Here is a 51,490-nt window from a genome sequence, read left to right as displayed (position 1 = left end):
CATCAACTGCCTGGTCATGCCGTCCGCCGAGCTCTCCCGCGGCCGCGGCGGCCCGCGCTGCATGTCCATGCCGGCCTGGCGCGAGGCCCTGTAGGCCCCACGCGCACCGGCGTCCCGTGCCGATGCCCCGGCACCGGCGCACTCTGCGCGGCATGATCGCCGCGCCCTGTTGAATCGTTAGTCGGGCGGCTGCCCCAAGCGGCCGCCCTCCCTTGAAAGGAATTACCATGCCTGTGAATCTTTCCGGCCAGTCCTACCTGCGCCTGCTCGACTTCTCCACCGATCAGATCGAGTACCTGCTGAAGCTCTCGAAGAACTTCAAGGACCTCAAGCGCACGGGCACCCCGCACCGCTACCTGGAGGGCAAGAACATCGTGCTTCTGTTCCAGAAGACCTCCACGCGCACCCGCTGCGCCTTCGAGGTGGGCGCCATGGACCTCGGCATGGGCGTGACCTACCTGGATCCCGGCTCCTCCCAGATGGGCAAGAAGGAGTCCATCGAGGACACCGCCCGCGTGCTCGGCCGCTTCTACGACGGCATCGAGTTCCGCGGCTTCGCCCAGTCCGATGTGGAAGAGCTCGCCGCCAAGGCCGGCGTGCCGGTGTGGAACGGCCTGACCGATATGTGGCACCCCACCCAGATGCTCGCCGACGCGCTGACCGTGCAGGAGAACTTCAACTACGACATCAAGGGCCTGAAGTTCGTGTTCTTCGGCGACCTGAAGAACAACATGGGCCGCTCGCTCATGGTGATGTGCGCCAAGCTGGGCATGAACTTCGTCGGCTGCGGCCCGAAGGACTGCTGGATGGACGAGGACCTCATCAAGACCTGTGAGGGCATCGCCGCCGAGAACGGCTGCACCGTGAAGTGCACCGAGGACGTGAAGGAAGCGGCCACCGACGCCGATGTCATCTACACCGACGTGTGGGTGTCCATGGGCGAGCCCGACGAGGTGTGGGCCCAGCGCATCGAGCAGCTGCAGCCTTACCGCGTGACCACCGAGATCATGGCTATGGCCAAGCCGACCGCTATCTTCCTGCACTGCCTGCCGGCCTTCCACGACACCAACACCACCACCGGCGAGGACATCGCCAAGCGCTTCGGCGTGACCGAGATGGAAGTTGAGGACGCCGTGTTCGAGTCGAAGCAGTCCAAGGTCTTCGACGAGGCCGAGAACCGCATGCACACCATCAAGGCCGTCATGTACGCCACCCTGCAGTAAACGCAGCGGACGCGCACATCTATGATACCCGGGGGCCGTGCGGAATCGGGAGGGATAACCGCGCGGCCCCTTGGGCGTTCTACCCATTTAGATTAAGGAGGGATAACTATGGCTGCTGAGAAAGGCAAGAAGAAGAGGGCGACCCTGTCGTCGTTCACCATCTTGCTCATTATCCTGGTGGTTCTGGCTGTTATCACGGTAATTATGTCCATGAGCGGCGTGGAGGGCATTCAGGGCGCCACCCTGTCCGGCGTGCTGACCGCGCCCGTGGCCGGCTTCAGCGACGCTTTGCCCGTCTGCCTGTTCGTCATGATCCTCGGCGGCTTTCTGGGCATCATCACCGAGACCGGCGCCCTGGACGCGGGCATCGCCGCTCTGGTGCACAAGCTGAAGGGCAACGAGCTGGTGCTCATCCCCATTCTGATGTTCATCTTCTCCATCGGCGGCACCACCTACGGCATGTGCGAGGAGACGGTGCCCTTCTACCTGCTTCTGGCCGCCACCATGGTGGCCGCGGGCTTCGACAGCCTGACCGGCGCGGCCGTGGTGCTGCTCGGCGCGGGCTGCGGCGTGCTGGGCTCCACGGTGAACCCGTTCGCCGTGGGCGTGGCCGTGGACGCCATGCGCGGCATCGGCTATGACCCCAACCAGGCCATCATCATCGTGCTCGGCTGCATTCTGTGGCTGACCACGCTCGCCATCTCCATCGTGTTCGTGATGCGCTACGCCAAGAAGGTGAAGGAGGACAAGGGCTCTACCTTCCTGTCGCTGCAGGAGCAGCAGGACATGATGAACGAGTGGGGCATGAAGGAGTCCGAGGTCGAGGGCGCCGAGGGAGACGCTGTGGCCAACGCGAAGATGACGGGCCGCCAGAAGGCGTCGCTCGTGGTGTTCGCACTGACCTTCGTCATTATGATCGTGTCCTTCATTCCCTGGACCGACCTGGGCGTTGACTTCTTCAACCTGGGCGCCACCTCCGAAGAGGTGACCACCACCGTGACCGGCGAGGAGCTGACCACTACCTTCGACGATGCCAACGACGGCGCTACCGTGACCACCCTGGCCACCCCCGTTGAGGCCACCTCCGTGGAGGAAGTGCAGACGTCCCCGGCCTGGTCGTCCTTCCTGACCGGCGTGCCTTTGGGCGGCTGGTACTTCGACGAGGCCTCCACCTGGTTCCTGCTGATGGCCCTCATCATCGGCGTCATCGGCGGCGTGTCCGAGAGCCGCTTCGTGAAGGCCTTCATCAACGGCGCCGCCGACATGATGTCGGTCGTGCTGATCATCGCCCTGGCCCGCTCGATCACCGTGCTCATGGGCCAGACCGGCCTGGACATGTGGATCCTCAACAACGCGGCTGCGGCGCTGACGGGCATGTCGGCGATCATCTTCGCGCCGCTGTCCTTCCTGCTCTACGTGCTGCTGTCCTTCCTCATCCCGTCCTCCTCCGGCATGGCCACCGTGTCCATCCCGATCATGGGCGGTCTGGCGCAGCATCTGAACTTCTCGGTTGAGACGATGATCATGATCTACTCCGCCGGCAACGGCCTCGTGAACCTGTTCACGCCCACCTCCGGCGCCATCATGGGCGGTTTGGCCCTCGCCAAGATCGAGTACACCACCTGGCTCAAGTTCGGCGCGAAGCTGTTCGTGGTCCTGGGCGTGGTGTGCCTCGTGATCCTGACCGCGGCCATGATGATCCTGTCGTAGCGTTTGCGGCCCTGCTTGCACGGGCAGCGCAGCCTCTGAGCGACCGCGCTTCGAGCGCTGGGCGCCGCTAGCAGAAGTACCCGGGCATTGCGCTCGGGTACTTCTGTGTTTCCCTGCGGTTCCGTGCTATTATGGCAGCTTATAGGCGCGAGCGGGTACGGCACAGCCCGGGCGCGCGAAGGAAGCTGGCTATACCGAAAAGGAAGTTGGATCAATGGAAATTCGCGAATCTCTCGAAGCGATCATCGACGCCGCCATCGAGGCGGCCCGTGCCGACGGCTCCCTGGAGCTGACGGAAGCCCCCGAAGCCGCCCTGGAGCGACCCCGCGACGAGGCCAACGGCGACTGGGCGAGCACCGTCGCTTTGCGCTGCGCCAAGCTCGCCCACAAGAACCCCCGCGAGGTGGCGCAGATCATCGCGGACCATATTCCCGCCAACGACATGATCGCCGCCGTGGAGATCGCGGGTCCCGGCTTCATCAACATCCGCCTGTCGGATGCGGTGCTTCAGGACGTGGTGCGCGAGGTGCGCGATAAGGCCGAGGACTTCGGTCGCGGCACTGTGCCCGAGGGCGAGCGTTACGTGAACCTGGAATACGTGTCGGCCAACCCCACGGGCCCCTTCCACGTGGGCCACGGCCGTTGGGCCTCGCTCGGCGACGCCATGGCGCGCGTCATGCGCCACGGCGGCTACGACGTGTACGAGGAGTACTACATTAACGACCACGGCAACCAGATGGACGTGTTCGGCAACTCCGTGAGCGTGCGCTACCAGCAGTTGCTCGGCCGCGATGTGGAGATGCCCGAGGCTTGCTACGGCGGCGCCTATGTGAAGGATATCGCCCAGGAGATCATCGACCGCGACGGCGACAAGTGGCTCGCCGTGTCCGACGAGGAGCGCCTGGAGGCCTTCCGCGAGATGGCCTACGAGCAGACCCTGGCCAACCAGAAGGCCGTGCTCGCCGGCTTCGGCACCACCTTCGACAAATGGTTCTCCGAGCGCTCCCTGTACGTGGAGGACGAGAACGGCCAAAGCCCCGTGTCCCGCTCGCTGGACGCCATGCGCGAGAAGGGCTACCTCTACGAGAAGGACGGCGCCCTGTGGTTCCGCTCCACCGATCTGGGCGACGACAAGGACCGCGTGCTCATCAAGGGCGACGGCGAGGCCACCTACTTCATGAGCGACGTGGCCTACCACTACGACAAGATGATGCGCGGCTTCGACCATCTCATCGATTTGTGGGGCGCCGATCACCACGGCTATATCAAGCGCTGCGAGTGCATGCTGGAGGCCTGGGGCTGGCCCGGGGCGCTGGAGGTGCAGCTCGGCCAGCTGGTGAACTTGTTCCGCGACGGCAAGGCCGTGCGCATGTCCAAGCGTACCGGCGAGATGGTCACCTTCGAGGAGCTCATCGACGAGGTGGGCGTGGACGCCACCCGCTACCTCATGCTGTCCCGCTCGGCCGACCAGCCCATCGACTTCGATATCGAGGTGGCCAAGAAGAAGGACGCCTCCAACCCGGTGTACTACGTGCAGTACGCCCACGCCCGCATCTGCTCCATCCTGCGCAAGGCGGCCGATGAGGCCGACGTGGCAGCCGTGGAGGCCGGACAGCTGACCATGGCCGAGCTGGCCGCGAAGGTGGCCCCCGAGGGCTGCGACCTCTCGTCGCTCACCCATCCCTCCGAGCTGGCCCTCATGCGCAAGATGGCCGACTTCGGCAACCTCATTGCCCTGGCTGCACGCGATCGCGCGCCGTTCCGCCTGACCCATTACGCCCAGGATCTGGCGGCCCTGTTCCATCAGTTCTACACCAACTGCCACGTGCTCACTGAGGACACGGCCGTGCAGACCGCGCGCTTGGCCCTGTGCGACGCCACCCGCATCGTGTTGGCCCTCACGCTCACGCTGCTGGGCGTTTCCGCTCCCCAGAAGATGTAGGTTTGGCGAGCGCGGGAGAGTTGCGTTAGAATAGCCAACGCATTCGGGGCTGTAGCTCAATGGTGGAGCAGGGGACTCATAATCCCTTGGTTCTCGGTTCGAGTCCGGGCGGCCCTACCAGCCTATGAGAAGGCCCCCGTCAGCGATGGCGGGGGCCTTTTTGATGCCCGAGGGAGCCGCTCGCGGGCGAGCTTCAGCCCGCCCGCAGGTGAGGGCCCCGCCCAGCGGGAGCGCGTGGCGCTTGCGCTTCTAGGGGTTGCAGCGCTTGCAGGGGTCGTAGCCCTGGTTGAGGATGTTCTCGCGGGTGTCCTTCACATCGGAGCGGTTCGCGTCCTTCATCTGCTTGACCGACGCGCAGCCGGGCACGTGGAACTTCTTCGAGTTGGTATTCAGCACGTAATCGGCCAGGCCCTTGTCCTCGGCGGGGTCGCTCTCGCCTGTCTCGGCCAGTGATCCGTCCGCGGGGGCGCCTGACACGTCGGGCAGGGGCGTGGCGTTGTCGGCGTGCATGTTGTCGCCGGTGGCGTAGTCGATCACCACGCCGGGCTGCACGTTGTAGACGAACACATTGAAGCTAACTCCGTCGCCGCCGTCTTCCACCGATTCAGCCATCATATGCACCCCTCGGGCCAGCATCTCGTCTCCGTCGAACACGGGCGTCACGCGCATGAGCACATGGTTGCCCGTGGCGCGCACGTAGTCGGCCACGGCATTCTCGAAGGGCAGCATGCCTTCCACGTTCATGTACCGGGTGCCGGTGATGAGGTTGCTCGTGTTGGCGTTCTCGCCGGTCAGCTGGAAGCCGAGCAGGTGACAGCGGTTGTAGAGGTACTTGCCGTCCACGAAATCGTACTTGGCTATCTGCCAGCCGGTGGGTTTCACCTCGCCGATGGAGCCGCGCTCCTCGGTGGGCATGGTCTCGGTGCCTACCACGGCGAAGGTGGTGGTGCAGCGCCCCTTCTCGTCCAGCTCGCCGTAGTGCTCGGTACCCGGGTTCGCGGCCCGCTCCTCGGCGGTGAAGGCCGGCTCGCCGTCGTTGACGTATACGTAGGGGTTGCCCTCGTAGGCCGGCAGGTCGCGGAAGGCGGGGGTGCTAGATGCGCCGGGACCCTCAGTGGAGGGTGGCTCGACGGCTGTCTCGGGGAGGGCGGCGGCATCGGTTGCGCTCGACTCCGGCTCCTCGGAGGCCGTGTGCTCGACCGCTGGCGATTCGGGGTCTGCCGTTGTCGAGGTTGTGGTCTCGGCGCTCGTGCCGCAACCGGCAACAGTGCAGGTCAGGACGATGGCTGCAAGTAGAGCCGCGAAGCGGGGGAGGAAAAGCGGCAAGGATTTCACGACTGGACTCCTTAGGTACAAAAAACGAGTTGAGACCCACCTTATCGCGAGCATTGCAGTTTGGGTACGAGAAAATGGACAAAATCGCCTCGAGTGAGCTCTTTATTGGGAAATAAGTGGTCTTTGAACGTGAAAAATCATCCTTTTCAGCTTGGAAAGAGGCATATTGGGCATAATGGGGCCCAAAAAAACAGGGATCGGGTTCACTCGAGGCGATTTTGTCCAAAAAGAGAGCAACTGCTCCATTAGGGGCCGCTTAAGCGGCTCCGAGCCCGGCCCGCTTGATCAAGGTTCCAGTGGCTTTCGGGTGCGTCGATTCGCCTGCCTGCTTGGCTGCCCGGAACGACTGTCGATGGGAGAGTCTATGGACGATATCTTTGCCCGCACCCGCCTGCTGCTCGGCGACGAGGGCCTGGCGCGTCTGGCCGCGTCCCGCGTGGCCGTGTTCGGTGTGGGCGGTGTGGGCGGCTATGCCGTGGAGGCCCTGGCCCGCAGCGGGGTGGGGGCTCTCGATCTGGTGGACAGTGACACGGTGGACCCGACGAACCTCAACCGCCAGATCATCGCCACCTTGCCCGCAGTGGGCCGCTCCAAGGTGGCTGTGGCCGCCGAGCGCGTGGCGTCTATCAACCCGGCTTGCACGGTGCGGCCCCACCGCTGCTTCTTCCTGCCCGAGACGGCCAGTCAGTTCGACTTCGCCGCCTACGATTACGTGATAGACGCCGTGGACACGGTGAGCGCCAAGATCGCCCTCGTGGAGACGGCCCGGGCGGCCGGTGTGCCCATCGTGTCGTCCATGGGGGCCGGCAACAAGTTGGATCCCACGGCCTTCCGCTTGGCCGATATCTACGAGACCTCGGTGGACCCGCTGGCCCGGGTCATGCGCCGCGAGTTGCGCCGCCGCGGCGTGGAGGCCCTCACGGTGGTGTACTCCACCGAGCCGCCCCGTGCCCCGCTGTCCGCTCCGGAATCCATCGAAGAAGGCAGCCGCCCCGCGCCCGGATCGGTGGCTTTTGTGCCCGCTGTGGCTGGCCTCATCCTCGGCGGGGAGGTGGTGCGAAATCTGGCGGGAACGGTTGGGAAAAATTAGGTCTTGCACAAACAGGAGGAGATGCCTATAATTCAACCTTGCGCGAAATGGTGGGTGTGGCCTAGTTGGCTAAGGCGCCAGATTGTGGCTCTGGAGATCGTGGGTTCGAGTCCCATCATCCACCCCAGCGCGCTTGAAAAATTGGGACTTGCGCAATACTTTGCGATGGTCTAAAATATTCAAGCGCTTTGCGCAAGCAGCACGTGCTCCGTTAGCTTAGTTGGTAGAGCAGGGGACTCTTAATCCCAAGGTCGAAGGTTCGAGTCCTTCACGGAGCACCATTTGAAACATCGAACTCCCGCACGGGAGTTCTTTTATTATCGGCCCCTTTCCCCCAGGTGAAGGGGTCGAGCAGACGGGCCGGTTGTCGCGTAGCGGCTGCGGCTCGCCGGAAATGTCCCTCTCTCAAGGAAGCCTATGGAATCGAAAACACTCTGCGAAACCTCTGACAAGCGCTTCGCGCTGCTCATCGACGCCGACAATGTGTCGGCCCGCTACATCAAGCCCATCCTAAACGAGTTGTCGAAGTACGGCACCGTCACCATCAAGCGCATCTACGGCGACTGGACGCTCACCCTCCATTCTAAGTGGAAGGACGCCCTGCTGGAGAACTCCATCACCCCCATCCAGCAGTTCGGCTACACCCAGGGCAAGAACGCCACCGACTCGGCCATGATCATCGACGCCATGGACCTCTTGTACACCGACAACGTGGACGGCTTCTGCCTCGTGTCGAGCGACTCCGACTTCACGCGCCTGGCAAGCCGCCTGCGCGAGAGCGGGCGCACTGTCATCGGCATGGGGGAGAAGAAGACCCCGGTGCCCTTCCGCCGCGCTTGCGACGTATTCACCACCCTGGAGCTTCTGGTGCAGAACAAGCGCGATCGCAATGGCGGCGGCAACGAGGTGCCCAAGGATGCCGTGGAGCAGGCCGTGGTGGACATCATTACCGACAATCAGAACAACGGGAAGGCCACCGGGCTGGGCGAGATCGGTAGCCGCTTGCAGAAACGCTACCCCGACTTCGACGTGCGCAGCTACGGTACGAACCTGCTGTCGAAGCTGCTGGAGGAATTCACGCGGGTGCGCATCACCAAGGACCACAGCTCGGTGACCGTGGAGCTGGCCGATGCACCCGAGGAGAAGGCCGACCGCGGCGAGCGGGCGGCGGAACGCGCGGGCGAGCGCGGGGCCGAGGGGGCCGGCGCGGCGGCTGAGGAGGACGTGCCGCCGAAGGGGTCGCGCCGGTCGCGTAGCCATCGCGGCACGCGGCGCGTGGCCGCGAAGCAGCCTTCGCTGATTGAGGGTGCCGCGCCCGTGGCGGCGTTGCCCCAAGGTGGGGAAGAGATGGCCGAGGCGGCGGCGAAGCCGGTGCCGGCGGGGGAGTCTCGGGTCGCGATCGAGGCCTCCGTTGCGCCGCAAGAGCAGGCGCCCGAGGTTGCCGCGAAGGCTGCGGAAGAGTCCGTGCCCGATGTGAAACCCGATGTGAAACCCGGTCGCCGTGCCCGCGCCGAGCGCAAGGCCAAGCAAGAGCGGCGTGAGGAGACCACAGCGGCCGCCGAGGCCGCCGAGGCTGTCGCGGTCGAGGAGGTCTCGCGCTCTGAGACCGATGCCGCCGCGCCGGCCCCCAAGTCGCGCCGCGGCCGCAGGACGACGAAGAAGGCCGCGGCCGCCGAGGCTGTTTCCGTTGTTGAGCCGGTCCCCGGGGTCGAGGCCGCTGCGGAGAATTCCACGCCCGAATCCGAGGTTGCTGTGGCCTCCAAGCCGCGCCGCGGCCGCAAGTCGGCCAAGAAGGCCGCCACCGAGCCCGCCGCCGAGGCTGTCTCTGCGAGCGAGAGCGCTCCGGAAACCGCTCCCGCGAGCGGAGCCGCCGCTGCGGCCTCCAAGCCGCGCCGCGGCCGCAAGTCGGCCAAGAAGGCCGCGCCTGATGCCTCGACGCCGGCAGGCTATATCTTGCAGCTGGTGAGCGACGCGGGCGCCGACGGCATCATGCTGTCTACCATCACCGATCGTGTGCGGGGTGAGTTCAAGGACTTCAAGGTGCGCGATCTGGGCTATCCGCAGATGCGCCAATACATGGCCTCCACGGGCGACTATGCTCTCGAGCAGAGCGGTCGCAACTTCCGCGTGCGGCTGGCCAAGTAGGGAGGCGCACCGCCGCTGAGAGCGGGCTGAAAGCCCGCCCCGAATCCCATTCCCGCGGGCATTCCTCTCATGGGCTCGCTGTGCCCCCCAACGTCCCTGAGCGATTCTCGGGGGCGTTGTTTTTCTGGATGAGGGGCGCCCGATCACAAACGTTGCCGCCTGTGGGATAAAATATCACATTTGAACAAAACGAAACGAACGAGAGGAATCCCATCCATGGAAGCCCTGACCCTCAGCTTGCTGCTGCTGGCGGCCGTGCTCGTGTCTTCCCTGCTTGACCAGATCATTCCCCGCGTCTCGCTGCCCCTCATCCAGATCGCGCTGGGCCTGGTCATCGCCATCGTCGCCGGCGGTGATGTGGAGGTGACCCTCGACCCCGAGCTGTTCTTGGTGCTGTTCATCGCCCCGTTGCTCTACGACGAGGCCAAGCACGCCGACAAGGTGGCCCTGTGGCGCGAGCGCAAGCCCGTGCTGTCGCTGGCCATCGGGCTGGTGGTCGCCACGGCGCTGGTCATCGGCTTCGCGGTGAACGCTATCGTGCCCTCCATTCCCCTGGCTGCCGCCTTCGCCTTAGGGGCGGCCCTGGGGCCCACCGACGCCGTGGCCGTCTCGTCGCTCTCCAAGTCGGTGGACATCCCCCCGCGCCAGGCCAGCATGCTGAAGGGCGAGCTGCTGCTGAACGACGCCTCGGGCATCGTGTCCTTCCAGTTCGCCATCAGCGCCGTCATCACCGGTACCTTCTCGCTGATGGGGGCTAGCTCCGACTTCCTCGTGGAGTTCGTCGGCGGCCTTCTGTTCGGCGTGGTTCTGGGCCTTTTGGGCAACTGGGTCGTGAAGACGGCCCGTTCCATCGGCGTGGAGAACACCAACTTCCACGTGCTGTTCGAGGTGCTCATCCCCTTTCTCATCTATCTGGTGTCCCAGGCCTTCCACGTGAGCGGCGTTATCGCCGTGGTGGTGGCCGGCCTCATCAACGTCACGTCGCCCAAGGGGGTCATCGGGCCCACGGTATCGCGCATGAATATCGTGTCGGGCAGCGTGTGGCACGTGCTGACCTATGCCCTGAACGGCATCGTGTTCGTGATGTTGGGCACCCAGCTGCCCAACGCCATGCACGACACCTGGGATAGCACGCGCATCGACAACGGCATCCTCATCCTGCTGGTGCTGGGTATCACGGCGCTGCTTCTGGGCACCCGCTTTCTGTGGGTGGTCGTCATGGACTACGTGCACGTGCGCCGGGTCGAGAAGCGCCGCTTCGTGAAGAAGGACGTGCGCAGCGCCCTTATCACCACGTTTGCGGGCGCCAAGGGCACCATCACCCTGTCCATCATGTTCTCCATCCCGCTGCAGATCGTCTATCCCGACCTGGCCTACCGCGTACCCTTTCCCCAGCGCGACCTGCTGATCTTCTTAGCCTGCGGCGTTATCGTGTGCACATTGCTGCTGGCTACCTACGTGGTGCCGCTTCTGGCGCCCAAGCGCGACGAGGGCGAGGACGAGCTGCGCCGTATCAATCAGGATGCGGCCACCACGATGGACATCATGCGTCAGGTCATCGAGATGCTCACGGCCCAGCAGACCAAGGAGAACCGCGCTGAAACCCAAGCGGTCATTCGCTCCTACAACGACCGCCTTGCGCGGATCAAGGCCAACAACGGCATTGAGGACGAGCTCAACGTGGCTTTGCGCTTGAAGGCGCTCGAATGGGAGTACGATCGGGCCATGGAGCTGATGGAGCGCGGCGTGGTATCCGGTGTGGTGGCCTATCGCTATATGGGGCGTCTTGAGCAGATGATGGACCTTCTCGAGCACGGGCGCGGGCGGGGGCGGCTGCGGCGCTGGAACGACCGCTTCCGGGCTTTGTGGCATCGGGGCCTGCGAGCGGTGTTGCGGGAGCTGCCGGGCAATACGGCTCTGGGCGAGCGCGCCGAGGATATGCGGTGGCTGCAGACGGCCACGCGCACTTATGCCATCGAGCATCTGGAGGAGGCTGTGGCCTCAAGCCAGGTGCCCACCGAGGATGCCGCCACGCTGCTCGTGGAGTACCAGCGCTCGGTGGCGGCCCTCCACAGCGCCCGTCCGTCGGTGACCTCGGTGATCGAGGTGGACGATTTGGCTGTCGCTATCAAGCGGAAGGCCTACGCTTACGAATTGGAGCAGATTCAGGACGCCTACGAGGACGAGCGCCTCTCCCGCGCCCATGCCCAGCGCATGCGCGAGAGCGTCCAGCTCATGCAGATGGATCTGGACGACACGGTGTAGGGGAGGATCTGGAAGGGCGGCTTCTAGTCCGCCCACGGCTTCTCTCTCACGCAAAAAGCCCGCGAGACACCTCGCGGGCTTTCGTCGTGCAAGGGGCGGTGCGGCGGACTTTCGCGTCTTTGCGGCTAGTACACCATGCCCATGGCCTCGCGCACCTCATCGAGGGTGGCATTCGCCATCTCGTTGGCGCGGCGGTTGCCCTCGTGCAGGATCTCGCGCACCAGCTCCGGCTTGCCCTCCAGCTCGCGGCGGCGCTCGCGGATGGGGGCCAGATAGCTGTTCACCGCCTCGGTCACATAGCGCTTCAGCGCCCCTGCGCCGTCATTGCCGATCTCGGCGGCGATATCCTCCTCGGTGCGGCCCGTGGTGAGCGCAGCGGTGGTGAGCAGGGCCGACACGCCGGGGCGGTTCTCCTTGTCGAAGGTGATCATGCGCTCGGAGTCGGTCTGGCTCTTCTTGATGAGCTTGGCCGTCTCCTCCTCGGTGGCCGACAGGGCGATGGCATTGCCGTAGCTCTTCGACATCTTGCGGCCGTCGAGGCCGGGAATCTCCACGGCCGCGGTCAGAAGGCCGTGGGGCTCGGGGAATATGCGGCCGTAGCGCTCGTTGAAGCGGCGGGCGATGAGGCGCGTCTGCTCGATGTGGGGCAGCTGGTCTTTGCCCACGGGCACGATGTTGCCCTTGCAGAACAGGATGTCGCAGGCCTGGTGCACCGGGTAGCTGAGCAGAAGCCCCGTGAGCGCGTGGCCCGAGGCCTCCTGCTCGGCCTTCACCGTGGGGTTGCGCATCAGCTCGGCCTCGGTTACCAGCGACAGGAAGGGGAGCATGAGCTGGTTGAGGGCCGGAACGGCCGAATGGGTGAAGATGACGGTCTTCTCCGGATCGACCCCGCAGGCCAAATAGTCGATGACCATGTTGTGCACGTTGTCGGCGATGTTGGCCGTGGTATCGCGGTCGGTGATGACCTGGTAGTCGGCGATGATGATGTTCGTGCGAATGCCCATGTTCTGGTGGGCCACGCGCTCCTTGATAGTGCCGAAGTAGTGGCCCATATGCAGGCGCCCGGTGGGCCGGTCGCCCGACAGCATGGTGTACTTCTCGGGATGCAGGGGCAGATCGGCGTTGATTTCGTCGCTGATCTTCTTGGAAGCGAGGAAGGTCTCGCTGGTCATATCGCTCGCCATCGGTGCTTTCTTCTCCTTTGCGATGGAATTGTGAATATCTAGGGGTAGTATACAAGATTACCCCTTGCGCGACGCTCGGAACCTGTGTATTATGTTTACCCGTCGCAAGTCACTCAGTGAGTTGCACACGATCCGGTCGCTTGGCTCAGCGGGAGAGCATCGCCTTCACACGGCGGGGGTCACAGGTTCAAATCCTGTAGCGACCACCATAACTCACAGGCCCCTCTACGGAGGGGCCTTTTTGTGTCCGCGCGCCGAGGGAGGGGCTGCCGCCATGACCGATCCGAAGCCCTGGGCCTTCGAACTGGAGGCCTACATCCGCGAAGGCGAGCCTGGCCAAGCCAAGAAGAGCAGGGATTGGTCGTGCGCGATCGGCCTTCAAGCGGTGGATGGGCTGACACCCTCGAAGTATCTGCTCGCCACGGCGCGAGAGCACATCGAGGGTGGTTTGACCATCGAGCAAGTGCAGAAGCGTATCGCGGCCTATTATGATCGGCGCAACGAGCGCACCCATGGGGAGCTGGAGAACGAGGAGGCGGACGTCGTCTCGTCCCGCATTGCCATGATATTAGGAGAAGGGTCGTTCACCTTCTCGCCTGCAGAATGGAAGTCGATCCACGGGCGTCTGTTCAAGGGTCTGGTAAAAGGTGCAGGAGCCTACCGCAAGGGTAATATGACGAAGAAGGAGTGGGTGCTGAAGGGCGATACGGTGCGCTATGCTTCCTGGCATACCATTCCCGAAACCGTCGAATACGACTTCGACCAGGAGAGGCGCTTCTCCTATCGGGGGCTTACGAAACGGGAGGTGACCCATCATGTGGCTTCCTTTGTGTCGGGTATTTGGCAGATTCATCCTTTCTGCGAGGGAAACACCCGTGCGACCGCCGTCTTCATCATCAAGTATTTGAACTCTATGGGAATCGAGGTGGGCAACGAGCCTTTCGCCGCCAACTCGTGGTATTTCCGCAACGCTCTTGTGAGAGCCAATTACACGAACATCGACAAGGGCGTATACGAGACGAGCCGGTACCTCGAGCAGTTTTTCGAGAACGCGCTTTTGGGTGAGTGCCACGAGCTGCGGAATCGGTATCTGCATATCGACTGGGCGGATTCCGAGCGGTTGGTTGACGAGCCTGAAGATGCTACCCCCCAAGTCGCCCCCCAAGTCGCCCCCCAAGTCGCCCCCCAAGTCGGACAGCTTCTTGCGATTCTGGGGGAAGAGGAAGTATCCTTGCGAGAAATAACCGACCGATTGGGCCTTTCCGACCGGAAGAACATTATGCAGAACTACGTGAACCCGGCGCTTGAGGCTGGCCTGGTTGAGCGCACTGTTCCCGACAAGCCGAACAGCCGGCTTCAGAAATACCGAAAGAAGCACCTATGATCCTGCAAACTGAACATCTTTCCAAATCCTCCGGCGGGCGCACGTTGTTCCACGACGTGACGTTCCGGTTGGAGGAATACGATCGGCTGGCGCTTGTGGGCCCCAACGGGGCGGGGAAGACCACGCTTCTGAACATCATCTCCGGTGAGGACGACCCGGATGAGGGCCGCGTGCTGTTCGCCAAGGGGGCTCGGGTGGGCTACCTGGAGCAGGAGGCCATCGAGATGGGGGACTTGCCCGTCTCCGAGGAGGTCATCTCGTCCCAGACCGAGGTGCTTGCAGCCGAGCAGCGTTTGCACAAGCTGGAGGCCGAGCTGGGGCCTGCTCCCACCGAGGCGCAGCTGGCGGCCGTGGGGCGGGCGCGGGACGCCTACGAGATGCTCGGCGGCTACTCCCTGGAATCGAAGGTGCGCAGCGTGCTGTTCGGCCTCGGGTTCACCGAGGGGGACATGGCCCGCTCCACCACCGAGTTCTCCGGCGGCTGGCAGATGCGTATCGCGCTCGCGAAGCTGCTCATCCGCAACCCAGAGGTGCTGCTGCTCGACGAGCCCACCAACCATCTGGACTTGGAGTCGGTGAAGTGGCTCGAGGGCTTTCTGCGCGGCTATGCGGGCACCGTCATCGTGGTGTCCCACGACCGCGCCTTCATGGACAATATGGTGGACCGCGTGGCCGAGATCGATAACGGCCAGGTGAACCTGTACAAGGGCAACTACTCGAAGTACCTCGTCATGCGCGAGGAGCGCCTGGAGCGCTTGCGGGCCGAGCGCGCCAAGCAGCTAGAGGAGATCGCACACCTCCAGGCCTTCGTCGACCGCTTCCGCTACAAGGCCACCAAGGCCAAGCAGGCCCAGGAGCGGGAACGCCGCATCGAGAAGATCAAGGAGACGCTGCCGATCATTCCCGAGGAGAAGAAGACCGTGCACTTCAACTTCGTGCAGCCGCCGCGCACCGGCGACGAGGTGGTGCGGGCCCGGAACCTCGTGAAGCGCTACGGCAAGCATACGGTCTACGACGGGGTGGACTTCACGATGTACCGCGGCGACAAGGTTGCGCTCGTGGGGCCCAACGGCGCGGGCAAGTCCACGCTTTTGAAGATGATCGCGGGGGTGGAGAAGCCCGACGGGGGCACCATCGACTACGGCGTGAATGTGGATCTGACCTACTACGCCCAGCACCAGCTGGAGGAGTTGCACGCGGGCAACACCGTCTTCGAGGAACTGGACCACGCCGCGCCCGGCTGGTCCATCTCCCAGGTGCGCAGCCTGCTCGGCGCCTTCCTGTTCACGGGGGATGCCGTGGAGAAGAAGGTGGGCGTGCTCTCGGGCGGCGAGAAGGGCCGGCTCGCCCTGGCGAAGATGCTCGTGGCGCCCAAGCCCCTGCTGTGCCTGGACGAGCCCACGAACCACCTGGATATCTCGTCGGCTGACATCCTGGAGCAGGCCCTGCGCCACTTCGAGGGCACCATCCTGTTCATCACTCACGACCGGCACCTCATCCGCGGGGTGGCCAACCGCATCGTGGAGGTGAAGGATGGTCGCATCACTAACTACGACGGCGACTACGACTACTACCTGTACAAGTCGGGGCAGCTGGAAGGCGACGCGAGCGCCGACCGCACGCTGGTGGACGAGGCCCTCTCTGACGGGGGTATCCACGGAAAGGGGAGCGCCGCCGCCCCCGAGAAGCGCGCGCCCGGCGGCGCTGCGCCCACGAAGATCACTGTGAACCGGCGCCGCGACCGCGACGGGGGCAACGCGGCTGCTCCTAGCGCCGCGTCGGCCCGCGGCGGGGCTGCGTCGGCCGCGGCGGCGGCCGGTACGGCGGGCGGGGGCGAGGTGCAGCTCACAGCGCCGAAGGGCAGCGCGCCCAAGACCAAGGAGCAGAAGCGCCGCGAGGCCGAGGCTCGCAACCGCGCCTATGCCGCCCTGAAGAACCACCGCAAGCGCATCGCGGCGCTCGACGAGCAGATGGAGCGCGACAATGCCCGCATGGAGGAGCTCTTGGCCCTCATGGCCGACCCGGCCTTCTACGTGAACGAGGACGCCTCATCCGACGCCATCGCCGAGCACGCGAAGCTGAAGCAGCGTCTGGCCGCCGCCGAGGAGGAGTGGTTCACGCTCACCGAGGAGCTGGAAGCGGAAATGGCGCGTCAGCAGGAGCAAGCGTGATTTGCAGCTCCTCGAGGTCGGGCTACGGGGTAATGCTCAGTCGCTCAGACAGTCCTCGCTCGGCGAAACGGTCCACTGGACTGTTTCGTTCGCTGCGGAACTCGCTTGGTGAGCACCACCCCGTATCCCTCTACACGTTGACTAGGTTGAGGTAGAGAGATGCTGAACATCGTATTGGTTGAACCGGAGATTCCCCAGAATGCGGGGAACATTGCGCGAACGTGCGCGTGCACGGGGAGCCGGCTGCACCTCATCGAGCCCATGGGGTTTCGGCCGACGGAGAAGAACCTGAAGCGGGCCGGGTGCAACTACTGGAACGACGTGGACATCGTGCGATGGCCCTATCTCGGGGCGTTTCTGGAGGCCCACGGGGAAGACGAGCTGCACCTGTTCACCGGCGCCGCGTCGCGCACCTATGCGGAGGTGCCCTATGGGCCTGATGCGTTTCTGCTGTTCGGCCGCGAGAGCCGTGGGCTTGATACGGCCCTCATCGAGCGGTTCGCCGATGAGTGCGTGCGCATTCCCATGCGTGAGGGCCTCGATTCGCTGAACGTCTCCAACGCCGTAGCCGTCGCAACGTACGAAGCCTTGCGCCAGCAGGGCTTCCCCGACCTTTCTTAAGGTTTCCTCTCATCGGCGGTTTCTGTGGGTTCGCGTCTGTCGCGCGGGCAGTAGGCGGCGCTTGGGATACACTGTGACGCTATGATTAGCATACCTTACATCATCTGCTCGGTGCTGAGCTTCATTCCCGCCCTCGTGCTGCACGAGGTGGCCCACGGCTTTGCTGCCTGGAAGCTGGGCGATCCCACGGCGAAGAGCCGCGGACGGTTGTCGCTGAACCCGCTCAAGCACATCGATCCCTTCGGCACGGTTCTGCTGCCCGCCATGCTCATGTTCATGAACATGCCCGTGTTCGGCTACGCCAAGCCCGTGCCCTACAACCCGCGCTACTTCAAAGACCCCCGCCGCGACGACGTGATCGTGGGCCTCGCTGGTCCGGCGGCCAATCTGGCCATGGCGGTGCTGGCGGCCGGTGTGGCCTGGGCGCTGTACCAGCCGGCTCTGAACGGCCTGGTGGACAACGAGCTGTTCGCCTACTTCTATCTGATGTTCCTGCCCACCTTCGCGCTGGTGAATCTGTTCCTCATGTTCTTCAACCTGCTGCCCATCCCGCCGCTGGACGGCTCGTCCATCTTCGCCATCCTGCTGCCGGCGAAGTACCTGCCGAAGTACTATCAGATCCAGCAGTACGCCTTCCCGGTGTTCATGATCGTGATCGTGCTGTTCCCGTACTTGTTCCACTTCAACCCGTTCTCGTGGTATCTGGGGGCGACGGCGGGCAATCTCGCCAACCTGTTGTTCCCCTTCGCCATCTACTAGGCGCTGCCCATGTCCTACAAGGTTCGCATCGATAGCTTCGAGGGTCCCTTCGACCTGCTGTTGTACCTGGTCAGTCGTCAGAAGGTGGATATTGGCGCCATCTCCATCACCGAGATTGCCGACCAGTACCTCGCCGAGGTGTCGCGCATGGACACCCTCGATCTGGACGTGGCGAGCGACTTTCTGCTCGTGGCCTCCACGCTGCTCGAGATCAAAGCCGAGAGCCTTATCCCGCGCGAGCGCACCGAGCTCGACGACGAGTTCGCCGAGCTGGCACCCTCCGAGGCCCGCGACATCCTGGTCGAGCGGCTTATGGAGTACAAGAAGTACAAGAACGCCGCGGCGGTGCTGCACAACCGCTTCATCGCCGAGGGGCGCATGCACACGCGCCCCTTCGGTCCCGACGCGACGTTTCTCGGGCTCATGCCCGATTTTCTGGCCGGCGTCTCGGTGGACGCCCTGGCCTACCAGGCCGCCGCCGCGCTCGCTCGGCGCGAGGTGTTCCTGCTGGAAAGCGAGCACATTGCCGCCAAGCCCATCCCCGTGGAGGTGCACGTGCGCGCCATCCACCAGCGCATTCGCAACCGCAAGCACCTGCGGTTCTCGGAGTTGGTGGGGCCCGAGACGCCCAAGGACGTGATCGTGGTCACGTTTCTAGCCATCTTGGAGCTGTACAAGCGCGTGATGGTGCGCCTGGCCCAGGACGAGGCCTTCGGGGATATCGCCATCGACTACATCGAAGGCTCTGGCGAGCTGAATCTGGAAGGCGACGACGCGCTGACCTCGGTGGGCGAGGCTTAAGGGCGCCTTGCGGGACCCCGCGCGAAAACGAAGGGAAGAAGGATGTTCGAGGGATTGCAGGAAAGCCAGCTGGTAGGGGCCATCGAGGCCATGCTGTTCGTGACCGACGAGCCGGTGGGCACCATCACCCTGGCCGAGATGCTGGAATGCGAGCCCGGCCGCGTGGAGGAGGCCTGCGTGGCCCTGCGCGAGAAGCTGGAGCGCGACGGCGCCGGCATCCAGCTGCGCGAGGTGGCCGGTGGCTGGCGCCTGTTCACCCATCCAGCCTACCACGAGCTCATCGAGAAGTACGTGCTGTCCTGGGACACCCGCAAGCTGTCGGCGGCGGCCATGGAGACGCTGGCCATCGTGGCCTACACCCAGCCCGTGACCCGCGCCGGGGTGGCGGCGGTGCGCGGGGTGAATTCCGACAGCCCTATCAACTCGCTCGTGGAGAAGGGGCTTGTGCGCGAGATAGGCACCGCCGATACGCCGGGCAACCCCACCCTGTACGGCACTACCCGCGGCTTTTTGGAGAAGTTCGGCCTGCGAAGCCCCGCCGACCTGCCCGATCTGGCCGACTTCGCTCCCGATGAGGAAACGCGCCGCTTGATCACCGAGCGCCTGAGCGCCACGCGCGAGGACGCGACGGTATCCGATGAGCAGGCCCGCGGCATGGCCCGCGCCCTGTTGGGCGAGGATGCGGCCGAGGGCGACGGCGAGGCGCTGCTCTTCGACGAGGAGGCTTATCTCGGCTTGGATGCGGCCGCCGCGAGCCTGACCGAGGCCCTGGCCGCCGAGCGCGCCGCCGGCGAGGTGACGGCGGGGGAGGGCGCGAGCGAGGATGCGGCCGAGCAGGTGGTCGAGGCCGGTGCTGCCGCGGATGCCGCACCGCATGTCGATGTCGCCCCGCGCCCCCGGGGGGACGCCGATCCCGCCGCCAAGGCGATGTTCGCCGCAGCCATCGCCTCCACCCTGGGCGTGGTGGACAAGATCGACTTCGACTCCCTCACCTTCGAAACCGATGACGAATAGGGCCGGTACTGCTCGGCGGCGCTTTTGCGCAACAAACTCCGATAGGAAGACAGGGGGCCTCGTGAAGAGTCATCTTAGGCTAACCGCCACCAGGGAATATGTGCCCTCGTTGCTTCGGGATCGGTTGCTTCGCGGTCGAACGGCGCGCGCAGATGTCTTCCTATCGGAGTTTGTTGCGCAAAAGGGAGCGCTACCGTGCCCGAAGGCGGTGTGCCTCCATGGCTGAAATGCGCCTCCAGAAGTTCCTCGCGCGGGCCGGGGTCGCCTCGCGGCGCCATGCGGAGGAGATCATCGCTGCCGGCCGGGTGACCGTGAACGGCGCCGTGGTGGCGGAGATGGGCGCGAAAGTGGACGCCGACGCCGCTGTCGTGGCCGTGGACGGCAATGTGGTGCGCCTGCCCGAGGAAACCGTCACCTTCATGCTGCACAAGCCGGCCGGCTACGTGACCACCATGAGCGATCCGGCGGGCCGGCCCACCGCCGCTGCGCTCATGGCCGACGAGATCGCGGCCCATCCGGCCCTGTTCCCGGTGGGGCGCCTGGACGCCGACACCACGGGGCTGCTGCTGTTCACCACCGATGGCGCCCTGGGCCACGGGCTTTTGCACCCACGTCGCCATGTGACCAAGACCTATCTGGCCCTTGTGGAAGGGGTGCCTGCCGAGGATGCGGTCGAGCGCCTGCGTCGCGGCGTGCGGCTCGACGACGGCATGACCCAGCCGGCCGGCGTGCGCGTGTTGGCCGGCGACGAGGCCGCCCGCGCCGCCCAGCTCATCGGCCAGGGCGAGGGGGCCAGCGGCCATGGCGCGCGCCATGGCGGCAAGCGTGCCCGCAGCGTTTTGGAGGGCGGCGGTGCCTATGTGGAGGTGCAGCTGCGCGAGGGCCGCAAGCGCCAGGTGCGCCGCATGCTGCAGGCCGTGGGCCATCCCGTGATCGCCCTGCACCGCGAGGCTTTCGGCCCCTTGAGCCTGGGAGGCCTGCCCCGGGGCACGGCCCGTGCCCTCACGGAGGAGGAAGTGGCGGCTCTCACGGCCCTCGCGTCCTAGGGGGCTCGGGCGCGCCGTCCCTCCATCGACATTTCGGCCGCCGTTATCGACAATTCTGATGGGAATCGTCAATTTTGTGCGCCGCCCGCGGTCGTCGCGCGCCTATAATACGCGCCAGTGAAGGATACCGCTGCACCGGGAACAGAGTCTCGGGCGGCAGGATCGCAAAGGAGGCGCTCGTGAGCGTTACGGTTTCTACATTCCTATCCATGAAGCAAAAGGGCGAGAAGATCTCGATGATCACCGCCTACGACTACACCACGGCGCGGCTCGTGGACGAGGCTGGCATCGACTCCATCCTCGTCGGCGACTCCCTCGGCAACGTGATGCTGGGCTTGGGCGACACCGTGTCGGTCACCATGGAGGACATGATCCATCACGGCGCGGCCGTGGCCCGGGGCACGAAGCGGGCCCTCGTGGTCATCGACATGCCCTTCATGTCCTATCAGGCGAGCGTCTACGACGCGGTGGTGAACGCCGGCCGCCTCATGAAGGAGGGGCGCGCCAACGCTGTGAAGCTGGAGGGCGGCGTGGAGGTGGCCGACCGCATCCGCGCCATCGTGGCCGCCCAGATTCCCGTATGCGCCCACATCGGGCTCACACCCCAGGGTATCAATGCGCTCGGCGGCTTCAAGGTGCAGGGCAAGACCGCCGATTCCGCCCGCAAGCTGCTCGAAGACGCCCATGCCGTGGAAGAGGCCGGCGCCTTCGCCGTGGTGCTGGAGGCCATTCCCGCCGAGCTGGCCGCGCGCGTGTCGGCCGAGCTGACCATCCCCACCATCGGCATCGGGGCCGGGGCCGGCTGCGACGGCCAGGTGCTCGTGAACCAGGACATGCTGGGCACCTTCACCGACTTCACGCCGAAGTTCGTGCGCCGCTTCGCCGAGGTAGGCGAGGTCATGAGGGGCGCCTACGCCGAGTACGACCGCTGCGTGAAGGACGGCACGTTCCCTGCCCCCGAGCACTGCTACGCCGCGCCCGACGGCGTGCTCGAGAACCTGTAGGAGGCCACCATGGAGATCATCGAAACCGTTGGGTCCATGAAGGCCCGAATCGCCGCTTGGAAGGCCGCGGGGCTCACCGTGGGGCTCGTTCCCACCATGGGGTCGCTCCACGCCGGCCACGAGAGCCTGATGGATGCGGCCCGCGCTGCCTGCGACCGCGTGGTGGTGTCGGTGTTCGTGAACCCGCTGCAGTTCGGGCCCGACGAGGACTTCGACGCCTATCCCCGCGACATCGATCGCGACGGCGCCATCTGCGATGCCCATGGGGTGGACGCGGTGTTCCATCCCACGGCCGAGGAGATGTATCTGCCGGCCCACAACACCTACGTGGTCATGGAGACGCTGACCCACGCCCTGTGCGGCGCCTCGCGTCCGGGGCACTTCCGCGGCGTGTGCACCGTGGTGACGAAGCTGTTCAACATCGTCCAGCCCGACCGGGCCTTCTTCGGTCAGAAGGACGCCCAGCAGCTGGCCATCATCAAGCGCATGGTGGCCGACCTGAACATGAACGTGGCCGTGGTGGGTTGTCCCATCGTGCGCGAAGAGGACGGTCTGGCCAAAAGCTCGCGCAACGCCTACCTGTCGCCCGAGGAGCGCCAGGCGGCCCTCGTGCTGTCCCGGGCCATCCGCGCCGGCGAGGCGGCCGTGGCCGCCGGCGAGCGCGACAGGGCGGCCCTGCGCGCCCTTATGGCGGCCATTGTGGAAGCCGAACCGCTTGCCCGCATCGACTACATCGAGGTGGTGGACGGCGCCACCATGCAGCCGACCGACCGCATCAGTGCCTCGGCCCTGATCGCCATGGCCGTCTACATCGGCTCCACGCGCCTCATCGACAATTTCCTGTACGAGGAAGGGGAGTAACCCGTGCTGCTGAATGTGCTGAAGGGCAAGATCCACCGCGCCACCGTCGTGCAGGCCGAGTTGGACTACGTGGGTTCCATCACCATCGATACGGCGCTCGCCGAGGCGGCCGGTATCCTGGAGTACGAGCGCGTGCAGGTGGTGGACATCGACAACGGCAACCGCTTCGAGACCTATGTGATCGCCGGCGAGCCCGGCAGCGGCATGATCTGTGTGAACGGCGCCGCGGCCCACTGCGTTGAACTGGGCCATAAGGTGATCATCATGGCCTACGCGAGCATGACCCCCGAGGAGTTCGCCGAGCCCGCCAACGCCCCGCGCGTGGTATTCGTGGACGACGACAACCATATTGCCCGGGTGACCCGCTATGAGAAGCACGGTCGCTTGGAAGATATGGAGTAGGCCATGGACGAGATCAAGCGCGTCGCCATCGTAGGGTTCGGGTCGCTCGGGGCGATGTATGCCGGGTGCTTCGGGCGCGCCATGGGGGCCGACGGCGTGTTCGTCGTGGCCGATGCGCCCCGCACGGCGGCGTATCGCGCCGAACCCACTATCTTCAACGGCGAGCCCATCGCCGCCACCTATCTGACCTATGTCGAGGCCGCCGCCCAGGCCGCCGAGACCCCCTTCGACGTGGTGCTCTACGCGGTGAAGTACGGCGCCCTGGCCGAGGCCATGGAGCAGTCGGCGCCGCTCGTGGGGCCTGACACCGCCATCATCTCGGTGCTCAACGGGGTGACGAGCGAGGAGGTGCTCGCCGAGCGCTTCGGGTGGGATCGGGTGCTTCTGTGCGTGGCCCAGCAGATGGACTCCCGCAAGGTGGGCCCGGTGGTCACCGCCGGCTGCGTGGGGGTGCTCGCCCTGGGCGTGCGCGACGGTGCCAGCGCTGCCCAGCAGGCGAACCTCGCGCGGGTGACCGCCTGGCTTTCCGCCATTGACCAGCCATTCATCTGCCCTAAGGATATCCGCCACCAGCTGTGGGGCAAGCTCATCTGCAACGTGGGGGTGAACCAGGCCTGCGCGGTGTACGACTGCTGCTTTGACGGCATCCACGCCCCCGGCGAGGCCCGCGAGGCCATGATCGGGGCCATGGGGGAGGTGGCCGCGGTGGGCCGGGCCGAGGGCGTGGACCTCACCGATGCGGACGTGGCCTATTGGCTCGACATCATCGACCACTTAAACCCAGCGGGCATGCCCTCCCTGCGCCAGGATGTGCTGGCCCGCCGACCCACTGAGGTGGAGCTGTTCAGCGGCACCATCAACCGCCTCGGCGCCGCCCACGGCATTCCCACGCCGGTGAACGAGCGCTTCTACGCTGCCATCAAGGCGCTGGAAGCGAGCTGGTAGAGAAGCGCCCGCATCTTCTCAACGGGGCCGCTCCGCCGAGGGACGGCCCCGTTGCCTTCCTCTCTCACCTGGCCGTCCTTTGAGCCCGCGGCCGTTCAGTGTTACACTGTCGTTGGGAAAACGTCATCAGCCGGACAAGAGGATGCCCGTGAACCGAGGAAAGTACATCGCCATCGTGGCCGTAACGGTGCTGCTGATCACGGGGGCCGCCTGTGTGTATCTGGCGCAGCTGTCGGCCACGGTGAGCAACAACCTCATGACCTCGGTGGACGAGATTTCCCGCCATGACGTGGAGACCATCGAGGGTGCCTTGGATGACGCCTACGGGCGGTTGGACGCGGTGGTCAAGCGCATGGGGGTCTACGAGGTGCGCGACGTGCACGAGGCCCAGGAGCAGCTGAATTTGGAAGCCGCCTCGTCTAATTTGTTCAACGCCTTGTACCTCATCGACGACCAGGGCGTTCTCTACAGCAGCTCCTATCTCGTGCTGGATGCCGACGAGCACAGCTACGATGAGCTGCTCAGGGGAGAGCGCGGCCATTTCGCCACGCTGTACGACGACGAGATGGGGCGCTTGGAAACCACCAAGGAGTCGCTCATCTTCGGCGTCGATCTGGACAACCTGCGCATCGGCGAGCACACCTTCGTGGGGCTGCTCGGCCGTAGCGACCTGTCGGCCATTTCCAACCAGCTCGTCATCGAGAGCTTCGGCGACCAGGGTGTCTCCAGCGTGGTGGACGCCGAGGGGTACTACATCGTCAGCGCCAGCCCCGCCACCGACCTGGCCGGCCGCGACAACTTCTACGCCATGCTGGAATCCGGCTCCATCGAGGGCGGCGTCACCATCGAGGACGTGCGCCGCAACATCGCCGAGGGGGCCAGCTTCGTCATCAACTGCACGACCGGGGAAGGGGAGCGGCTCGTCATGTCCTTCGCGCCGGTGGAGGGCACTGCCTGGTCGTTCATCATGGCCGTGCCCACCGAGGTGTTCGCCGAGCGCTTCGCCCCGTTCATGGCCCTTACGGTGGGCATGATCACGGCCACCCTCGTGGTGGTGGGCATCATGATGGCCCTCATCCTGCGCTTCGTGCGCCAATCGGCGCGCGCCCGGGCCGAAGTGGCCGCCCGCACCGAGTTCCTCTCCAACATGAGCCACGAGATCCGCACGCCCTTAAACGGCATCATCGGCCTGAACCACCTGATGGAACGCCATATCGACGACAGGGAGGCCATGGCCGGCTACGTGAGCCGGCTCGGCAAGGCGGCCCAGTACCTGCTCTCGCTCGTGAACGACATCTTGGACGTGTCGAAGCTGCAGGCGGGGAAGGTGACGCTCGTCCACGAGCCCTTCGACGCGATCGGGATGATCGAGAACGTGTGCGCCATGCAGCGCGAGCCCGTTGAGGTGCGCGGCATTCGCTTCGAGCGGAATTGCGACGGGGTGAGCCGCCCGTATCTGGTGGGCGACGAGGTGCGCATCAGCCAGGTGCTCATGAACATCCTGTCCAACGCCGTGAAGTTCACCCCCGAGGGCGGCACCATCACGCTGATGGCGAGCGAGTTCGTGGCCGCGTCGGGGCGCGAGGCCCAGCTGACCATTGCCGTTGCCGATACCGGCTGCGGCATGACGCCGGAATTCCAGCGGCAGATCTTCGACGTGTTCACCCAGGAGCGCAACAGCAACAGCGAGTCCCAGAAGGGCACCGGGCTCGGCATGTCCATCAGCTATCTGCTGGTGCAGCAGATGGGCGGCACCCTGACGGTGGAAAGCACGCTGGGCGAGGGATCCTGCTTCACGGTGAAGCTGCCCCTACCCCTGGATCTGGCCCGCTGCGACGACACAGCGGCTGAGGGGGCTGCGGGGCAGGCGGCTGGGGAGCCTTCTGCGGAAGAGGCGGCCCGCGCGGAGGCGGCGGGCGCGGCGCTCGCGGTTGGGGAAGCTGCCGCTGGGGGAGCGGATGCCGATTCTGCGAACGTGAGAGCTGTCGCGGCCGAGGGTGCGGATGCAACGACAGGCGAGCTGGCGGCCGCCGAGGCGTCTGAGCCGGTCTCGAGCGCACCGGTGGAGATCCTCGTGGCCGAGGACAACGAGCTGAACGCCGACATCATCGCGAGCATCCTCACCGAGGAGGGCTTCGCAGTCACGGTGGCCTGCAACGGCGCCGAGGCCGTGGCCGCCTTCGAGGCGTCGGCGGCGGGACACTTCGCCGCCATCTTCATGGATGCCCAGATGCCGGTTATGGACGGCTACGCGGCGGCCCGGGCCATCCGCGATCTGCCCCGCGACGATGCGGGCACGGTGCTCATCTTCGCCTGTACCGCCTCCACGTTCGAGGAGGACCGCCGCCGGGCCTTAGATGCGGGTATGGACGATTTCCTGCCCAAGCCCCTGAACGTGGGGCTCATGCTGCAGAAGTTGGAGGCCGTGCGAAAGGGGCTGTCATGAGCGAGACGGGCCGCCGAGTCCATTGGACGGATCGTTTCCTGACCCGGCGCGGTTTCGTGGCCGCAACGGCGCTGGGGGCCTGCGCCGCGGCGGGGCTGCATGCTTGCGCGCCATCGAGGGAAGAGCCCGTGCACCTCGTGGTGAAGGTGCCGCGCACCGGTCACAGTGTGGTGTTCGACGAGAGCATCACCCAGGTTGAGACCGTCATCGAGGCCATGGCCGCCGACTTCGAGGCACACTACGAGGGTCGTCCCGTGAAGGTGGAGGTCATCGTATTCGAGCAGAACCAGTACGACGAGGCCGTGACCGACTCCTTCGATACCGACAAGGCACCCGACGTGCTCTACGGCGATTACTTCAACACGTCCACCTATGTTCATACCGGGCGCGTGGTGCCGCTGGACGACATCATCGCGCCCGACCTGCGCGCCGATGTGTCCGATTACCTGTGGGACGCCAGCACCGTGGAAGGCCGCGTGTACCTGATGCCCTACCTGGCGCGGCAGAATGTGCTCGGCTACAGCAAGGAGCTGTTTCGCCGGGCGGGTCTTGACCGCTTCATCGCCGAGGGGCGCATCACCGCTTGGTCGCTGGATGAGTGGACCCATATCCTGGATACCCTGGCCGCCGAGCTGCCCCCGGGCACCTTCCCGCTGATGATGTACGCCGCCTCGTCCCAGGGCGACACCCATATCATGACGCTGCTGCGCTCGGCGGGCTCGTCCTTCTACGACGAGACGGGGCATTTCGCCCTCTCGCGGCCCGAGGGCGTGGCGGCTCTGCGCTGGATTCAGGAGGGGGTGGGCCGCGGGTGGTTCCCGCCCCACGCCGAGAACCTGGAGATCGAGGACTGCTCCAGCCTGTTTCGCGCCGGCCAGCTGGCCATCTACATGGTGAACAACGCCTCCATTACCCGCTATGGCGACACGGTGGGGCTCGTGAACTTCCCCGGGCCCGACGAGGACGGCTGCGCCACCACCTTCGTCTCGGGTTTCCAGGTGTTCGACAACGGCGATGAGGCGTCCGTGCAGGTGGCGAAGGACTTCATCTCCTTCGTCTACGGCAGCGATCGCTGGCTCGACTTCGCCGCCGGGGCCCTGCCGGCATCGAACCGCGTGGCCGAGCGCTACGGCGACGCCATTCCCGCCTACGACCTGTTCGTCGGCAACATCGGCAATGTGGTGGACTTCACCGGCGACACCCCCGACACCCTGGCCGTGCGCGAGGCCTTCCACCTCTGCATCCGCGATTTGCTCATGGGCAAGGTAACGCCCGAAGAGTGCGCCGCCGCCCTCGATGAGCGCTGCAACGCCGCCATCGACGAGGGCTGGGCCCAAAGCCGGTTGCACGAGTAGGGGAGCGGGGCGCGGCCCGGGCCTCAAATCCGATTGTGCGCACGAGGATCGCGGAGGAGGTGGGGCAGGTCCCAGCCATCGCCGATTGGTTGTCCGCAGCGAGCGTCTCGGCCGGGTTCTTGTGGTACTATCTCTGAGAGAGAAATTCGCGCGTCACCCTGCGTGAACGTGCTGTCACTAAGGAGCATCGTGCCTACCCCCGAATTAATGCTGCGGGGGGGGGGTGCTCGTTTCTGAGCATCCCTCGCTGCATGAGTTAGCACAAAGTGTCGGTCGGCACTTTTTCTTATGCCTGTTCTCTTTCTTCGCGGTCCACTTCAAGGGTCTCGCTTCCTGTCTCGTTCCTGTGCAGGTAAAGACCTCTACCTGCCCCTTCATGAAGCTTTGCCATCTCAGCGCGATCATTTTCCCCATGCACCTTGTTGCGCAACGATTTTTCGGAATGCGCCGTCAAAATTACCTTGGGAAAGGAATGCACCTGGCTAGGGGGATCGCATGACGGCACGGGATGGTAAGCGCAAGGACGGGTCGCTTTCGCGGGAACACTTCATGCTGCGCGAGCTGCGCATGGTCGCCAGTCTTCGCTTCGACGGCGTTCCCGGCGACGAGATCGTCCGTCGCGCCGTGGCCGACAACATCTTCCAGTACCCTACGACGCGCGAAGCTGGTCGCGTTGCCCGCACGATGATGCTGCGCCTGGAGTCACTTAACGACGAAGGTCTGGTGGGCTTGGCTGCTCGAGGCCCGAAGGAGCGCTCAGCGCAGATCAACCTGTATGCCATGATGCGCGTCTATCCGCTTATGGCCGCTTTTATGAATGAGGAGATAGCCCCGCGTTTTCGTACGCTGGACTACGCGATCACCCGCGCCGATATCAACGGGTTCCTCACCCGCTACCAGGTCGATCATGCCGAGGCCGCTTCGTGGAGCGAGAGCACGGTGCGACGTATCGGCGGCGTGCTGGCAGAGGCGCTCTACGAAGCGGGGTACGTGCCCGCGCCGCGCAGCGAAGAGCTGCTGCCCTTCGCTATGGATCCCTGCCTGAGAGATGCCATATACCGCAATGGCGATCAGCGCTGGCTGCCCGCCTTCAACGTGATGGAGGTGCTGTAGCCATGACCTCTTCGTCCCTCTTGCAGCAGGCTCGCGAAGACCTCGCCCGGCGCGAGGCCGTTCTGCGCGAGCGGCTTGCCGACCCCGATTTCCTCGCGAATCGCGGCCTTGGCAACGAGGTGGGCATCTACCTGTTCTGCTACGACCCGGCCCTGGAGCTCGAGGTGCGCGACCTTGCCGCGCGTCTCGTTCACGAGAGCGAGGCCGGCACGCTGCCCTGCCGCCTGGTGGAGCGCAACCTCTACGATCTTTTGCTCGGCATCTGCGACGAGCGCCGCATCGCCGATGCCATCCCGCGCATGGAGGCCAAGCGCGGCACTACGGCCCTGCTCGACCAGCTGCGCAAGACCGCCTCTACCGACGCCTTCGCCCAGGCCCTCGACTACGGCCCCCATGAACCGGGCGACGTGCTGCTTATCACGGGAGTGGGCGAGGTGTACCCGCTTTTGCGCACCCATGCCCTGCTCGACAACATCCAGCATCTGTTCTCCGACATTCCGCTGGTAGTGGCCTATCCCGGCTGCTACGACGGCTCGGCCATGCGCCTGTTCGCGGGCGCGGAAGGCCGGGGTTTGGAGGACGGCAACTATTACCGCGCCTTCAGCTTGGTCTGATCGCGGCGAATCTATGGGGAACTCTGAGGAAGGAAGCAAGCCCGTGCAGATCAAGAACTTGTTCGCCAAGGATATCAATCGGTCCATCAACGGCGTCATCAAAGTGGCCCAGGACGATACGGCCTCCATCGAGCAGGAGCTCTCGGAGTACGTCGTCACCAACGAGCTGCAGCGCCATTTCGCCGATTTCTTCGAGGCCTACGACCGGGCCATCGACGTGCCCACGGACAAGGTGGGCGTGTGGGTCTCCGGTTTCTTCGGCAGCGGCAAGTCGCACTTCCTGAAGATGCTCAGCTACCTTTTGGCCAACCGCGAGGTGGGCGGTGTTGCCGCCGTCGACTACTTCGACGGCAAGGTGGCCGACCCCATGGTCTACTCCCGCATGCGCCGCGCCGCCGCCGTGCCCACGGAGTCCATCCTGTTCAACATCGACTCCAAGGGCGGCCACTGGAAGGGCGGCTCCGAGGCGAAGACGGCCCTTTTGCTCGCCTTCGCCCGTGTGTTCTACGAGCACCTCGGCTTCTACGGCGAGGACCTGAAGCTCGCCCGCATGGAGCAGTTCGTGGAAAGCCAGGGGAAGACCGATGAGTTCCGCGCCGCCTTCGCTCGCGTGAACGGCGGCGACTGGCTGGCCGACCGCGCCAACTACGAGTTCTTCGAGGACGACATCGTCGAGGTGATGCAGGAGGTGCTCGGTATGAGCCGCGAGGCGGCCCAGCACTGGTTCGACGGATCGGAGCGGGCGGTCATTTCCCCCGATGAGCTCACCGAGCAGATCGTCGCCTATGCCGACCGGCGCGCCGGGGAGTGCGGTGGGGCGTTCCGCCTGCTGTTCATGGTGGACGAGGTGGGCCAGTTCATCGGCAGCGACGTGAACCTCATGCTGAACCTGCAGACCCTCGTGGAGGATCTGGGCGCCAAGGGGTCGGGCCGGGTGTGGGTCATGGTCACGAGCCAGGAGGCCATCGACGAGATCACTAAAGTGGCCGGCAACGACTTCTCGAAGATCCAGGGTCGCTTCAGCACACGGCTGTCGCTGTCGTCCTCCAGCGTGGATGAGGTCATCAAGCGCCGCGTGCTGGAGAAGACCGACGCCGCCCGGGCGCTGCTGGCCGCCGAGTACGACGAGCAGGCCGCCGTGCTGAAGAACCTGTTCACCTTCGAGGAGAGCCAGTCCGACCTGCGCGGCTACGTGGGGCCGGTCGACTTCGTGGAAACCTACCCCTTCGCCGACTACCAGTTCAAGATCATGCCGAGCGTGCTCGCGGAAATTCGCAGGCACGGCAATTCCGGCAAGCATCTTTCCGGCGGCGAGCGATCCATGCTCTCGGGCTTCCAGGAGGCGGCCCAGAAGGTGCAGGACGCGCCGAACACGGCGCTTGTGCCCCTGTGGCGCTTCTACGACACCATCGCCACCTTCCTCGAGCACGGCATCCGCCAGGTGATCGAGCGGGCCGCCCGCGCCGCCGAGGGCGCTGCGGGGCTCGTGCCCGCCGATGTGGAGGTGCTGAAGACCCTCTACCTCATTCGCTACATCAGGGACATCAAGCCCACCGTGGGCAACATCGCCATCCTCATGGTGGACGACATGGCCGCGGACAAAATCGTGCTGCGCGATACGGTGAAGGGCTCGCTCGACCGCCTGGTGCGCGAGAACTACGTGGCTCGCAACGGCGACGCCTACCACTTCCTCACCGACGAGGAGCAGGATGTGGCGCGCGAGATCAGGGATACGCGGGTGGACGTGGCGGCCATTACCGAGGAGATCAAGAAGATCGTCTTCGACGGGCTGTACACCTCGCATAAGTACCGCAAGGGCGCCAACGACTTCCCCTTCGACCGCTTCGTGGACGATACCATCTACGGTGCGCCCCAAGGCGGCATGAAGCTGAATATCGTTACGGTGGGGCAGCCCGAGCTGTCCCAGGCCGATGACGGCACCCTGGCGCTGAAATCCGCCGACCAGGCGCTCGTGGTGCTGCCCGAGGCCGACGACCGCTATTTCGAGGCGCTGCTGAACGCGGCCCGCATCAAGAAGTACGTGAACACCCAGAACGTGCCCGCGCTGCCGGCCAGCAAGCAGGACATCATCAAGGGGAAGCAGGCCGAGGCCAACCGCAACCGCAAAGAGGCCAACCAGTATCTGGAAGAGGCCATCGGCGAGGCGCGCGTGGCCGTGAACGGGCGCATGGTGGAGCGCCGGGCGCTCGGCGGCCGCACGGTGAAGGCGACGCTTGATGGCGCTCTGGACGAGCTGGTGAACTCGGTGTTCACGAAGGCCGGCTACATTACGGCGCCGGCCGACGGCGCCGCCGATGTCGTCGCCGTGCTGGCCGGCACGGCCCAGGGGACCCTGGCCGGCACCGACGGCGCCAACGAGCGTGCCGTGGAAGAGGTCGAGACGTACCTTGAGAACCAGAACCGCCTCCATGTGGACACCACCATGGGCGAGCTGCAGCGCAAGTTCGGCGGCCGTCCCTTCGGCTGGCGCGAGGTAGACGTGGCCGCCGTGGTGGCGCGGCTGCTTTTTGAAGGGCGGGTCCAGGCGCGCCTTGCCGGCAAGGTGCTGAACCCCCAGGATCCGGCCGAGCGCAAGCGCATTGTCGATAATCTTGGGAACAAGGGCGCCGATAGCCTGGAGATCAAGAAGCGCCAGCTGCCCTCCGCCGCGCTGACGGGCAGCGCCCGGGCGCTTTTGCGCGAGCTGCCCGGTGCCTCTGCCGCTCCCGAGGACATCGACGGTCTCACTCGTGCGGTGCGCGAGTATCTGGAGGGCCGGCAGAACCGTACCCGCGAGCTGCTCACCAACGAGTACGAGCGGCGGGACTATCCCGGTCGCGCCGTCGTGGAGCAGGGGCTGCACCTGGTCAGCGAGATTCTCAAGAGCCAGGCCGACGAGGTGGCTTTCCTAAAGGCGTTCGCCGACGCCGAGGACGAGCTGCTCGACTGGTCGGAGGATGCCGAGCGGGTGCTGGGCTTCTTCCCGAACCAGCAGCGCCTGTTCGACGACGCCGCCAAGATGTGCGAGGCCATGGCGGGCGAGAGCGCCTATCTCTTGGGCTCCGCTGAGGCCCGCCAGGCTCTGGAGGACATGGCGGCCATTCTGCGCGATCCCGCGCCCTACGGCCGTATGAGCGAGCTGTCGGCCTTGGGCGATGCCGTGCGCCGGGCCCATGAGGATGTGCTGCGCGTGGGTCGGTCCGATCTTCTGGACACCATGGAAGTGGTCTTGGGCGAGATTCGCGACTATGCCGGGGACGCGGGCGTCGATATGCCCTCCGGACTCATGGATGACATCGATCGCGAGCTGGCCGCGCGGAAGAGCCAGGCTGTTGCCGCCACCACCCGCGCCCAGCTGGATGCCCTTGCCGCCCAGCTGGATCGTTGGCGCAGCGAGAAGCTCAATTCCATTGACGGCGTCATAGCGAAAGCCCACGAGGCCGCCGCCCGCGAGCAGGCCATGCGCACTCGCCGGGAGGAGGGCGTGACGATCAGGAAGCCCGCTCCGGGAGCGGTGCCGGCGCCGTGCCATCCCGAGCAGGGGGCTGGAGCCGAGGAGTCCGCCGCGCCGCGCCGCCCCCACGCCAAGACCATCGAGCGCCGCGATCTGTGCCGCGCCGTGCGCCTTTCATCCGAGGCGGACATCGACGCCTATGTGGCCGACATCCGCAAGAAGCTCATCGCCGCCCTGGCCGACCACGATTCGGTCAGCGTGCGCTAGGGAAAGGGGCTGTCGTGAACGATACCGCCATCAAGAACTTCTGCATGTGGGCCCGGCGCGAGCTGATGGCCCAGGTTGCCCTGCAGGCCGCTCGCTTCGGCATTCGCGAGAACGGCTACGATCTGGCATCGGCCGATGTCGTTTCCGGACGCCCCCTTTCGGTGGTGGAGCGCCGCCAGCGGGCCGATCTCATTCGCCGTCTAGGGCCCGCTGACGGAGCGGGCTACGGCGAGGCCTACCAGGCCCTTGTCGATGCGGCCGCCTACACCTGGTTCAATCGCCTGATCGCCATTCGCTTCATGGAGCTGAACGACCGTTTGCCCAGCCATGTGCGCATGCTGTCGGCCGAGGACGGCTCCTTCGCCCCGCAGGTGCTGCGCGAGGCGCTGGACGTGCCCATCGAGGGCCTCGATGCCGCCCAAGTTTCCGCCCTGGTGGCGGCTTCCGATGACGAGAAGCTGTTCCGCTACCTGTTCCTGGCCCAGTGCCGCGAGCTTGCTACCTGTCTGCCCGACGTGTTCGAGCCCGTGGGCGCCGCCATGGAGCTGTTGCTGCCCGAGGGGCTCTTGCGCCGCGGCAGCGTGGTTCAGCGCCTAGTGGACGATATTCCCGAAGAGGATTGGCGCGAGGGCGTGGAAATCGTCGGCTGGATGTACCAGTACTACGTCAGCGAGCGCAAGGACGAGGTGTTCGCCAGCTTCAAGAAGGGGAAGAAGGCCGATGCGGGCGCCATAGCGCCGGCCACCCAGCTGTTCACGCCCCATTGGATCGTGCGCTATCTGACCGAGAACTCCCTCGGACGTTTGTGGATGCAGGCTCACCCCGATTCCCGCCTGACCGAGCAGATGCCCTACTACATTCCCGACGATCTGGGCGCAGAAGGGGCTTTGGATGCTGTACGGGAAGAAGGGGCCGCCCCGAGCGCCGCCCCGACTGGGCCCGTAGGGGACGGCTTCGGCCGTCCCTCCCATCCCGCTTCAACTCCCGAGGCTATCAAGGTCATCGATCCCGCTTGCGGCTCCGGCCACATTCTCGTGTATGCTTTCAAGTTGCTGGCTGCCATATATGAGGAGGCGGGCCACGTGCGCCGCGACATCCCGCGCCTCATCCTGCAGAACAACCTCACCGGGTGCGAGATTGACCCCCGTGCGGCCCAGATGGCCTCGTTCGCCCTGGCCATGACCGCCTGCGAATGGGATTCCCGCTTCCTGCGCCGCGCCGACAAGGTGAGTGCCCGTATCGTGTGCTTGAAGCCGGCCGAGCTCGCCGAGGAGGAGCTGGAGGAGATGCCCTACCTGGCCGAGCGCACGGCGCTGCTGGATGCCATGGCCCACATGGGGGAGTGCGGCAGCCTGTTTGTGCCCGAGCCCGAGGATCTTGCCGCTCTGGAGCAAGCCGACGACGAGTTGGACGCCCGCGAGGCCGGCGGCGTTCTTCTGGCCTACCATCCCCATGCCGCCGTTACCCAGATGCTCGCCAACTGCGAGCCTTTGGCGGAAACCTACGACGCCGTGATCGCCAACCCGCCCTACATGGGCTCGTCCAACATGGACAAATGGCTCGCCAACTGGGTAAAGAAGCGCTACCCCGACAGCAAGCGCGACCTCTGCACCTGCTTCATCGAACGCGGCTTCACCCTTGCGAAGCCCGAGGGCTATTCGGCCATGGTCACCATGGAGTCCTGGATGTTCTTGGGTAGTTACGAGAAATTACGCGAACGTATGTTGTCAGAGAAGTCAATAGCATCTCTCGTATACATGAATCACATGGTGATGCGCATTGCCTTCAACACGAGCGCCACGGTGTTTAAGAATGCGAAATCCGTGATACCTGGCAGCTATACTCGTGTAGAGTATGCAGACTTAAACAAACAAGGTGTTCCGATCGAGTTTCCAATGTCCCATCATGGACTGTACCGCCGCTCCTCCGACTCCTTCAAATCCATCCCCGGCACCCCCATAGCCTACTGGGCCAGCGATGCAATGTTGGAGGCATTTTGCGGGCCTTCCCTAGCAGGTGTGTGCGAGTCAGGAGGGAGAACTAAAACGCATGGCAACGATGCTTTTATTAGAAAATGGTGGGAGGTATCTTTTGGCTCTATTGGATTAAGGTGGCTGCCGTACGCCAACGGAGGGGGTTTTTCTCGATGGTCGGGTTTAGATTACGAACTTGTCGATTGGTCAGACGGTGCTAAAGAGTTTTATTCTGCTCACGGCGGAATGCCTAAAGATGGTTTTAATGAGACGGAAGCAATTTGCTGGGGTCTTATTACTTCCGACAGGACGAGCTTCCGATTGAAAAGGAGCGGCTATGGGTTTAGCTCGGGTTCTCCGACGGTCAGGGTGGCAAGGGGCATTGAGCAGGATGGCATCTTGGCGCTACTAAATTCATCTGTAGCCGAGGTTATGCTTAGACAAATAAACCCTACATTGAACACAACGGTTTCCGACGTGCTGGCAATTCCTTTTTTTGAGGACCTCTCTCTTTTGCGAACAAAGACAGTTCCAAGAAAATGCATCGAGTTGGTTGAATCGAACTGGGATAGTTTTGAGCTGTCACGGGCTTTCGGAAAACATCCGATGGTTTAGGAAGGCGATAATGGTGAAAGTATTGTCCAAAAGGATCAGTATTTGGTTGGCCAAATTATGGCGGCAACATCCAGGCGTTGTTTTCTCTCTTGTTGTGGCGCTAATTCCGTTTTGCGTGACAGTGCTCTACAACATACACATAGTTGACCATCGAACAATTAGTCCGGAGGCGGTTTTGGCTTATTTGGGGGGAGCGCTTGGCATAGGTTTCTCTTTCTTTCAGTATCTCGCGCAAAAGGAGAAAAACTCTCGGGAGTCCCGCAACAGAAGACGTCCATTTTTGAGTTTAGAAATTTCTAAAGCGGACGACTGCTTCGATTTAAATCTAAAAAACCTGGGTGCTAGTGCTTATACGGATGTCTTTCTGTTTGACGAAAGCGTGGCTGGGATTCTAATGCCAGGGGAAAATCTTTCGGTTGCAGTCGGAGCGAACGGCGATGGCGCTCTTCGCCCCTCATCACTATCGGGGTGGGATGTCGATGTTGATGACGAAGGGTATCCCAGAGAAGTTGTCTTCTATCTACATGATTCTATTGACATGCAATGGATCGCCTCTTTCTTGCGCTCGAAGAGTGGGTCAAAAACTGTCTATTTTGGCAATATCGAAGAGGGCGAGTGTTAGTTGTGGGACTGAGAGACCGCCAATTAAGGGCTGTAGAGGAAACAAAGCAGCGATTTTGCGCAGACATGGATGGTTGATGGTGCGCATGAAGATGGACGAACTAACAGAAAGCAAGGCTTGCTGCTTCCTAGTCCCGACAAGCGGAGCGCTGGCCGGTAGGATCAGCGTTATTGCGTTGGCCCCGATGTTCGTTGTTCGAGAAAGCCTAGCCACTCGAAGGGTCGTTTATTGCGCGTCCTTCGCCAGCGCCGCTATAATGAGGGCCGGCGGATGCCCGTGTTTGGAGTTGTGGGCAGCGCCGTTTGTTTTCGGGCTGATCGCAAGTCAATTAGCGCTTGCGATCAGCTTTCGTTTCGGGGCGCGAACCCCGTGCTGCGGACACGGCCTTGACCATCGCCGTCGCCAACCCCACCGCCGAGGCGGCAAGCTTCAGCAACTGAATAACCAAGTCCATGGGCGAATCACCTCCTTCCGTGGAAGAAGGCGCTGCCAGCACACGGGGCTCGACGACGCTGACCTTGCTCCATTATATCAACAATACGCAAACATTTGTACTTAAATACAAGGATAACCGTACCTTTTCTCAGGAAAGGAGGGTCGCTTAGTGGCTATGCTCATCGCCGATAAGTACGAGGCCCGGAAGCTTGAAGATCATGGTGAGAAACCCCTTCCACATGAGGTTTAAATACTTGGGTAAAACGAGAGTGAACATGAGTAGGTAAGGAGAGACAATGATTCAGCTTGAGGAACAGCATGCAGTTCAGGACACAGAGCAGTGCGTAAACAAGACATTGCTCACGTATGTCGATTACCCATTTAATGGTCAGAGGTGTTTTTCCTATCCGCAGTATGTTTATGAAAAAGGTGTTTTCACTCCTATCGGAAAAGCAGCGTTTCCAGACGAGGGCTGTCTGCCCATGGTGGTGGATTCTTCTTATAGTCTTGATGATCTGGAATCCATGTATGGCAGGCTCGTCATAATGAATCTGTCGACGAGCGAGATTCAGGAGAACCGCTATTATCCGATTAACGAGTCTTCTCGCTACAACGGAATCATTAATCCGTCGCGCCCGCATTCTATGATAGAGTTCACCAAATTAAGCCAGCACGGCTTGTCCTCCGTGCTCATGCAGGTGGTGGACATCCAGGAGCGCGTATCGTTTGAGCGCCCGTTCGATGACCCCGTGCATTTGGGGCTTGGACAGGCGCTGCCGCAGACGAATTACATCTTGGTATCTCAGGTCGATAATGGGCGTAAGCTCTACTATGGGCCCTTTGAATACTCCATCCATCAGGGCGATCGCATCTCGTTGGAAGCGGCTTCCGATACTGATTTCGAGCGTCGTATTTCGGGAGTGGACGAAGCGAACCTGGAGTTCTCCATCGACCTTTGCGATCAGAACGAGGATACCAAGGCGGTGTTCGTGTCGGCTGAGGAGTTTCGTCAGCAGATGGAACATCCCGTCGTTGCCTACGACTGGATTAGCGATAGTGAGCTTATCGACGCGCTCGGACGCATTGCTCTCAACAGCGATGTTGATATTTCAAAATCCCAGATGAAGCGGCTCAAAACTGCCATCTCTCGCTACAAAGAGGAGATGGCGAAGATCGGCTTCTCGGAGGAACGCCGTGATCGCATGGTCGCATTGGTCGAAGGGTATGCGGATTGGCAGAGTCTCCCGGAGCGCATGAAGTCGCAATCGGTTGAGAACATCCCAACGGATCAACTGGCTGCTTATGTGCTCTCCGATGACCATTTCCGTGATTTCTATGAGAAGGTTATCGAAAACGATCAGGTGAAGGAGAAGGTGGCGCGTGCCGAATCAGAGTTGATGCGTCAGCTGCAGAATCTCAAGTTGGGGATCGAGCAGGCTGCGCAGGAAAAAAGCAAGCTTGAAACCAAGGTTCGCTTGCTTGAAGAGCGGCATGATGAGGTTGTGGAGGGGTATCAGCGCGAGGCGCAAGAGCAGATTGAGCGGCGTAACCAGGAGATAGAGGAGAAACGTGCAGAAGCCGAGCGTTTGGAGGCGGAGCTTGATCGCCTCAAGCGCGAGCGTATCGTTGCTGAGGAGCAGATCGACAGCATCATCGAGAGCATGGGCAGTGGGTTCAAGGGAAGTGAGAAGATTCTCGAGAACATCGTGATTCGGCGAATCATCGAGTCGGTCGCGCCTGGGGTTGGTGCTGCTCAGACGATCAGCTGCGAGCCGACGCCCGAGCAGCGAGTTGCAGTCTCTAGCCAATTGGCCGCTCCTGTGATTCGAGATGACGAGAGCTCTATGGGCGATGAGGAGGTAGTTGGCTTCTTGGAAAGCGGTATCTGCGAGGGTGCAGGCCGCGATTACGACCGTAACGAGGTGATCAATCTACTGACTTGCCTCATGCAGGGCTATGTGGTGACACTGGCTGGCATGCCGGGTACGGGAAAGACGAGTCTTGCAAATATTCTCGCCGATGTGCTGGGCGTATCAGCTGAAGGGGCGAACCGCTTCTGTGAGGTGTCGGTTGAGAAAGGATGGACTTCCTATAAGGACTTTATCGGCTACTACAACCCCTTTACGAAAACCCTTGAGCGCGCCAATGCGGCTGTATTCGATGCCTTTTCGGGCTTGGATTCCGAGGCTCGCAGTGCGGTGGTGTCTCCTGCGCCGTATCTGTTCCTCCTCGATGAGGCAAATCTCAGTTCTATCGAGCATTACTGGTCACCCTTTCTGCGCACTTGCGACACATTCCGGCGGCAGCCATCGCGGCTGTCGCTCGGCGGTCCCGATGATCTGATCGTGCCGCCGTGGGTGCGCTTTATCGCAACGGTTAATTTTGATCATACGACCGAAGAACTCTCACCTCGGTTCCTCGACCGTAGCTGGGTCATCACTCTTGATCCGCAGCCGATCGACTTCATGGAGAACGATGTGACCGAGCCTCTTTTGGACTATGCGGCGGAGAAGCCGTTCTCGTACGAAAAGCTCATGCAGGTGTTCGGAGTCCGTCAGGACGATGTCATTTCTTCGAAGCTGCGCGCAAAGACTAAAGAGGTATTTGATGTTTTCGCCAAGCACGGAAGCCCTCTGAGCCGACGAAGTCAGTCGATGATCCGCGATTACCTGGGGACGACCTCTCGCCTTATGAATATGTCCACGGCAGAGGCAGCTTATGCGCCTGTTGATTTCGCAGTTGCGCAGAAGCTGCTCCCGTCGCTCAACGGACCAGCGGAGCGTCTTGAGAGTCTTTTGAACGACTTGGCGGGAGTTGGAGGTTTGGGCAGAACAACTAGTCGAATTGAGCACATGTTGAAGGCGGGGCAAGACAGTGGCTACTACCAGTACTTCGCCTAAGGCATCTACCGACTTTGCCCTGAGGCTACGGCTTTGGGAGCGTGGTGCCGCCGCTGCCAATGGCAGTGTATATCCGCTGTTCGCTGGAAGAGTGGGAACAGGAGAAATAGACTATGCAGACGATGCGTGCGTTCGGGAGAGCGGTCGATATGCGGTCGATTTTCTCTCAAAACACGATCTCGGCCGCATTGGCGTAAAGCTCACCTTGGATGGGCAGAGCTTTCTAGAGCCTACGGTAAGCGCTGTGGGCGATTTCGTCGACTACGGAAACGAACGATACCATCGTTATGTCTGTTCGCTTGGCGAAGACGACCAGCGGCTGTTCCGAATGGCCTTGGGATTCGTGTCTATTGGGGTGACGCTCCGCACAGCATCCGGCGAAACTTTTCTTTTTTGGACGAGAGACATACCCTGTCTTTGTGAGCGCGAGAACCAGGAGCGCTCGATAAAGGGAATGATTGACATACTGCTGGGATCTGAGGAAACCGAGCCTATGCGCTGGATGCTTCACCCCCAGTTGATGGCAGAGGAGAGAAGGTCGTTTCTCGACGGGCAAATTGTGGACTCGTCGCGGTCCGTCCGCTCTTTTGTCAGCCTGGCTGATGCGGTCGTGTCATGCTACGAGCGCGAACTCTCTATATTTCGTGCGATGCCCCATTGCCGCACGGAAAGACGACAGGAGATCATAGATGGCCGTCGGGCACGCCAGGTGGGCACGAATGAGTTGCTTTGGCTGGCGAAAAACGCCCATGTTCTTCATGGGACTTCTGCGGGGTCGGGCATGGTGTTATCTGGTCGTTCTGTTATGCCGAGAAAGCTTCAAACGGCTACGATGAGAAAGTGTCTCGACAATCCAGAGAACCGAAGTGTTCTTGCTTTTTTGCGTGAAGTTGTTTCGCGCGTGAGCGAGGTGGAGGAAAAGGCTCGGGAGGCGGTGCGAAAGCTGGAGGACACCGCGCGCAGGCTCGAGGGCGCTTCGCTATCTGGGGGCCTTCTCCTTCCCTTGGCGGTGGTTCGGGCCTGTATAACAGCTGAGATGCCCCAAATCGAACGCCTTAAGGCACTTCGTCAGCGAGGGTCAAGGCTCTTGCGTTCCTACTGCCAGGCATTGCCGAATGTTGCCGAGGTGTCATACCGCATGCCGCGAAGAACGAAGGTGTTTCAAGAGGTTCGACAATATGTGCGTGTGTATCGCCTTATGGAGCGATGGTCACGATTCGGTTATTTCGATATGACGCGCGATGGACTCATCTTGTCCATTCGGCGCATGGATAAGCTGTACGAGTACTACACACTCTACGAGTTGCTTTCAGCCCTCCATGCCGAGGGTTATGCGCCTGACCCCCTGCAAGACGACTCCCTTGCCTCTATTACGTACAGCTTGGATGATCCGTATTTCACCAATGAGCTGGCGGTGGCAAATCGTTACATGCTTCGTTGCGGCGACATGGCGGCTACGTTGTATTACCAGCCAGTGCTTTACGGGGATGAACGAGAAGAGGGGGGAATTGCTCTGCATCGGACGACACCTCGCTATGTCTTTGGCAGAGGAGATCTCGACTCGTATTGGACACCGGATTTTCTTTTGGTTATGACGGATTCTGATCATGTTGTGGCGACGGTGATTTTCGATGCGAAGTTCAGGACTATGCAAAGCGTTGAGCGCTGTTACGAGAAGGGAAGCGCTTTCACCGAATGCCTGAGCAAATATAAAAACGCTGTTGACTCCGCTGACGGTCGAGGGGTGGATGCACTTTGGTTGTTGTGCGGACGTGAAGAGCGACCTGTGATAAAGCCATTTCAGACCTCCTCTTGGGCCCGCCGGCATAGAAACGCTTTGCCGGACGGGTTGGCAAGCGTGTCTCCGAGGGGAAATGGCATTTCGGATTTGCTTGAATTGCTGCAGGTAACGAAGCGCTCTGTGGCTAGCGCACCTCATGGCGCGGAAGAGGAGAGTGCAATCCCCGGTAAGATGGATGCGGGGAGGGCTGATAAGAGCGCAAAGGCCCAATCATCAGATAAGAATTCTTTGCCTGAGATAAAGGATTCTGCTCGTTTCGAGCCCGATGAGATCCCGACCAAAACAAGAGGCTTGCGGATAGGAGAGGCGTCTGAATGTATTCCTGTCGTATCTGCGGAGCCGCCCGTTTCCGAGCAGAGGCCTCAGAAAGAAGAGATAGCTCCCGACATTTTAAAAGCTATTCGTGAGGTTTGCGAGATCACGGTTGATAAAAAGAGGTTTGTCACATCCAAAGCAAGCGCGGCTCTACTGGGCTTCAGCCATCCTCTGCTGCGAGCGATTGCTCCAGAAGGCCGCGAGAGGAGACTCTACACATCTAAGCCTGTCGATATTGATGGGCGCGAAGTGTTCGTGTACAAGCAATGGCGCCCTATGAACATAATCAAGCTTCGTTCGTTGCAGACCAGCTTAAAAAAGATGGCCGCGCAAGTGTCGTCCGACTCGGGAGGGCTTGATAAATGAGGATATGCGACTACATCATAGGCTCTGGAGAAGCTTGTGCGTGCAAGTGGGGGCATCTCTGCCCCTCGTCTTGCGCGCCCTTTGTCGGCGCTGCTATAATGACGGCCAGCGGATGCCCGTGTTCGAAGTTGCGGGCAGCGCCGTTTATGTTTCTGCTGACCGCAAGCGAGCTAGCGCTTGCGGTCAGGCTTCGTTTCGGGGCGCGAACCCCGTGCTGCGGACACGGCCTTGACCATCGCCGTCGCCAACCCCACCGCCGAGGCGGCAAGCTTCAGCAACTGAATAACCAAGTCCATGGGCGAATCACCTCCTTCCGTGAAAGAAGGCGCTGCCAGCACACGGGGCTTAGTCCGCTGACCTTGATCCATTATATCAATAATACACAAACATTTGTACTTAAATACAAGGATAATCGTACCTTTTCTCAGGAAAGGAGGGCCGCTTAGTGGCTACGCTCATTGCCGATAAGTACGAGGCTTGGAAGGCCGAGGCGAACGCTCGCTTCGACCAGCTGAAGGCCAACGAGGAAGAGCTGAACCGCATCTTCGCGGAGATATACGGCATGGTGGGGGAGGTGCCTATCGAGGTGGAGGACAAGTACGTGTCGGTAGCGCGCATCTTCGACACCGCCGAGGAGATTCCCGAATCGTTCAAGGGCAACAAGTACGTGCGCACGCGCCGCGACGAGATCGTCTCGCTCATCAGCTACGCCGTGGGCTGCATGCTGGGGCGCTACTCGCTGGACAAAGACGGCCTCATTCTGGCCAACCAGGGCGACACGCTGAGCGACTATCTCGCCCAGGTGCCCGAGCCCACCTTCATGCCCGATGAGGACAACGTGCTGCCCATCACCGACGACGAGTACTTCGACGACGATATCGTGGGCAACTTCGTCAACTGGGTGCGCGCCGCCTACGGTGAGGAAACGCTGGAGGAGAACCTGCGCTACGTGGCCGAGGCCCTCGGCGGCAAGGGAAGCCCGCGCCAGGTGATCCGCGACTACTTCGTGAAGGAGTTCTTCGCCGACCATTGCAAGACCTACAAGAAGCGTCCCATCTACTGGCTGTTCGATTCCGGCAAGAAAAACGGCTTCAGGGCGCTCGTGTACATGCACCGCTATCGCCCCGACCTTCTGGCGCGCCTGCGCACCGACTACGTTCATGAGCAGCAGGAGCGCTACCGCACCCTTATCGCGCACGGGGAAGAGGCCGAAGCCGAGGCCGTGGGAGCCGAGAAGACGCGCATCGCGAAATCGCTCAAGAAGCTGCGCGACCAGCTGGACGAAACCACTGCCTTCGAGGAGCGCGTGCACCACCTGGCCGACCAGATGATAGAGATAGACCTCGATGACGGCGTGAAGGTGAACTACGCCACCTTCCAAGACGTACTGGCGAAGATCAAATAGGAGAAAAGGAAGAAACCATGCCTTTCGATGCGAACACCTTCTTTGCCCAGACTCTCGACCTTACGTTTGAGGGGGACGAGCAGACTTTCAGCTCGGCCGGCAATTTTCTGTCCGAGGCCCAGAGACTCCTTGACGCGGGCGAGCCTTATCCTGAGGAATATGCCTTCCTCGAGGATTTCGCCAACTTGGATAGCCTGCCTTTCACGGAGGTATCACAGAGGGTTGAAGTGGCGGGTTTGCCTTTGGATGGGTTGAGCGACGTCATCCTGTTTCTCAAGGTGCTGGCTTACTACGGGAATGTATCGTTCAAGGGCGCGCTTTATTCGCCCCAGTCCTTTGATATGGTGGATTCATACGTTATCTACTTTCTGAGTATTGGCGAGAACGAGCATGGGAAGGTGCTCGATATCCAGCAGTACGGACGGCCGATAGGGGAGGGCCCGCTTGATATCCAGGACGAAATTGAGCGCTGGTTCAGTGGGAAAAACCCGCGGCGCCGGGAGATAGAGGAGGAGAACGCTGCCCGTCGAGACGGGGATGACGATGAAGCTGAAAGCTCCTCGGATAACGTGGCGACCCTTGATTTTCCGGCGCTCATGTTGACGCTGCTTTCGGGCAACTGGGTGTTCTTTAACGGGGGAGAGATTGTTTGGAACGGAGAGCATCACGAGATAGTGGGCATTCAGATTAACGCCGACCAGATTGATGAGCTCATGTCGTTCTGGAATCGCTACACCACCGATTTCGACGATGTCAATGAGGTCGTGGAGTATTTTCTCGCCTTCATGAGGGAATTGGAGGAAGACGAGGCTCTGGTTGTCCCGCGCGATCGCATTGCGCCGGGTATTTGCCGGGCTTTACCCGATGGCCCCCTCACGGGCATCACGTTCGCGAATTTGGCCGCATGCGGAGCCGCTTTCCAGGTTGTCTCAGTGAAGGGCGACACCTACAGCGTTGTTTTCGATACCCGTCTTGCCTTAGGCGTACCGCAGTTCTTCAATTTTGTGGCTCGCCTTCTGTGGGATTGGCGCCAGATATTGAAGTCGGTGCAAGGCGAGCCGTTCAAAATCATATTCGGCGCAGCGCGCAACTTTGATGTCGATCAGTATCTTGGCGGGGTGGACGAGCCTGTGCACGGCGCTCAGGAGAACCCCATGATACTGGAGGTGACTGCCTGTCCGGAGATTGTGTTGTCCGAAGCCGAGGCGGGTGCGACCGAGCTATCGTGCGAGGAGGCGGCCGCATGCGGGGAAACGCCGTGCGAGGAGACGCTGCGCGGGGAAACGCCGCGTGAGGAGGTGGCCGCGCGTGAGGAGTTGCGGTGCGAGGAGGCGCCACGTGGGGAGGCCGGCGTGCATGAGGAGCTTCCGCGCGGGGATGCCGAACGGGAAGAGGCGGAGCGCGCCTTTCAGCTTCAAGTTCTCTCAGACCGAGAAGGCCTGCTTGTAGGTGACCAGAAGCTCGTCTTCGACGCCATCAGCTTGGTCGGGGGTGGCGTGAGTGTTGATGAGCTCAGCCCAATTGTCGAGATTGAGGGCGGTGCGAAGGCCCTTCGCAAGGTTATCCTGCCCGAACTTCTCGAAGCGGGGCTGGTGCGGGCGTACAAGGAAAGCGCGCCGGGGGCCGATGACAATGTGCGAGACAAGCGATTCTATACATGGAGCCAGGTGCGATTCTCCCTCATGAAGAAGGCGGACAGGAAGGCATTCGGCGAATGTGCAAAGCGCCATTTGCTCGAAGTGGCCGACGATCCCATCATGAGTGAGGTGAGTGCCGAAGTAATGCGTCTTGAGAGTGAGTTGAGTCGATGCTCGTTGGAAAAGCAGCGATTGAAAGGCGAGCTCAAAGAAGCGAAGAGAGCGTATGAGGAAATCCGGCATCGTAACAAGGCCCTTATCAAGATCTTGAAGAGAAACGCGCGGTCGGTTGTCGGCTAGCGCCGAGAAGCTACGTGTAGATAGGAGGGATAATGCCTCATTCTCATACTGACAATCTGGTAATTGCCGCGCATGGCGAGGTGATGCTCAACATATTGCGTGCGTTTGCTCGCGATCTGAAATCAAATGTGGTGATAGGGGAGTTCGATGAGGACTTCGAGCCGATCGAAAATGCGGAGGAGCTCTTCCGTGTGATGCAGCCGTTTTTCGGTGATTACTACTGGCTCGCCTCTTCGTACACTCCTGGTTTGGGTCTCGTCGATGGATTGCGGGAGAAAGCAGAGGTGGCGCTGTATAAGCGCGGATCGCTCTATGTACTGCGAATGAACTATTACATGGTGCGGAAAAGCAATTTGAGTGAAATAAGTCGATTTGCTTCGTCGTTTTCTCCGGGAAAATATGGCATCGGATTTCTTAGTATTGAAGAGCGCGATGTCTGGAACAAGAAGGTGATGGTGTTAAAGGCTCGCGGAACCGACGAGACGCGTTGGGAAGTGATGCGCGATGAGAAGACGAGCCTCAAGCACTTTTGGCCAGAGTTGGAGAGCTGCCGAGAGGCGTGGACGCTGGGGGAGGCAGATGATTTGGCGACGATCGCCTGCAACATGGCGATGCTCACCTCGGGTTCCAGCGCCATCAGTTTCGAGGACGATGGCAATTTCATTGAAGCGCATTTCGAGGTGGTGGGAAGGTGCAGAACCGCGCATGATGGAGGGTTGAGCGCCAAAACCTTCGCGCGGCACATCTCTGCGCGCAACGTCAAAAAACAAGTGGAACATTGTCTGTCCCTGCTTCCTCAGTTGCCGACGTATCTCTGTGTGAATTCTGATGACTTCGCGCATGGAATGCCGAGCGATGCTCTTGTAGCTGGCGATAAGGTCGAGCTGCGCGTGCATTATTTTAGCAGTTTAGGGGAAAGATGCATGTTTCTCGATGCTCACTCGGAGGAAGGGCGTATTGGGGGCGTACGATTCATGACCGATAATTCTGCCAGTTACTGGAGTGCGTATCCTAACGATTCGGTTCAAATTTTTGCGCTGCTTCTCCCGTACCTCTCGGTTTCCATCGAGAGTGTCGTGCCGATAACGCACTGGCGCGGACGGGATAGCGCCTATCCTCCCAAACTCGTTCTGAAGGTGGAGTTGCGTCCCGTAAGCTTGGAAGACCTGGTCAAGGGGATAGAGCAGCGTATAGACACTGTCATCAACGGCAATCGAGACAAGGGGGGAGTGTCGTGGTAGAGCGCATCTATGTTACCGATCCGAAGCTCAGAGAACGCGAAGAGAAAGCCATTGCCGACCTCCGTGCTCTGGCTCCTGATGGCAGTACGGCGGGAATCGATAACAAGGACAAGGCTTTGGGTAAGAGGCTGTCGAAGCTGTACAAGGCCCTCGGGTACGAGAAACGCGGCGACATGATCGAGGCTTGGGGATTCACTACGGGCGGAGTTGGCGGCCGTCCTCGCAGCGTAGATCCTGCGGCGCTTGTAGATGAGCTAGCGGCATTGTTCGCAGAAAGAGAACCTGCAGATTCGCTGGAAGCTATCGCCGCCGAATTCCCCGAGTTCGGTTCGAAGATGAGAACAGTAGAGCGTTATGCCGCGGAAGTGTTCGGTCGCGGATTGGCCGACGAACTGCGTGCTCGGGGCGTTCTGAGGTGCCGGGCGGGTTTGGACGCAAGTGGAGACGCCGAGATCATAGCCATGGTTGAGCGCTTCAGAGTGCTCTATGCCGACGCGAATGACAAGCCGAAGACCATCAAAGAGCTGTTTGATGCTCATGTCGAGTACAAGCATCTAGCCAGAATGTTTTCTGACATGTCAGAGCGTTTGTTCGGGGAGAAGCCGAAGCGTTATTTGCAATCGATCGGGGTTCTTGAGGCCAATGTTTCCGCTGCCGTTGATCCCGACGAGCTTAAGGCGGTTCTCGAAGATGTGAGCCAGCGAATTGTCGGCATGGATTCGAGCAAGGCCCCGGCTACGACTTCGGCGCTGATTGCCTTGTTCCCCGAGCATGAGGCCGTGCTTTCATCGGCAAAGGCGTGCGGTGCTGTCACGAAGAAATCGCTGCAGAGAAGGGGGATCTTGCGCAAAAGCGATAGACAGAAAAAAGCCGAGCGCAACAAGCTTCTCGATCGCACGGCGCGCAATGCCTCTGTCGAGGAGTTGAGCCGGCTCTGGCGGAGTCTATCGCTGCCCGATGTCATCGGTGAGGCATCAGTCGATTCCGGCTTGCTGCCTGGGGGCATCTCGTCTGTTGAGGTCTCGAAGGGCATTGAGGTGAAGAAGGATGTTTATTCTCATGTGAGCAGTCTGTGCTATGACGAGGGGGCTAATAACGTAGGGCCCGTGCCCGAGGGCGAGCTTCGTGTGCGGGTTAGGCGTATGAATTGGGATACGAGGTATCCCTATTGTGAAAAGATGGGAGATACGGGTAAAACCGTGCCCCAAGGCTCCCGCTTCTATGGCAGGGATGCAACGGTGGTGGCCGTAAGCGAATTCGAGGGTCATGCGCTTGTGCAAGCGGAGGTGCGCGAGGTGCGTCCGTTGCGACCAGAAACGCTTCTTTACGGGCTTTTGAAAGCGGGTGCGCTTACCGCTAATGACTTCACCCTGTCAGACGACTGGCGGCGGCGCTATGCGGACGTGCTGTCGTAAGGCTTTTGATGGATTTGTGCGGTGTGGTGCGATACTGCAAGATCACAAGGAGAACCAGTGGCCGAAATTGATGTGAGGGAGCGCTTTCTGGCGCGATTTGACGAGCCGCTTTCCGGGGCGGCTCGGCGGCGCATTGTGATTTGGCACGATGCGGACGGGGAATTCGAGGAGGCGTTCGACGCTCTGGCGGCCGATGCCGAGGCGGGGCGGTTGGATGGGGGAGCGCGGCCCCTGCGGTTCTTGAAGATCCAGGATGGCGCGCTGTTCTCGGCCAAGCGCACGCTCGCGCGCGAGGATACCGAGAGCGATTTCGCCCTGTACCGCTGCCGGGCCGGCAGCGATCTGGCGGGCGACCTGCTCGCCGACGTGGAGTTGTACGCCGAGCATTTTCAGGCCGACGGGCTGTCGCTGCTCGTGCAGGCGGTGGGAGCCGCCGACACTTCCGAGGTACGCGGGGTCCTTGCCGAGCTGCGCCCCTTTTTCGCGGCCAAAGATCGCACGGCGGCCTTCGTAGCCGTGATGCCGCGGGCCCAAAGCGCGACCGATGTGCGCGCGGGCGTGCTGGCCGCGGCATTGGGGAAGATCCCTCCGACTGCCCAGGCCATCGTGCGCGCCTATGCTCTGGCCGTCTTGGCCGAAGATGAGGGGTGCCTGGAGCGCGCGCTCGATCGCCTTGGGCGCTACGGGGCCGCCGAGGCGATGCGCCGCTGCGTGGAGAGGGTCACGGGGTTCGGTGGAGACATTGGCGATGGGCGAGCCCTGATGGAGCACCTGCTGTTGTCGGCCTTCGCGGCCACGGTTTCCGCGGATCTGCTCGCAGGGCTGGAAGATCGCTATTCGGCGTCCCATGGCCAGTTTTGTCTGGGCATCGTGCACGATTGGGCCGATGCCCCCGAGGAGGAGCGGGCGGTTCTGACCGAGGCCGCCGAGCGCGTGCAGGACGACCTTAACCTGGAGATGCGCTTCGCCCGCGCCTCAGCATCGGTCCTCGTCGCCTCCGACGTGTTCCCCGCGGCCGGGCGCGCCATCGTGCGCGAACTGGCGGCATCGCTTGCCCAAGGGGCCGATCGGCGCGCCGAGGTGCGCGAGGTTGCCGGCGTGCGACGCGGAATGTCCGACTATGGCGAATTGGCCGGCTATTTCGATATGATGGAGGCGGCATGCGCCATGCAGGATTTCCTGCGCGGCCATGGCGAGGGCTACCATGAGGTCACCGCAGCTGCCGTATGGAAGGCCTACACCGCCGATTGGTGGCAGATGGATCGCGCCTACCGCCGTTTCTGCGAGGCGCACCGCCGTTGCGCTCGTCATGGCGTGCCCGATCTCTCCGAGGTGGCAGACTCCCTGTCCGATTGGGCGGAGCGGCAGTACGCCAATGGGTTCCTCGTTCCCGCCAACGAGTGCTGGGCGACCGTGGCCGAGGCCGACTGGGCCCGCGAGGGCTGTGTGGCGGGCGTGCCGAACCAGCGGCGCTTTTACGACGAGGTGGTGGAAAACGAGCTGGCCGGTGCCAAGCGCGTCGTGGTTATCGTGAGCGACGCCTTGCGCTACGAGGTGGCGCGCGAGCTGGCCGATACCCTTGAGCGCGGCCAGCGGGTGTCATGCGCGGTCGATGCCGTGCAGGGCCCCTTCCCCTCCATCACGAGCTTCGGCATGGCGGCGCTGCTGCCCCACCGATCCCTGTCGGTGAACGCGGCTCGGGGTCTGGCGGTGTTGACCGACGGCGCGCCCGCGGCGACGACCGAGCAGCGCCGGGCGGTGCTCCGGGCGCGGCGTCCGGCCTCGGGGGCCTTCCGGGCCGCGGACGTGCTGGCCATGAAGTCCGCCGAACAGCGCGAGCTCGCCCGCGATGCAGAGGTGATCTACCTCTACCACAACACGGTGGACGCCACCGGCGAGGACGCCTCGACCGAGCACGATGTGTTCGGCGCGTGCCAACGGGCCATCGACGACATCTGCGGGTTGGTGCGCATCGCCACCAACCAGTTCAAGGCTACGCGCATCGTGGTGACGGCCGACCACGGGTTTTTGTACACGCGCGAGGCAGCGCCGGCCGCCGACAAGTATTCCCAGGCTTCTTTGGGGGACGAGGCCATCGCGGTGGGCGAGCGCTACGTTATCGCCCCATCGGGTGCGGCGGATGACCTGCTTCTGAGGGTGTCTTTAGACCCAGTGGGGGCAGAAGGGCTCGTGGGGCTTGCGCCGCGCGGTTTCGTGCGCATCAATCGCCCGGGAGGCGTGAGCCGCTATGCCCATGGGGGCGTCAGCCTGCAGGAGCTCTGCGTGCCGGTACTTCGCGTTCGCTACGGCGGCTCCCGTTCCAAGAGCATCGACAACGCCGTGGCCGCCGAAGTGAGGTTGCTGGACACTAACCGGCGCATCACGTCGATGCTCTTCGGCGTGCGGCTGTACCAGCCCGAGCCGGTGAGCGGAAAAGTCGCTCCCGCCACCTACGAGCTGATGCTTGCGGACGGCTCGGGCAATCCCGTGAGCGATACGCGCCGCGCGGTGACCGACCGGGCCGACGCCGATGAACAGGCCCGCATCGTGGAGGTGCGCTTTGCCCTGCGCGAGGGCCGCTCCTACGGCCCCGGCGAGCCCTTCTACCTGGTGGCGCGCAACCAGGATACGGGCGAGGTGGCCTGGAAAGAGGAGTACCAGGTGGATATCGCCTTCGCCCCGATGGACGATTTCGGATTCTAGGAGGATACGGTGAGAGAAAACGAGGAGAACTTCTTTGCCCCGTCGTCGGTTGATCCGGCAGTTGAGTCCTGGGACGACGACGCGGTATTCGCCGACCCCATCGCCACGGCACCGGACGCAACCGCAAGCGACGGGGCCCCGGTCGCGTCCTGCGATGAGACGATCGATGGCAGCCCATATGAGACCGATGACGCCATCAACGAGGCCATGGACGAGGCATCCGCTGCCGCTGCGGCCGATGGCCTCTTCGGAACCGACGAGGTGGATCGGCTGGCCGTGGAGCATTTCCCCGGCAAGATCGTGCGCAAAGACCTGACGGCCCTCATGAAGCGGGGCGCCAACGTGCCCACCTTCGTGCTGGAATATCTGCTCGGCATGTACTGTTCCACTGACGATCCCGTGGCGGTGGAGGCGGGACTGGAGCGCATTCGGGGCATTCTTTTGAACAACTACGTGCGCCCCGATGAGTCCGAGGTCATCAAGTCCAAGATACGCGAGCTGGGCTCCTACACCGTCATCGACAAAGTGTCTGCGCGCCTGGACGAACGCAACGACAATTATGTTGCCTCCTTCACCAACCTGCGCATCGAGCCCTTCGTCATGCCTGCGGA

At 62.6% G+C, this 51,490-nt stretch carries 37 protein-coding genes and 4 tRNA genes (1 of these 41 running past the window's edge); 37 read left to right on the top strand and 4 right to left on the bottom strand.

The window, feature by feature from the left end; all coding sequences use genetic code 11:
- The 5 genes from G503_RS16370 to G503_RS0108190 all read left to right on the top strand — a co-directional run.
- On the top strand, window positions 1-94 hold a 94-nt coding region (locus G503_RS16370), incomplete at its 5' end, for an arginine deiminase family protein (protein WP_156891971.1).
- 133 nt (window positions 95-227) lie between these two features.
- Window positions 228-1,223: an ornithine carbamoyltransferase gene (argF, locus tag G503_RS0108205; protein WP_028027202.1), complete on the top strand. Its 996-nt coding sequence runs from the start codon at window positions 228-230 to the stop codon at window positions 1,221-1,223.
- Window positions 1,224-1,331: 108 nt separating this feature from the next.
- Window positions 1,332-2,933 carry a YfcC family protein gene (locus G503_RS0108200; RefSeq protein ID WP_169628156.1) on the top strand — a complete coding sequence of 534 codons (1,602 nt, stop codon included), beginning with the start codon at window positions 1,332-1,334 and terminating at the stop codon, window positions 2,931-2,933.
- A gap of 214 nt (window positions 2,934-3,147) precedes the next feature.
- On the top strand, window positions 3,148-4,875 hold the full coding sequence (gene argS / locus G503_RS0108195; RefSeq protein WP_028027200.1) for an arginine--tRNA ligase: 1,728 nt from the start codon (window positions 3,148-3,150) through the stop codon (window positions 4,873-4,875).
- A 45-nt stretch (window positions 4,876-4,920) separates the two neighbouring features.
- Window positions 4,921-4,995, top strand: a tRNA-Ile gene (locus G503_RS0108190).
- 129 nt (window positions 4,996-5,124) lie between these two features.
- Here G503_RS0108190 and G503_RS16885 read toward each other — a convergent pair.
- A complete protein-coding gene (locus G503_RS16885; RefSeq protein ID WP_028027199.1) occupies window positions 5,125-6,210 on the bottom strand; it encodes a DNA/RNA non-specific endonuclease in 1,086 nt (361 codons plus the stop codon).
- 364 nt (window positions 6,211-6,574) lie between these two features.
- Here G503_RS16885 and G503_RS0108180 point away from each other — a divergent pair, with 364 nt between their 5' ends.
- From G503_RS0108180 to G503_RS0108160, 5 genes are all read left to right on the top strand, one after another.
- Complete coding sequence (locus G503_RS0108180; RefSeq protein WP_028027198.1) at window positions 6,575-7,300, top strand: tRNA threonylcarbamoyladenosine dehydratase; 726 nt, start codon at window positions 6,575-6,577, stop codon at window positions 7,298-7,300.
- A gap of 50 nt (window positions 7,301-7,350) precedes the next feature.
- Window positions 7,351-7,427, top strand: a tRNA-His gene (locus tag G503_RS0108175).
- A 78-nt stretch (window positions 7,428-7,505) separates the two neighbouring features.
- Window positions 7,506-7,581, top strand: a tRNA-Lys gene (locus G503_RS0108170).
- 136 nt (window positions 7,582-7,717) lie between these two features.
- Entirely contained in the window at window positions 7,718-9,445 is a 1,728-nt protein-coding gene (locus G503_RS15660) for an NYN domain-containing protein (protein WP_051191061.1), read from the top strand.
- A gap of 216 nt (window positions 9,446-9,661) precedes the next feature.
- Entirely contained in the window at window positions 9,662-11,710 is a 2,049-nt protein-coding gene (locus tag G503_RS0108160) for a cation:proton antiporter (RefSeq protein WP_028027197.1), read from the top strand.
- Window positions 11,711-11,835: 125 nt separating this feature from the next.
- On the opposite strand, the gene trpS is transcribed toward G503_RS0108160, so the two are convergent.
- Entirely contained in the window at window positions 11,836-12,894 is a 1,059-nt protein-coding gene (gene trpS, locus G503_RS0108155; protein WP_257483021.1) for a tryptophan--tRNA ligase, read from the bottom strand.
- 134 nt (window positions 12,895-13,028) lie between these two features.
- Here trpS and G503_RS0108150 point away from each other — a divergent pair.
- From G503_RS0108150 to G503_RS16365, 19 genes are all read left to right on the top strand, one after another.
- Window positions 13,029-13,103: transfer RNA gene (locus G503_RS0108150), tRNA-Val, on the top strand.
- A 65-nt stretch (window positions 13,104-13,168) separates the two neighbouring features.
- Window positions 13,169-14,278 (top strand): Fic family protein, encoded by a 1,110-nt coding sequence (locus G503_RS14405; protein WP_051191060.1) that lies wholly within the window; start codon window positions 13,169-13,171, stop codon window positions 14,276-14,278.
- On the top strand, window positions 14,275-16,449 hold the full coding sequence (locus tag G503_RS0108140; protein WP_028027195.1) for an ABC-F family ATP-binding cassette domain-containing protein: 2,175 nt from the start codon (window positions 14,275-14,277) through the stop codon (window positions 16,447-16,449). Before G503_RS14405 ends, G503_RS0108140 begins: the two co-directional genes overlap by 4 nt.
- Window positions 16,450-16,608: 159 nt before the next feature.
- Window positions 16,609-17,070 carry a tRNA (cytidine(34)-2'-O)-methyltransferase gene (locus G503_RS0108135; protein WP_028027194.1) on the top strand — a complete coding sequence of 154 codons (462 nt, stop codon included), beginning with the start codon at window positions 16,609-16,611 and terminating at the stop codon, window positions 17,068-17,070.
- 81 nt (window positions 17,071-17,151) lie between these two features.
- Window positions 17,152-17,829, top strand: a complete 678-nt coding sequence (locus tag G503_RS0108130) for a site-2 protease family protein (protein ID WP_028027193.1) — start codon at window positions 17,152-17,154, stop codon at window positions 17,827-17,829.
- A 9-nt stretch (window positions 17,830-17,838) separates the two neighbouring features.
- Window positions 17,839-18,630 carry a segregation and condensation protein A gene (locus G503_RS0108125; protein WP_028027192.1) on the top strand — a complete coding sequence of 264 codons (792 nt, stop codon included), beginning with the start codon at window positions 17,839-17,841 and terminating at the stop codon, window positions 18,628-18,630.
- A gap of 42 nt (window positions 18,631-18,672) precedes the next feature.
- Complete coding sequence (gene scpB, locus G503_RS16755) at window positions 18,673-19,644, top strand: SMC-Scp complex subunit ScpB (RefSeq protein WP_028027191.1); 972 nt, start codon at window positions 18,673-18,675, stop codon at window positions 19,642-19,644.
- Between the two features lie 218 nt (window positions 19,645-19,862).
- On the top strand, window positions 19,863-20,690 hold the full coding sequence (locus tag G503_RS0108115; protein WP_028027190.1) for a pseudouridine synthase: 828 nt from the start codon (window positions 19,863-19,865) through the stop codon (window positions 20,688-20,690).
- Window positions 20,691-20,869: 179 nt separating this feature from the next.
- Window positions 20,870-21,694, top strand: a complete 825-nt coding sequence (panB, locus tag G503_RS0108110) for a 3-methyl-2-oxobutanoate hydroxymethyltransferase (RefSeq protein WP_028027189.1) — start codon at window positions 20,870-20,872, stop codon at window positions 21,692-21,694.
- A gap of 9 nt (window positions 21,695-21,703) precedes the next feature.
- Entirely contained in the window at window positions 21,704-22,555 is an 852-nt protein-coding gene (gene panC, locus G503_RS0108105; RefSeq protein WP_028027188.1) for a pantoate--beta-alanine ligase, read from the top strand.
- A 3-nt stretch (window positions 22,556-22,558) separates the two neighbouring features.
- Complete coding sequence (panD, locus tag G503_RS0108100; RefSeq protein ID WP_028027187.1) at window positions 22,559-22,957, top strand: aspartate 1-decarboxylase; 399 nt, start codon at window positions 22,559-22,561, stop codon at window positions 22,955-22,957.
- A 3-nt stretch (window positions 22,958-22,960) separates the two neighbouring features.
- The gene (locus G503_RS0108095) at window positions 22,961-23,902 is read left to right on the top strand and encodes a ketopantoate reductase family protein (protein WP_028027186.1); all 942 of its coding nucleotides are present in this window, start codon (window positions 22,961-22,963) and stop codon (window positions 23,900-23,902) included.
- A gap of 148 nt (window positions 23,903-24,050) precedes the next feature.
- Complete coding sequence (locus tag G503_RS0108090; RefSeq protein ID WP_051191059.1) at window positions 24,051-26,348, top strand: hybrid sensor histidine kinase/response regulator; 2,298 nt, start codon at window positions 24,051-24,053, stop codon at window positions 26,346-26,348.
- Entirely contained in the window at window positions 26,345-27,703 is a 1,359-nt protein-coding gene (locus tag G503_RS14400) for an ABC transporter substrate-binding protein (protein ID WP_051191058.1), read from the top strand. Before G503_RS0108090 ends, G503_RS14400 begins: the two co-directional genes overlap by 4 nt.
- Window positions 27,704-28,198: 495 nt before the next feature.
- Window positions 28,199-28,816 carry a DUF1819 family protein gene (locus G503_RS0108080; RefSeq protein WP_028027184.1) on the top strand — a complete coding sequence of 206 codons (618 nt, stop codon included), beginning with the start codon at window positions 28,199-28,201 and terminating at the stop codon, window positions 28,814-28,816.
- 2 nt (window positions 28,817-28,818) lie between these two features.
- A complete protein-coding gene (locus G503_RS0108075; protein ID WP_051191057.1) occupies window positions 28,819-29,430 on the top strand; it encodes a DUF1788 domain-containing protein in 612 nt (203 codons plus the stop codon).
- Between the two features lie 43 nt (window positions 29,431-29,473).
- Window positions 29,474-33,151 (top strand): BREX system P-loop protein BrxC, encoded by a 3,678-nt coding sequence (gene brxC / locus G503_RS0108070; RefSeq protein ID WP_028027182.1) that lies wholly within the window; start codon window positions 29,474-29,476, stop codon window positions 33,149-33,151.
- Between the two features lie 14 nt (window positions 33,152-33,165).
- A complete protein-coding gene (gene pglX / locus G503_RS0108065) occupies window positions 33,166-35,739 on the top strand; it encodes a BREX-1 system adenine-specific DNA-methyltransferase PglX (protein WP_028027181.1) in 2,574 nt (857 codons plus the stop codon).
- A 10-nt stretch (window positions 35,740-35,749) separates the two neighbouring features.
- The gene (locus tag G503_RS16365) at window positions 35,750-36,361 is read left to right on the top strand and encodes a hypothetical protein (protein WP_156891969.1); all 612 of its coding nucleotides are present in this window, start codon (window positions 35,750-35,752) and stop codon (window positions 36,359-36,361) included.
- A 328-nt stretch (window positions 36,362-36,689) separates the two neighbouring features.
- Here the strand turns inward: G503_RS16365 and G503_RS16880 are convergent, their stop codons facing one another.
- Window positions 36,690-36,815, bottom strand: a complete 126-nt coding sequence (locus tag G503_RS16880) for a hypothetical protein (protein WP_255203028.1) — start codon at window positions 36,813-36,815, stop codon at window positions 36,690-36,692.
- A gap of 277 nt (window positions 36,816-37,092) precedes the next feature.
- On the opposite strand from G503_RS16880, the gene G503_RS0108050 reads away from it, so the two are divergent.
- Complete coding sequence (locus tag G503_RS0108050; RefSeq protein WP_028027180.1) at window positions 37,093-39,696, top strand: hypothetical protein; 2,604 nt, start codon at window positions 37,093-37,095, stop codon at window positions 39,694-39,696.
- Window positions 39,671-42,178 (top strand): DUF2357 domain-containing protein, encoded by a 2,508-nt coding sequence (locus tag G503_RS0108040; RefSeq protein ID WP_156891968.1) that lies wholly within the window; start codon window positions 39,671-39,673, stop codon window positions 42,176-42,178. Before G503_RS0108050 ends, G503_RS0108040 begins: the two co-directional genes overlap by 26 nt.
- A gap of 170 nt (window positions 42,179-42,348) precedes the next feature.
- Here G503_RS0108040 and G503_RS16875 read toward each other — a convergent pair whose 3' ends face one another.
- Window positions 42,349-42,474, bottom strand: coding sequence for a hypothetical protein (locus G503_RS16875; protein ID WP_257482934.1), 126 nt, complete (start codon window positions 42,472-42,474; stop codon window positions 42,349-42,351).
- 149 nt (window positions 42,475-42,623) lie between these two features.
- Here G503_RS16875 and G503_RS0108030 point away from each other — a divergent pair, with 149 nt between their 5' ends.
- The 6 genes in view from G503_RS0108030 to brxL are tightly spaced (at most 57 nt apart) and all read left to right on the top strand, a layout consistent with a single transcriptional unit that may run on beyond the window.
- Complete coding sequence (locus G503_RS0108030; protein ID WP_028027178.1) at window positions 42,624-43,583, top strand: BREX-1 system adenine-specific DNA-methyltransferase PglX; 960 nt, start codon at window positions 42,624-42,626, stop codon at window positions 43,581-43,583.
- 17 nt (window positions 43,584-43,600) lie between these two features.
- Complete coding sequence (locus G503_RS0108025; protein ID WP_028027177.1) at window positions 43,601-45,520, top strand: hypothetical protein; 1,920 nt, start codon at window positions 43,601-43,603, stop codon at window positions 45,518-45,520.
- 32 nt (window positions 45,521-45,552) lie between these two features.
- Window positions 45,553-46,761 carry a hypothetical protein gene (locus G503_RS0108020; RefSeq protein WP_028027176.1) on the top strand — a complete coding sequence of 403 codons (1,209 nt, stop codon included), beginning with the start codon at window positions 45,553-45,555 and terminating at the stop codon, window positions 46,759-46,761.
- Complete coding sequence (locus G503_RS0108015; RefSeq protein WP_028027175.1) at window positions 46,755-48,176, top strand: hypothetical protein; 1,422 nt, start codon at window positions 46,755-46,757, stop codon at window positions 48,174-48,176. Before G503_RS0108020 ends, G503_RS0108015 begins: the two co-directional genes overlap by 7 nt.
- Window positions 48,177-48,233: 57 nt before the next feature.
- Window positions 48,234-50,879: a BREX-1 system phosphatase PglZ type A gene (gene pglZ / locus G503_RS0108010; protein WP_028027174.1), complete on the top strand. Its 2,646-nt coding sequence runs from the start codon at window positions 48,234-48,236 to the stop codon at window positions 50,877-50,879.
- A gap of 9 nt (window positions 50,880-50,888) precedes the next feature.
- Window positions 50,889-51,490, top strand: partial view of a protease Lon-related BREX system protein BrxL gene (brxL, locus tag G503_RS0108005; RefSeq protein ID WP_202805172.1) — the 5' end (the start) only. Its footprint extends 1,747 nt past the window's final position; only the first 602 of its 2,349 coding nucleotides appear in the window; its start codon is at window positions 50,889-50,891; its stop codon lies off the right edge, out of view.

This window comes from Adlercreutzia mucosicola DSM 19490 (genome assembly GCF_000422625.1).
Lineage (GTDB): Bacteria > Actinomycetota > Coriobacteriia > Coriobacteriales > Eggerthellaceae > Adlercreutzia > Adlercreutzia mucosicola.
The sequence above is the reverse complement of the archived record's forward strand: the minus strand, read 5'-3'. Positions and strand labels throughout refer to the sequence as shown.

Excerpts from the sequence above, each read along its gene's own strand:
- G503_RS16365 (WP_156891969.1), top strand. The coding sequence starts at position 35,750 with ATGGTGAAAGTATTGTCCAAAAGGATCAGTATTTGGTTGGCCAAATTA.
- G503_RS14405 (WP_051191060.1), top strand. The coding sequence starts at position 13,169 with ATGACCGATCCGAAGCCCTGGGCCTTCGAACTGGAGGCCTACATCCGC.
- G503_RS16880 (WP_255203028.1), bottom strand. The coding sequence starts at position 36,815 with ATGGACTTGGTTATTCAGTTGCTGAAGCTTGCCGCCTCGGCGGTGGGG.
- G503_RS0108160 (WP_028027197.1), top strand. The coding sequence starts at position 9,662 with ATGGAAGCCCTGACCCTCAGCTTGCTGCTGCTGGCGGCCGTGCTCGTG.
- G503_RS0108125 (WP_028027192.1), top strand. The coding sequence starts at position 17,839 with ATGTCCTACAAGGTTCGCATCGATAGCTTCGAGGGTCCCTTCGACCTG.
- G503_RS0108135 (WP_028027194.1), top strand. The coding sequence starts at position 16,609 with ATGCTGAACATCGTATTGGTTGAACCGGAGATTCCCCAGAATGCGGGG.
- scpB (WP_028027191.1), top strand. The coding sequence starts at position 18,673 with ATGTTCGAGGGATTGCAGGAAAGCCAGCTGGTAGGGGCCATCGAGGCC.
- G503_RS0108025 (WP_028027177.1), top strand. The coding sequence starts at position 43,601 with ATGCCTTTCGATGCGAACACCTTCTTTGCCCAGACTCTCGACCTTACG.
- argF (WP_028027202.1), top strand. The coding sequence starts at position 228 with ATGCCTGTGAATCTTTCCGGCCAGTCCTACCTGCGCCTGCTCGACTTC.
- G503_RS16875 (WP_257482934.1), bottom strand. The coding sequence starts at position 42,474 with ATGGACTTGGTTATTCAGTTGCTGAAGCTTGCCGCCTCGGCGGTGGGG.
- G503_RS0108200 (WP_169628156.1), top strand. The coding sequence starts at position 1,332 with ATGGCTGCTGAGAAAGGCAAGAAGAAGAGGGCGACCCTGTCGTCGTTC.
- G503_RS0108130 (WP_028027193.1), top strand. The coding sequence starts at position 17,152 with ATGATTAGCATACCTTACATCATCTGCTCGGTGCTGAGCTTCATTCCC.
- G503_RS0108180 (WP_028027198.1), top strand. The coding sequence starts at position 6,575 with ATGGACGATATCTTTGCCCGCACCCGCCTGCTGCTCGGCGACGAGGGC.
- argS (WP_028027200.1), top strand. The coding sequence starts at position 3,148 with ATGGAAATTCGCGAATCTCTCGAAGCGATCATCGACGCCGCCATCGAG.
- G503_RS0108080 (WP_028027184.1), top strand. The coding sequence starts at position 28,199 with ATGACGGCACGGGATGGTAAGCGCAAGGACGGGTCGCTTTCGCGGGAA.
- panC (WP_028027188.1), top strand. The coding sequence starts at position 21,704 with ATGGAGATCATCGAAACCGTTGGGTCCATGAAGGCCCGAATCGCCGCT.
- G503_RS0108115 (WP_028027190.1), top strand. The coding sequence starts at position 19,863 with ATGGCTGAAATGCGCCTCCAGAAGTTCCTCGCGCGGGCCGGGGTCGCC.
- G503_RS14400 (WP_051191058.1), top strand. The coding sequence starts at position 26,345 with ATGAGCGAGACGGGCCGCCGAGTCCATTGGACGGATCGTTTCCTGACC.
- G503_RS0108050 (WP_028027180.1), top strand. The coding sequence starts at position 37,093 with ATGATTCAGCTTGAGGAACAGCATGCAGTTCAGGACACAGAGCAGTGC.
- G503_RS15660 (WP_051191061.1), top strand. The coding sequence starts at position 7,718 with ATGGAATCGAAAACACTCTGCGAAACCTCTGACAAGCGCTTCGCGCTG.
- G503_RS0108140 (WP_028027195.1), top strand. The coding sequence starts at position 14,275 with ATGATCCTGCAAACTGAACATCTTTCCAAATCCTCCGGCGGGCGCACG.
- trpS (WP_257483021.1), bottom strand. The coding sequence starts at position 12,894 with ATGGCGAGCGATATGACCAGCGAGACCTTCCTCGCTTCCAAGAAGATC.
- G503_RS0108075 (WP_051191057.1), top strand. The coding sequence starts at position 28,819 with ATGACCTCTTCGTCCCTCTTGCAGCAGGCTCGCGAAGACCTCGCCCGG.
- G503_RS0108095 (WP_028027186.1), top strand. The coding sequence starts at position 22,961 with ATGGACGAGATCAAGCGCGTCGCCATCGTAGGGTTCGGGTCGCTCGGG.
- G503_RS0108020 (WP_028027176.1), top strand. The coding sequence starts at position 45,553 with ATGCCTCATTCTCATACTGACAATCTGGTAATTGCCGCGCATGGCGAG.